The sequence below is a fragment of the Microcoleus sp. Pol1C5 genome (genome assembly GCF_036701115.1).
Classification (GTDB): Bacteria; Cyanobacteriota; Cyanobacteriia; order Cyanobacteriales; family Microcoleaceae; genus Microcoleus.
In genome coordinates, this window is record NZ_JAUBQE010000045.1 from 1 (window position 1) to 57,671 (window position 57,671).

The 57,671-nt window shown below is 45.1% G+C and carries 50 protein-coding genes (1 of these 50 running past the window's edge); 33 read left to right on the forward strand and 17 right to left on the reverse strand.

Features of this window, described 5'->3' with window-relative positions; genetic code table 11:
• The 5 genes from QUA23_RS22495 to QUA23_RS22515 all read left to right on the forward strand — a co-directional run.
• Window positions 1-454, forward strand: a 454-nt coding sequence (locus QUA23_RS22495) for a WD40 repeat domain-containing protein (RefSeq protein WP_445243515.1), incomplete at its 5' end; no start/stop codon positions are given.
• A 1-nt stretch (window position 455) separates the two neighbouring features.
• The gene (locus tag QUA23_RS22500; RefSeq protein ID WP_333110521.1) at window positions 456-2,324 is read left to right on the forward strand and encodes a WD40 repeat domain-containing protein; all 1,869 of its coding nucleotides are present in this window, start codon (window positions 456-458) and stop codon (window positions 2,322-2,324) included.
• 1 nt (window position 2,325) lies between these two features.
• The gene (locus QUA23_RS22505; RefSeq protein ID WP_333110524.1) at window positions 2,326-4,302 is read left to right on the forward strand and encodes a hypothetical protein; all 1,977 of its coding nucleotides are present in this window, start codon (window positions 2,326-2,328) and stop codon (window positions 4,300-4,302) included.
• Entirely contained in the window at window positions 4,299-5,423 is a 1,125-nt protein-coding gene (locus QUA23_RS22510; protein WP_333078177.1) for an ATP-binding protein, read from the forward strand. Before QUA23_RS22505 ends, QUA23_RS22510 begins: the two co-directional genes overlap by 4 nt.
• Window positions 5,424-5,705: 282 nt before the next feature.
• Complete coding sequence (locus tag QUA23_RS22515) at window positions 5,706-6,287, forward strand: HAD family hydrolase (protein WP_333078179.1); 582 nt, start codon at window positions 5,706-5,708, stop codon at window positions 6,285-6,287.
• A 15-nt stretch (window positions 6,288-6,302) separates the two neighbouring features.
• On the opposite strand, the gene QUA23_RS22520 is transcribed toward QUA23_RS22515, so the two are convergent.
• The 5 genes from QUA23_RS22520 to ftsH2 all read right to left on the reverse strand — a co-directional run bounded on the left by QUA23_RS22520 (window position 6,303) and on the right by ftsH2 (window position 14,422).
• Window positions 6,303-7,532, reverse strand: coding sequence for an ATP-binding protein (locus tag QUA23_RS22520; protein WP_333078180.1), 1,230 nt, complete (start codon window positions 7,530-7,532; stop codon window positions 6,303-6,305).
• A 6-nt stretch (window positions 7,533-7,538) separates the two neighbouring features.
• Window positions 7,539-10,466 (reverse strand): PAS domain S-box protein, encoded by a 2,928-nt coding sequence (locus QUA23_RS22525; RefSeq protein ID WP_333078181.1) that lies wholly within the window; start codon window positions 10,464-10,466, stop codon window positions 7,539-7,541.
• Window positions 10,467-10,570: 104 nt separating this feature from the next.
• On the reverse strand, window positions 10,571-11,860 hold the full coding sequence (locus tag QUA23_RS22530) for an aminopeptidase P N-terminal domain-containing protein (protein WP_333078182.1): 1,290 nt from the start codon (window positions 11,858-11,860) through the stop codon (window positions 10,571-10,573).
• A 131-nt stretch (window positions 11,861-11,991) separates the two neighbouring features.
• On the reverse strand, window positions 11,992-12,402 hold the full coding sequence (locus QUA23_RS22535; protein ID WP_333078183.1) for a hypothetical protein: 411 nt from the start codon (window positions 12,400-12,402) through the stop codon (window positions 11,992-11,994).
• Between the two features lie 133 nt (window positions 12,403-12,535).
• Window positions 12,536-14,422, reverse strand: coding sequence for an ATP-dependent zinc metalloprotease FtsH2 (gene ftsH2, locus QUA23_RS22540; protein WP_333078184.1), 1,887 nt, complete (start codon window positions 14,420-14,422; stop codon window positions 12,536-12,538).
• A 323-nt stretch (window positions 14,423-14,745) separates the two neighbouring features.
• Here ftsH2 and QUA23_RS22545 point away from each other — a divergent pair, with 323 nt between their 5' ends.
• Window positions 14,746-15,828: a ParM/StbA family protein gene (locus QUA23_RS22545; RefSeq protein ID WP_333041971.1), complete on the forward strand. Its 1,083-nt coding sequence runs from the start codon at window positions 14,746-14,748 to the stop codon at window positions 15,826-15,828.
• Window positions 15,829-15,848: 20 nt separating this feature from the next.
• On the forward strand, window positions 15,849-16,367 hold the full coding sequence (locus QUA23_RS22550) for a hypothetical protein (RefSeq protein ID WP_333068371.1): 519 nt from the start codon (window positions 15,849-15,851) through the stop codon (window positions 16,365-16,367).
• 181 nt (window positions 16,368-16,548) lie between these two features.
• On the opposite strand, the gene QUA23_RS22555 is transcribed toward QUA23_RS22550, so the two are convergent.
• The 3 genes from QUA23_RS22555 to QUA23_RS22565 all read right to left on the reverse strand — a co-directional run bounded on the left by QUA23_RS22555 (window position 16,549) and on the right by QUA23_RS22565 (window position 19,616).
• A complete protein-coding gene (locus QUA23_RS22555) occupies window positions 16,549-17,472 on the reverse strand; it encodes a hypothetical protein (RefSeq protein ID WP_333078185.1) in 924 nt (307 codons plus the stop codon).
• Window positions 17,473-17,711: 239 nt separating this feature from the next.
• Window positions 17,712-19,112 (reverse strand): magnesium transporter, encoded by a 1,401-nt coding sequence (gene mgtE, locus QUA23_RS22560; protein ID WP_333078186.1) that lies wholly within the window; start codon window positions 19,110-19,112, stop codon window positions 17,712-17,714.
• 153 nt (window positions 19,113-19,265) lie between these two features.
• A complete protein-coding gene (locus tag QUA23_RS22565; protein ID WP_333078187.1) occupies window positions 19,266-19,616 on the reverse strand; it encodes a hypothetical protein in 351 nt (116 codons plus the stop codon).
• 505 nt (window positions 19,617-20,121) lie between these two features.
• Here QUA23_RS22565 and QUA23_RS22570 point away from each other — a divergent pair.
• The 3 genes from QUA23_RS22570 (at window position 20,122) to QUA23_RS22580 (ending at window position 29,884) form a co-directional block, all read left to right on the forward strand.
• Window positions 20,122-25,677 (forward strand): PAS domain S-box protein, encoded by a 5,556-nt coding sequence (locus QUA23_RS22570; protein WP_333078189.1) that lies wholly within the window; start codon window positions 20,122-20,124, stop codon window positions 25,675-25,677.
• A 126-nt stretch (window positions 25,678-25,803) separates the two neighbouring features.
• Window positions 25,804-28,899, forward strand: coding sequence for a response regulator (locus tag QUA23_RS22575; protein WP_333078190.1), 3,096 nt, complete (start codon window positions 25,804-25,806; stop codon window positions 28,897-28,899).
• Between the two features lie 10 nt (window positions 28,900-28,909).
• A complete protein-coding gene (locus QUA23_RS22580; protein WP_333078191.1) occupies window positions 28,910-29,884 on the forward strand; it encodes a diguanylate cyclase in 975 nt (324 codons plus the stop codon).
• A gap of 332 nt (window positions 29,885-30,216) precedes the next feature.
• Here the strand turns inward: QUA23_RS22580 and crcB are convergent, their stop codons facing one another.
• The gene (crcB, locus tag QUA23_RS22585; protein WP_333078193.1) at window positions 30,217-30,615 is read right to left on the reverse strand and encodes a fluoride efflux transporter CrcB; all 399 of its coding nucleotides are present in this window, start codon (window positions 30,613-30,615) and stop codon (window positions 30,217-30,219) included.
• A gap of 128 nt (window positions 30,616-30,743) precedes the next feature.
• On the opposite strand from crcB, the gene QUA23_RS22590 reads away from it, so the two are divergent.
• The 5 genes from QUA23_RS22590 to QUA23_RS22610 all read left to right on the forward strand — a co-directional run bounded on the left by QUA23_RS22590 (window position 30,744) and on the right by QUA23_RS22610 (window position 36,345).
• Window positions 30,744-31,382 (forward strand): macro domain-containing protein, encoded by a 639-nt coding sequence (locus QUA23_RS22590; protein ID WP_333078194.1) that lies wholly within the window; start codon window positions 30,744-30,746, stop codon window positions 31,380-31,382.
• A gap of 373 nt (window positions 31,383-31,755) precedes the next feature.
• Window positions 31,756-32,361: a hypothetical protein gene (locus tag QUA23_RS22595; protein ID WP_333078196.1), complete on the forward strand. Its 606-nt coding sequence runs from the start codon at window positions 31,756-31,758 to the stop codon at window positions 32,359-32,361.
• Window positions 32,362-32,524: 163 nt separating this feature from the next.
• Window positions 32,525-34,312 (forward strand): aspartate--tRNA ligase, encoded by a 1,788-nt coding sequence (gene aspS, locus QUA23_RS22600; protein WP_333078197.1) that lies wholly within the window; start codon window positions 32,525-32,527, stop codon window positions 34,310-34,312.
• Between the two features lie 87 nt (window positions 34,313-34,399).
• On the forward strand, window positions 34,400-35,548 hold the full coding sequence (locus QUA23_RS22605; RefSeq protein WP_333078198.1) for an AAA family ATPase: 1,149 nt from the start codon (window positions 34,400-34,402) through the stop codon (window positions 35,546-35,548).
• A complete protein-coding gene (locus QUA23_RS22610; protein ID WP_333078199.1) occupies window positions 35,545-36,345 on the forward strand; it encodes a DUF3226 domain-containing protein in 801 nt (266 codons plus the stop codon). Before QUA23_RS22605 ends, QUA23_RS22610 begins: the two co-directional genes overlap by 4 nt.
• 44 nt (window positions 36,346-36,389) lie before the next feature.
• On the opposite strand, the gene QUA23_RS22615 is transcribed toward QUA23_RS22610, so the two are convergent.
• Entirely contained in the window at window positions 36,390-36,623 is a 234-nt protein-coding gene (locus tag QUA23_RS22615) for a hypothetical protein (protein WP_190663608.1), read from the reverse strand.
• 166 nt (window positions 36,624-36,789) lie between these two features.
• Here QUA23_RS22615 and QUA23_RS22620 point away from each other — a divergent pair, with 166 nt between their 5' ends.
• Window positions 36,790-36,996: a ribbon-helix-helix domain-containing protein gene (locus QUA23_RS22620; protein ID WP_083888202.1), complete on the forward strand. Its 207-nt coding sequence runs from the start codon at window positions 36,790-36,792 to the stop codon at window positions 36,994-36,996.
• Between the two features lie 78 nt (window positions 36,997-37,074).
• Complete coding sequence (locus tag QUA23_RS22625) at window positions 37,075-37,287, forward strand: ribbon-helix-helix domain-containing protein (RefSeq protein ID WP_242719200.1); 213 nt, start codon at window positions 37,075-37,077, stop codon at window positions 37,285-37,287.
• Window positions 37,288-37,374: 87 nt separating this feature from the next.
• Here QUA23_RS22625 and QUA23_RS22630 read toward each other — a convergent pair whose 3' ends face one another.
• Window positions 37,375-38,853: a glycosyltransferase family 87 protein gene (locus QUA23_RS22630; RefSeq protein WP_333078201.1), complete on the reverse strand. Its 1,479-nt coding sequence runs from the start codon at window positions 38,851-38,853 to the stop codon at window positions 37,375-37,377.
• Window positions 38,854-39,154: 301 nt separating this feature from the next.
• Between QUA23_RS22630 and QUA23_RS22635 the strand changes: the two genes are divergently transcribed.
• Entirely contained in the window at window positions 39,155-40,342 is a 1,188-nt protein-coding gene (locus QUA23_RS22635) for a M20 family metallopeptidase (protein WP_333078202.1), read from the forward strand.
• A 209-nt stretch (window positions 40,343-40,551) separates the two neighbouring features.
• The gene (locus QUA23_RS22640) at window positions 40,552-42,207 is read left to right on the forward strand and encodes a SpoIID/LytB domain-containing protein (protein ID WP_333078204.1); all 1,656 of its coding nucleotides are present in this window, start codon (window positions 40,552-40,554) and stop codon (window positions 42,205-42,207) included.
• A gap of 336 nt (window positions 42,208-42,543) precedes the next feature.
• Here the strand turns inward: QUA23_RS22640 and QUA23_RS22645 are convergent, their stop codons facing one another.
• Together QUA23_RS22645 and QUA23_RS22650 are read right to left on the reverse strand one after the other, a co-directional pair.
• Window positions 42,544-42,843 (reverse strand): ferredoxin, encoded by a 300-nt coding sequence (locus QUA23_RS22645; RefSeq protein WP_106149950.1) that lies wholly within the window; start codon window positions 42,841-42,843, stop codon window positions 42,544-42,546.
• Between the two features lie 213 nt (window positions 42,844-43,056).
• Window positions 43,057-43,293, reverse strand: coding sequence for a hypothetical protein (locus QUA23_RS22650; RefSeq protein ID WP_333078206.1), 237 nt, complete (start codon window positions 43,291-43,293; stop codon window positions 43,057-43,059).
• Window positions 43,294-43,368: 75 nt separating this feature from the next.
• Here QUA23_RS22650 and QUA23_RS22655 point away from each other — a divergent pair, with 75 nt between their 5' ends.
• Window positions 43,369-44,382, forward strand: coding sequence for a Gfo/Idh/MocA family oxidoreductase (locus QUA23_RS22655; RefSeq protein ID WP_333078207.1), 1,014 nt, complete (start codon window positions 43,369-43,371; stop codon window positions 44,380-44,382).
• A 55-nt stretch (window positions 44,383-44,437) separates the two neighbouring features.
• Here QUA23_RS22655 and QUA23_RS22660 read toward each other — a convergent pair whose 3' ends face one another.
• Window positions 44,438-45,616: an HNH endonuclease signature motif containing protein gene (locus QUA23_RS22660; RefSeq protein ID WP_333078208.1), complete on the reverse strand. Its 1,179-nt coding sequence runs from the start codon at window positions 45,614-45,616 to the stop codon at window positions 44,438-44,440.
• A gap of 197 nt (window positions 45,617-45,813) precedes the next feature.
• Between QUA23_RS22660 and QUA23_RS22665 the strand changes: the two genes are divergently transcribed.
• The 12 genes from QUA23_RS22665 (at window position 45,814) to QUA23_RS22715 (ending at window position 54,720) form a co-directional block, all read left to right on the forward strand.
• Window positions 45,814-46,722, forward strand: coding sequence for a DMT family transporter (locus tag QUA23_RS22665; RefSeq protein WP_333078209.1), 909 nt, complete (start codon window positions 45,814-45,816; stop codon window positions 46,720-46,722).
• Between the two features lie 152 nt (window positions 46,723-46,874).
• Complete coding sequence (locus QUA23_RS22670; RefSeq protein ID WP_333110526.1) at window positions 46,875-47,306, forward strand: pyridoxamine 5'-phosphate oxidase family protein; 432 nt, start codon at window positions 46,875-46,877, stop codon at window positions 47,304-47,306.
• A gap of 119 nt (window positions 47,307-47,425) precedes the next feature.
• Complete coding sequence (locus QUA23_RS22675; RefSeq protein ID WP_333078211.1) at window positions 47,426-47,779, forward strand: DUF5335 family protein; 354 nt, start codon at window positions 47,426-47,428, stop codon at window positions 47,777-47,779.
• A gap of 108 nt (window positions 47,780-47,887) precedes the next feature.
• Complete coding sequence (locus tag QUA23_RS22680; RefSeq protein WP_333078234.1) at window positions 47,888-48,034, forward strand: SDR family NAD(P)-dependent oxidoreductase; 147 nt, start codon at window positions 47,888-47,890, stop codon at window positions 48,032-48,034.
• On the forward strand, window positions 48,022-48,258 hold the full coding sequence (locus QUA23_RS22685) for a hypothetical protein (protein ID WP_333078212.1): 237 nt from the start codon (window positions 48,022-48,024) through the stop codon (window positions 48,256-48,258). The genes QUA23_RS22680 and QUA23_RS22685 overlap by 13 nt, the downstream gene beginning before the upstream one ends.
• 17 nt (window positions 48,259-48,275) lie before the next feature.
• A complete protein-coding gene (locus tag QUA23_RS22690) occupies window positions 48,276-49,259 on the forward strand; it encodes an aldo/keto reductase (RefSeq protein WP_333078213.1) in 984 nt (327 codons plus the stop codon).
• Window positions 49,260-49,590: 331 nt separating this feature from the next.
• On the forward strand, window positions 49,591-50,595 hold the full coding sequence (locus tag QUA23_RS22695) for an NADP-dependent oxidoreductase (protein ID WP_333078215.1): 1,005 nt from the start codon (window positions 49,591-49,593) through the stop codon (window positions 50,593-50,595).
• 87 nt (window positions 50,596-50,682) lie between these two features.
• A complete protein-coding gene (locus QUA23_RS22700) occupies window positions 50,683-51,477 on the forward strand; it encodes an SDR family oxidoreductase (protein WP_333078217.1) in 795 nt (264 codons plus the stop codon).
• 825 nt (window positions 51,478-52,302) lie between these two features.
• Window positions 52,303-52,584 carry a hypothetical protein gene (locus QUA23_RS22705; RefSeq protein ID WP_333078218.1) on the forward strand — a complete coding sequence of 94 codons (282 nt, stop codon included), beginning with the start codon at window positions 52,303-52,305 and terminating at the stop codon, window positions 52,582-52,584.
• Between the two features lie 702 nt (window positions 52,585-53,286).
• The gene (locus tag QUA23_RS22710; protein ID WP_333078235.1) at window positions 53,287-54,036 is read left to right on the forward strand and encodes a HAMP domain-containing sensor histidine kinase; all 750 of its coding nucleotides are present in this window, start codon (window positions 53,287-53,289) and stop codon (window positions 54,034-54,036) included.
• An 84-nt stretch (window positions 54,037-54,120) separates the two neighbouring features.
• A complete protein-coding gene (locus tag QUA23_RS31140; protein WP_445243516.1) occupies window positions 54,121-54,300 on the forward strand; it encodes a cation-transporting P-type ATPase in 180 nt (59 codons plus the stop codon).
• A gap of 213 nt (window positions 54,301-54,513) precedes the next feature.
• Window positions 54,514-54,720, forward strand: coding sequence for a hypothetical protein (locus QUA23_RS22715; protein WP_333078219.1), 207 nt, complete (start codon window positions 54,514-54,516; stop codon window positions 54,718-54,720).
• Here the strand turns inward: QUA23_RS22715 and QUA23_RS22720 are convergent.
• From QUA23_RS22720 to QUA23_RS22730, 3 genes are all read right to left on the reverse strand, one after another.
• The gene (locus tag QUA23_RS22720; RefSeq protein ID WP_333078220.1) at window positions 54,717-55,316 is read right to left on the reverse strand and encodes an ankyrin repeat domain-containing protein; all 600 of its coding nucleotides are present in this window, start codon (window positions 55,314-55,316) and stop codon (window positions 54,717-54,719) included. The genes QUA23_RS22715 and QUA23_RS22720 overlap by 4 nt on opposite strands.
• 62 nt (window positions 55,317-55,378) lie before the next feature.
• On the reverse strand, window positions 55,379-55,978 hold the full coding sequence (locus QUA23_RS22725) for a glutathione S-transferase family protein (RefSeq protein WP_333078221.1): 600 nt from the start codon (window positions 55,976-55,978) through the stop codon (window positions 55,379-55,381).
• A gap of 84 nt (window positions 55,979-56,062) precedes the next feature.
• The gene (locus QUA23_RS22730) at window positions 56,063-57,025 is read right to left on the reverse strand and encodes a glycosyltransferase family 2 protein (protein ID WP_333078222.1); all 963 of its coding nucleotides are present in this window, start codon (window positions 57,023-57,025) and stop codon (window positions 56,063-56,065) included.
• 285 nt (window positions 57,026-57,310) lie between these two features.
• On the opposite strand from QUA23_RS22730, the gene QUA23_RS22735 reads away from it, so the two are divergent.
• Window positions 57,311-57,671, forward strand: partial view of a TenA family protein gene (locus QUA23_RS22735; RefSeq protein WP_333078223.1) — the 5' portion only. The gene runs 263 nt beyond the window's last position; the window shows 361 of its 624 coding nt (coding positions 1-361); it begins with the start codon at window positions 57,311-57,313; its stop codon lies off the right edge, out of view.

Here is a 57,671-nt window from a genome sequence, read left to right on the forward strand (position 1 = left end):
TTCTGGTTCGTGGGACAACACCCTTAAAGTCTGGGATTTAACCACGGGAAACGAACAGTTTACTCTCACTGGTCACAGCGACTTAGTATATGCAGTAGCCGTCACTGCTGATGGCAAGCGGGTGATTTCTGGTTCGTGGGACAACACCCTTAAAGTCTGGGATTTAACCACGGGAAACGAACAGTTTACTCTCACTGGTCACACCAGCTCCGTGAATGCAGTAGCCGTCAATGCGGATGGCAAGCGGGCAATTTCTGGTTCGTGGGATAGCACCCTGAAAGTCTGGGATTTGTCGAGTGGAAATGTCATTGCCAGTTTCACGGGTGAAAGTTCGATCGCCTGTTGCGCTATTGCACCCGATGGAGTCACAATTGTGGCAGGCGACGCATCGGGCCGCGTATATTTCCTGCGACTAGAAGGGATTACTGAGTATTTAGAACAGGAGATGGCGTGAGATGGGAGAATTTGCTGACAAGTTAGCGGCTAAACCACTTTCATATCAACGTGCTTATCTGGGCCGCTTACTGCCAAATTATGTCAAGTCAGGTAATTTAGAAAAGTATTATCAAAAACTGACAGATTTTAACTTCCTGATGGCAAAGATTCAGCATCCTGAGTTTGGAGTACAGGCACTTATTGATGATTTTAATTTAGTTGACGATTCAGAAGCATTAACTCACCCAGAGTACAACCCAGAAAAAGCGAAAGCCCTGGACTTGATTCAAGCGACATTGTGGATGTCAGCGGATATTTTGGATCGAGATAAGACTAAACTGGCGGAACAATTGTTAGGGCGCTTACTGTACTTTGAAATGCCTCAAATTCAAGCAATGCTGGAGGTAGCCAAGCAGTGGAAAGCAGCACCTTGGTTGCGTCCTTTGACACCCTGTTTAACTCCGCCTCGCAGGGGATTGCTACGCACCCTCAAAGGTCACAACAACTCAGTCAATGCAGTCGCCGTCACGGAGGATGGCAAGCGGGCAATTTCTGGTTCAGATGACAACACCCTCAAAGTCTGGGATTTAACAACTGGAAAGGAAGAATTTACTCTCAAAGGTCACAGGAACTCAGTCAATGCAGTTGCTGTCACGGAGGATGGCAAGCGGGCAATTTCTGGTTCAACAGACAAAACCATAAAAGTCTGGGATTTAACAACTCGAAAGGAACAGTTTACTCTCAAAGGTCACAGCTACTCAGTATATGCAGTTGCCGTCACCGAGGATGGGAAACAGGCGATTTCTGGTTCATTTGACAAAACCATAAAAGTCTGGGATTTAACAACTGGCAAGGAAGAGTTTACTCTTGAAGGTCACAGCTACTCAGTAAATGCAGTAGCCGTCGCGGAGGATGGCAAGCGGGCAATTTCGGGTTCTTTGGACAAAACCCTCAAAGTCTGGGATTTAACCACTGGAAACGAACAGTTTACTCTCAAAGGTCACAGCTACTTGGTAAATTCGGTAGCCGTCACGGAGGATGGCAAGCGGGCGATTTCTGGTTCGTGGGACAAAACCCTCAAAGTCTGGGATTTAACCACTGGAAAGCAACTGTTTACTCTCGAAGGTTACGGCTACTTGGTAAATGCAGTCGCTGTTACTGCTGATGCCAAGCGGGCGATTTCTGGTTCGTGGGACAACACGCTCAAAGTCTGGGATTTAACCACTGGAAAGAAACTGTTTAATCTTGAAGGTCACAGCAAATCGGTATATGCAGTTGCTGTCACGGAGGATGGCAAGCAGGCCATTTCTGGTTCAGATGACAAAACCATCAAAGTCTGGGATTTAACCACTGGAAAGGAACAGTTTACTCTCAAAGGTCATAGCAACTCAGTAAATGCAGTTGCTGTCACGGAGAATGGCAAGCTGGCAATTTCTGGTTCGTGGGACAACACGCTCAAAGTCTGGGATTTAACCACTGGAAAGGAACAGTTTACTCTCGAAGGTCACAGCAACTCAGTAAATGCAGTTGCTGTCACGGAGGATGGCAAGCTGGCAATTTCTGGTTCAGCAGACAACACCCTTAAAGTCTGGGATTTAACGACTGGAAAGCAACAGTTTACTCTCGAAGCTCACAGCAATTCAGTAAATGCAGTAGCCGTCACTGCTGATGGCAAGCTGGCAATTTCTGGTTCAGATGACAACACCCTCAAAGTCTGGGATTTGTCGAGTGGAAATAATGTCATTGCTAGTTTCACGTGTAAAAGTTCTATCACCTGTTGCGCTGTTGCACCCGATCGACTAACAGTTGTGGCAGGCGACGAATCCGGCCGCGTATATTTCCTGCGACTAGAAGGGATTGCTGAGTATTTAGAAAAGGGGATGACGTGAGATGGGAGAATTTACTGACAAGTTAGCGACCAAACCACTTTTCTATCAACGTGCTTATCTGGGCAGCTTACTGCCAAATTATGTTAAGTCAGGGAATTTAGAAAAATATTATCAAAAACTGACAGATTTTAACTTTCTGATGGCAAAGATTCAGCATCCTGAATTTGGGGTACAAGCACTTATTGATGATTTTAACTTAGTTGAGGATTCAGAAGCAGTAATTAACCCAGAGTACAACACACAAAAAGTGAAAGCCCTGAACTTGATTCAAGCGACACTGTGGATGTCAGCAGATATTTTGGAGCGAGATAATACCAAACTGGCGGAACAATTGTTAGGGCGCTTGCTGTACTTTGAAATGCCTCATATTCAGGTAATGCTGGAGGTAGCAAAGAAGTGGAAAGCAGCACCTTGGTTGCGTCCTTTGACACCATGTTTAACTCCCCCTCGCAGGGGATTGCTACGCACCCTCGAAGGTCACAGCAACCCAGTATATGCAGTCGCTGTCACTGCTGATGGCAAGCGGGCAATTTCTGGTTCTTTTGACAACACCCTCAAAGTCTGGGATTTAACCACTGGAAAGGAAGAATTTACTCTCACTGGTTACAGCAAAGGGGTATATGCAGTTGCTGTCACTGCTGATGGCAAGCGGGCAATTTCTGGTTGGTGGGCAAACACCCTCAAAGTCTGGGATTTAACCATTGGAAAGGAAGAGTTTACTCTCAAAGGTCACAGCAAATTGGTATATGCAGTAGCCACCACTGCTGATGGCAAGCGGGCAATTTCTGGTTCAGATGACAACACCCTCAAAGTCTGGGATTTAACAACTAGAAAGGAAGAATTTACTTTCAAAGGTCACAGCAAAGGGGTATATGCAGTAGCCATCACTGGTGATGGCAAACGGGCAATTTCTGGTTCAGATGACAACACCCTCAAAGTCTGGGATTTAAACACTGGAAAGGAAGAATTTACTCTCAAAGGTCACAGCGACTCAGTATGTGCAGTAGCCGTGACGGCTGATGGCAAGCTGGCAATTTCTGGTTCAGCAGACAACACCCTCAAAGTGTGGGATTTAACCACTGAAAAGGAACTGTTTACTCTCACTGGTCACACCGAATTGGTAAAATCAGTGGCCGTCACTGCTGAGGGCAAGCTGGCAATTTCTGGTTCGTGGGACAGCACCCTCAAAGTCTGGGATTTAACCACTGGAAAGGAACAGTTTACTCTTAAAGATCACGGCAACTCGGTACAAGCAGTATCCGTCACTGGTGATGGGAAACGGGCGATTTCTGCTTCATGGGACAACACCGTCAAAGTCTGGGATTTAAACACTGGAAAAGAACAGTTTACACTTGAAGGTCACAGCAATTGGGTAAAAGCAGTAGCCATCACTGCTGATGGGAAACGGGCGATTTCTGGTTCGTGGGACAAAACCCTCAAAGTCTGGGATTTAACAACTGGAGATCAACTGTTTACTCTCAGTGGTCACAGCAAATCCATAAATGCATTCGCCGTCACTGCTGATGGGAAATGGGCGATTTCTGGTTCGTGGGACACCACCATAAAAGTCTGGGATTTAACCACTGTAGATGAACTGTTTACTCTCACTGGTCACAGCAAATCGGTAAATGCAGTCGCCGTCACTGCTGATGCCAAGCGGGCAATTTCAGGTTCATCGGACAACACCATCAAAGTCTGGGATTTAACAACTCGAAAGGAAGAGTTTACTCTCACTGGTCACAGCAAATCGGTAAAAGCAGTAGCCATCACCCCCGACGGCAAGCGGGCGATTTCTGGCTCTTTGGACAACTCCCTCAAAGTCTGGGATTTGTCGAGTCAAAATATCATTGCCAGTTTTACAGGTGAAAGTTCGCTCGCCTCTTGCGCTATTGCACCCGATGGAGTCACAATTGTCGCAGGCGCTCGCTCCGGGCGCGTATATTTCCTGCGGCTAGAAGGGATGGAGGAACTAACATGAATTCATCACCTCTCTCAACTCCCATCTCTACCGCTGCTTACCCAAGGGAATTTCAGCAACTCGTGCGAGAAAAAACCGAGAATTTTGCAGGCCGCAAATTTGTTTTTTCTGCGATATCCGACTTTCTGAACTCCCACAGCCGCGGTTATTTCACAATTGTCGGCACTCCCGGCTGCGGCAAAAGTTCCATCCTCGCCCAATATGTCACCGCCCATCCTCGCAGTATCTATTACAACGCTGCTGTGGAGGGCAAAAATCGAGCTGAAGATTTTCTCGCTTCTGTCTGCACTCAACTGATTGACAAATACCTTGCCGCCAATGGGGAAACATCCCAAATCCTCAAGCTCAAATCTCAACTGCAAAATCTCGAATCCGATGATGGGAGTTGGTTTCTGTCTTTGTTGCTTCAGCAAATTAGCGATAAATTAGCCGATCGCCAAAAGTTGATAATAGTCATTGATTCTGTAGACGCGATCGCCCGCACGAGTCAGCCTCCCAGCACAAATCTGTTTTATCTGCCGAGATATTTGGGCGATCGTACTTATTTTATCCTCGCCCGCCGCCCATTTTTGAGAGAAAAATCCGGTTTGTTAATTGAAACGCCCTCTCAAACTCTCGATTTAAGAGATTATCCCGCCCAAAATCGCGAAGATGCCCTGAACTACATTCAGCAATACCTATCAACCGCACCGGATTTAACTGCACCGGAATTGGGCCAACAACTCGCAACTGTCAGCGAAAACAATTTCATGTATCTGAGTCAGATGTTACCTGCCATTAACGAAAATTCACACCCCGATGCTAATCTGGGGGAGTCCTTACTTGTCTCTGAACTTCCTCCCGGTTTAGCAGCGTATTATCAAAACCACTGGCTGCGGATGATAGGTGATGCTTTATCGGCGATCGAGTTGTCTGTGCTGAATGTTTTGGTACAATCAACAGCAAGTTTATCTGTAAGTGCGATCGCCAATATCATTGATCGGGATGAATACGATGTTGAAAAAGCATTAGACAATTGGATCGAGTTCTTAAATAAACAAGAAATTGGAGGAGAAATTTGCTATAGTTTGTATCATAATAGTTTCCGCGAATGGCTGGAAAAACAATCTATTTTAGAATGACGCTCGTACCTATATTTTCGCTGTGCCACCCTATAGTCTTCTTTGTCCAGTCTTTCCGATCCCCCCTAACCCCCCTTAATAAGGGGGGGACAAGAGTAGTCAAAGTCCCAAGCGGAAAAAGAGGAGGACTGGAACACTCAAAGTCCCCCTTATTAAGGGGGATGTAGGGGGCTCTAGACTCGACTATAAACGATAGATACAAAGGTTTTTAGGCTTAAGTTAACACCGACGAACACTGCCACATCCTCACCCTAAACCCAATTTTCAAGCAACAATACAACAATGAAACGAGCAGTATTTCTTGACAGAGATGGCGTTCTCAATATCGAAGCCGGCTACATTCACAAAGTAGAAGATTTGCATTTAATCCCCGGAGTCGCCCAAGCTGTACGCCGTTTAAATGACCAACAAATATTTTGCTGTTTGGTTTCCAATCAATCCGGCCCGGCGAGGGGTTATTATCCTGTTAGCCACGTTGAAGCTTTGCACAAACGCCTGTGTCAGTTATTAGAAAATGAAGCGGGAGCCAAGTTAGATGCTCTTTATTACTGTCCTTATTTAAGCGCAGCCGAAGGCGGAACCAACCCAGAATTTACGCGATATACAACGTGGCGAAAACCAAATACAGGGATGTTGGTAGCGGCGGCTTGGGAACAGGATTTAGATTTGCGAAATAGTTTTATGGTCGGGGATAAAGCCACTGATGTTGATATGGCTCACAATGCCGGCTGTACTGGTATTTTGGTGCAGACTGGTTACGGAGAAAGCGTGTTGAGTGGGGAGTATCAGCACCATACTAAACCGGATTTTATTGCAGCAAATTTATCCGCGGCGGTGGAGTGGATTTTGCAACAATTTGATTAGTCTTTGTAGTGGTATTTAAGTTGTTTCTCGTTGAGTCTTAGAGGAAAGTGCTACGTAAGGAAGCGCGACTGTGAAGGTTGTACCGATGCCCATTATGCTTTCGCAGGCGATCGCGCCTCCTTGCAATTCCACAGCTTTTTTAACAATTGTTAATCCCAAACCGTTACCTTTAATCTTCCCAGTATTCTTGCAGCGGTAAAACATTTCAAATATTTTCCCTACTTCAGTTTCCGGGATGCCGATACCTTCGTCTCGGATGCGGATAATTAGTAAGGGAGAGTTAATATTGGTAAAGTATGAATTGGAAAAGAAAGAGTGAGGAGACAAGCAGAAAATAGCTTCTTTGTCTCCTTCGCTTGCTGGACGGCATTCCAATTCCAAGGTGACTTGCCCGCCGTTGGGGGAATACTTGATGGCGTTGACGATTAAGTTAGAAATAATGCCGTGCAGCAATTGTTGATCTAATATTGCACTCGTAACATCGGACGGGATTAAGGTTAGTTTATGTTTGGCTTCATTTCCTAACTGCAACTGATCGAGCAAGTCTTGACAAAATTCGACTAAATTTATCGGTAATGGATTGCATTTGAGTTTGCCTGCTTCTGCTCGACCCATGAACAGCATATCGTCGATTAGCTGGTTCATCTTTTGGGTAGCTGAGTGCACCAGCCGCAGGGTTCTCACTTGGGATTCGTCACTGCTGCGAGTTCGATCGAGCTCTAGGAGTTCTGCAGAGATTAAAATCGCGTTGAGCGGGTTGCGCAATTCGTGAGCGGCCATTGAAATATACTGGTTTTGGCGGTGCGATTTTTCTTCCATGGACTCTCTGACTGCTTCCGAGGCTTTGAGAGCTTCTCGCATCTTTGTTTCGATTTCGTGTCTATGCAGGGCAATCTCGATCGCCACCCGCAAATCATTTTGTTGAAATGGTTTGATAATGTAACCGAATGGATCTGTAAGTTTCGCTCTTTGCAGCGTTTGATCGTCGGCATAAGCTGTTAAAAATACTGTCGGCACATTCCTATTAGTTCGGATTTTTTCTGCCGCTGTTACTCCGTCCATGTCACCTTTAAGCACGATGTCCATCAACACCAAATCGGGCGGGTTTTCTATAGCTTTTTGAATTGCTTCTGCTCCTGAAGAAACTGTAGCTGTTACTGCATATCCGAGTTTTTTTAATCGACCTGCTATGTCTTGGGCTACAATAACTTCGTCTTCTACAACCAAAATTTTTATAGGGTTCATTTTTCCTTAAATGCGCTGCCGATAATTTAACTGTTTAAAAACTAGAGTGTAGCAGATCCCACACTTACTGTCAATTGCAATAGTTGCCTCTAATTGATAAGCCAACATTCTCACTAATCGCAATCCTAATGTTTCAGTATTTTCTACGTCAAAATCAGCCGGAAAACCGCTACCGTTATCTTGAATAATTAATTTAAATTGCTGTGAATTTATTTCACAAAAGTTAACAGTAATTAAACCAGTTAAACTTTTAATAAAAGCATATTTTAAGGAATTAGAAACCAATTCGTTAATAATTAAACCGCAAGGAATTGCTGTTTCTATGTTTAAATAAATGGGGTCAACGTTGAGATTGAATTGGATGGCTGTGTTGCCACAACCAAAAGATTGATACAAATTAGCAATCAAGTTCTCGACGTAGGGGGGAAGGTCGATGCAATCGAGATGTTCGGATTGATAAAGTTGCTCGTGAATCAAAGCCATTGAATGGATGCGGGTCTGGCTTTCTTCAAATAAAGTTAGCATTGCTTCGTCTTCAATGTATTGAGCTTGAAGTTGCAGCAAGCTGGAAATTACCTGCATATTATTTTTGACTCGGTGGTGAATTTCTTTGAGCAATACTTCTTTTTCGCGGAGTGCTGCTTGGATGCGGGCTTCGGTCAATTTGCGATCGCTGATATCTTCACCAATACCCGCGATGCGGTAAATTTTGCCCGCTTCGTCATAAATAGAAAAAGCTCGATCGCACACCCAGCGCATTGTGCCGTCTGGCCGAAAAATCCTATATTCGGTACTGGTTGACTCGCCCTGCAACACTCGCCCCATTGCCTCTTCCAACAAATGTTTATCTTCTGGATGCACCCACTCCATCATTTTTAAGGGTTCGGCATATAATTCTTCGTGGCTGCGCCCCCAGATGTTTTCGTAAGCTGGACTCAGATACAATAAATCGGTGAATTCCGCAGACATCAGCCAGAAGGAATCTTGGATATTTTCTGCTAGTTGGCGGAAGCGTTCTTCACTTTCACGGATGGTTTTTTCTGCCTGTTTGCGTTCACTTATATCTTCTGCAATGCCAACGATACGGTAAACTTGACCAGCTTGATTTCTAATCGGAAAAGCCCGAGCGCGAATCCAGCGGATTTTGCCGTCCGGCCTGACAATGCGATATTCGATCTCCTCTTCTGAATCAATTTCTTTAGTGAAGCTAGCAATAATGCGGTCGCGATCTTCAGGATGGAAGGACTCTGTAAAAAAGCGATCGTAAGCATACAAATCAGCACAGCTTCTGCCCCAAATTTTTGCATAACCAGGACTGATATAAATAAGTTCCAGGGGTTGAACGTTTAACATCCAAAACACGCTTTCAATGTTTTCTGCTAGCTGTCGGAACCTTTCTTCGCTCTCTTTCAGTGCTGCCTCAGCTTGTTTTCGATCGCTAATATTTTCTGTCACTACTACATTGTAAATTGCCCCGCTCAGCGGTTCTTGGATTAGCGATACTGTAATATTTACCCAAACTACAGTGCCGTCTTTGTGCACCAAGCGTTTTTCCATTTTATAACTGTCAATTTCCCCGGCAAATAATTTATTGTTTTGTTCTAAGTCTGCATCTATATCTTCTGGGTAAGTAACGTCCATCCAAGTTCGCGACAGCAGTTCGCTCGCAGTATATCCCACTATCTCGCAGAATTTTTGATTGACTCGCAAATAGCGGCCTGTTTGGTCAGGGTGGGTAATGCCGACTGCCGCTTGTTCGACGGTTGCCCGAAAGCGTTCTTCGCTATCTCTGAGGGTTGCTTCTGCTTTTTTGCGATCGCTAATATCGCGCTGCACCCCAAAATACCCCAGGATTCTGCCGTGGGAATCGTAAATGCAAATATAGTCGCCTTCCACCCAAATTAGATCCCCGTTAACCTTGCGATTGTCATTTTCGATATGAATTCGACCTTCATCAAAAAATTGCTTGATTATCTCTCTGCAGCCAGTAAAGTTGCGGGAGAATAAAGAGTCAAGCGTGTAGCCAATAAACTCTTCCCTAATACCTCCGTATTGAGCTATTAAAGCATCGTTTGCCTTCGTTACCCGCCCGTGAGTAAATACGTAATCCAAAACTTTTTCTTTGTCAACTGTATCGTCCCAGTGCACCGGTTCCTCCAGCATCATAAAGAAAAAGCCCTCTAAAGATTGAGAAAAAAACATTTCTAGCTGTTCCTGGCTTTCCCGCAGAGCTTTTTCGGCGCGCCAGCGAGAGAGAATTTCTTCCTGCAATTGATTGTTGGCTGTTTTCAAGTCTTCAGTGCGCTTTTGATATTTAATTTCTAGCTGATTTTTTATTTCTTCCAGCGCTATTTCTGCCTGTTTTTTTTCGGTAATATCTTGAGTAACGACCATTCCGGCAAAAATTTCTTCCCGGTCGTTTTTGACGGGAGCAATTGTTGTGGAATAAACGCGATTGCCGTATTTATATTCAAAAGTATTCTCTTTTCCTGCCAAAGCCGCGCGATATGTAGTCTCAAAAAGTGGCAAATCTTCAGGTGGCGATACTTCCCACAATGTTTTGCCTTCCAACTGTTCTTTGGACAAACCAACTACTGCCAACCCTTGGCCGTCAACCAGAGTATAGCGCAAATCGCGATCGAACAAAAACACCGACCCATTCGGATAATGTTTGATGAGAGTTCGGTACATTTCCTGGCTTTTTTCCAGAGATGCGATTAACCGAATGCGATCGTCCTCGGTGATATCAAATTCAGTTGCGCAGCCCGACAAGCCAGCATTATCCACTGCTTTGACTTGTGCTTCTAATTTCTGGCACAATTCTCTCTGTTGGTGCAAATCCTCTTCAAGTTGCCGAATATTTGCTTTTTGCTCTGCTACTAATGCTTCGCAGGTTTCGAGAGGTCGATCGATCTGGGTAGGATCAATACACATAAGGGCTCTAGGTTTGGCAATTGCGGACTTGAGCTTTTTCAAGTTAATACTAACAAAGCTCAAGCCTTTACTGCATTAGCCAAAGTTTTTCTTAACTTCTTCCTTTATTTAGGAACTCCCGCCGTCAAGACTTCCTGGCCCTCAAGTGTCACCAAAACATCATCTTCAATCCTCACGCCAATACCGCGCCATTTTTCAGGAACCTCCGGCTGTCCTTCAACCGGTTTAATATAAGGAGAAATATAAATCCCCGGTTCCACCGTCAGCACTTGTCCTGGCTGCAAAACTTGCGGATTTTCGCCGTACTGATAAACGCCGACATCGTGCACGTCCAATCCCAGCCAATGACCAGTGCGGTGCATATAAAATGGCTTGTATTTCTCTTCTTTAATTATCTCTTCAATGTCCCCCACCAAAAGTTTTAAATCCATTAAACCTTCCACCAAAACGCGCACTGCTGTTTCGTGAATTTTGCTGTAAGGATTTCCCGGGTATACTTGACTAATTGCCTGCAATTGTGCTTGCAAAACTAAGTCATAAATTATCTGTTGTTCGGCTGTAAATTTGCCGCTAACAGGAAAGGTGCGAGTAATATCGGCGTTGTAGTAGCCGCAAGCACAACCGGCATCTATTAGCAACAAATCGTTTTCCTGCATTTGGCGGTTGTTTTCGATGTAGTGGAGGACGCAGGAATTGTAACCTGATGCAACAATTGAAGGGTAAGCGGGAGTGCAGCCATTTAAGCCAAAAGTATGTTCTATTTCAGCTTGAATTTCATATTCGTATCTGCCGGGTTTGGCGAATTCTTGGGCGCGGTTGTGCGCTGCAACTGAAATATTAGCCGCTTTTCGCATTAATGCTAATTCAGTTTCGCTTTTCACCAGGCGCATCGGGTGTAAAATGATGTTGGAATCTTCGATTGCTGTGGGACCTGTGCCGCGTTTCGGGTAGGTTGCCATCAAGCGCTGCCAGTGATTGAGGACTGTTTGATCGAAACTACGATCGCGCCCGAAGTGATAGTATATGCGATCGGCTTTTTCTAAATATTTCGGCAGTTTTTCCGCAAGTTCGGCGATGGGGAAAGCTTCATCCGCGCCGTACAATTCCTTAGCGCCTTCTACTCCGGCACGATAACCGTGCCAAGTTTCTTTTTCTAAGTCTTTTGGCTGCACAAACAACACAAATTTGTGTTCTTCGTGGTGCGGCGCGAGCACTGCTACCGCCGCAGCTTCATTGAAACCGGTTAAGTAGAAAAAATCGCTATCTTGTCGGTATGCGTATTCTACATCGTTGTGCATGACGGCTGCGGGCGCGCTGCGAAATATCGCCGTCCCGCTGCCAATTTTTGCCATTAATTGTTCGCGTCTTTGCCGATACTCGGTGGGGTTTGTCATTCGATTTTAGATTTTAGATTTTAGATTGAGTGTAATATTAACACTCGGAGGTTTCAAGCGCTGCTTGTCAGACTTGCACCCGCAAGCCCAGGGTTGAAGATATAGGCGATCTGTTTTTTTTGTTTGTCTACTTATTTATTCTCTTGTTCTGCGATCGCCAATTGACAAGTATAGTCAACCAGCCGAGACAAAGATGAGTGGCCATCGACTAAAGTCCATTTCGGAGAGAAATTCGACCAATTTTCGCCATCTTGGCTAACTCTGACAGTTCTCAACTGTCGTTGCTGACAGTCAACTTCCATTTGCGCCAACAATTTATCGTTACTAAACTGTTGAGTTACTAAAATAGTTCTGACTGGATAAGAGGGAGCACCGGCAATATCGGATTTGCTTAATTCAACGCTGCTGGAGTCGATGCAAATATCTACAAAACATCTTGATTTTTCGGCGCGGGCGCTCAAAGTATTGAGGGAAACAAAAATCAAAGTTGCTATTAAAAAAAATGACAAATTCTTAGTATGTATGGCAAATGTAGTATTCATCTGCGTTAATTGGCGTTTAGGGGCGGTTTAATATTATTGACAGTTTAATAAAAAAGTAGGGACGTGGCAATAGTGCTGCGTCCCTACTTTTTAAAGACACGGCATTGCCGTGTCCCTAATTTTTAAACAAGTCTTAAAGCTGAGGAACGTATTGTTCTTTTTCAGGAACAAAAGTGTATTCAGAGACGATTAGGCGCAACTCTTCGCCGTCGATGGTTTCTTTTTCGATCAACAAATCGACTAAGCGATCGATCACGGTGCGATTTTCGCGAATAATTCGGCGCGCGTCGTCGTAGCAGTGATCGACAATCGATCGAACTTGTCCGTCAATCCGAGAAGCTATTTCTTCGGAATATTCCGATCGCGCTGTGTAGTCGCGGCCGAGGAAAATTTCGCTTTGCTGAGCTTCCAGGGCGATCGGGCCCAAGGTAGACATCCCGTAGCGAGTCACCATTTGCCGCGCCATGCCGCTTACTTGCTGCAAGTCGTTGCCGGCACCGGTGGTTACTTCGGCATCGCCGAAAACTACTTCTTCGGCTGCGCGGCCACCTAAAGCACCGCTAATCCGGGCTAAAATTTGCGATCGAGAAATCAAACCTTGGTCTTCGCTGGGCATGAACCAAGTCAAGCCGCGGGCCTGTCCGCGAGGAACTAAGGTAACTTTTTGAACTGGATCGTGGGCTTGAATGATTGTACCGACGATCGCGTGGCCGATTTCGTGGTAAGCAATCAAGCGCTTGCTCTTGCTGTCCACCAAGGGAGTGCCTTCCATACCTGCTACCACGCGATCGACTGCATCGTCAACTTCGAGCATCGTAATCGCTTCTTTGCGGCGGCGGGCGGTTAAAATAGCAGCTTCGTTGAGCAAGTTAGCCAAATCAGCGCCGGTAAAGCCTGGAGTGCGGCGGGCGATGGCGTCCAAAGAAATCTCCGCAGACAGCTTCTTGTTGCGCGCGTGAACTTCCAAAATTTCCAATCTACCTTTGATATCGGGCGTATCTACGGTAACTTGGCGGTCAAAACGTCCCGGACGCAGCAACGCTGAGTCGAGCACGTCGGGGCGGTTCGTGGCAGCAATGATGATAATGCCAGTATTGCCCTCAAAACCGTCCATTTCGGTCAGCAACTGGTTCAGGGTTTGTTCCCGTTCGTCGTTACCGCCACCGATACCGGCGCCGCGCTGGCGGCCCACTGCATCGATTTCATCGATGAAGATGATGCAAGGAGCATTTTCTTTAGCTTTCTTGAACAAGTCGCGGACGCGGGAAGCGCCAACACCGACGAACATTTCTACAAATTCCGAACCGGAGATGCTGAAGAAAGGCACGCCAGCTTCGCCTGCGATCGCTTTTGCCAGCAAGGTTTTACCGGTTCCGGGAGGGCCAACTAGCAGCACGCCTTTGGGAATCTTCGCCCCGACTGCGGTGAAGCGTTCGGGTTTTTTGAGGAATGTCACCACTTCTTGAAGTTCTTCTTTGGCTTCCTCAACGCCTGCTACGTCGTCGAACAGTACGCCTGTTTTAGCTTCCATTTGAAAGCGAGCTTTGGATTTGCCAAAGTTCATGGCTTGGCCCGGGCCGCCGGGAACGTTGCCACCGCGGCGGAAGAGGAAAAACAGGCCTCCTACTAACAAGAGGGGAAATACTAGATTGCCTAAAAGTCCCCAGACAGCACCGTCATTGCGTAGTGGGTGAGTGTCGAAGCTGATTTTTGAATCTCTGAGCCTAGAAACCAGTTCCGGGGCATTTGAGGGCAAGTCTACCCGCCACCGCTGCTCGTGATTGTCCAGTTCGGGATCGACTGCTAGGACAATAGCCGTCCGACCTCCGTCGTAAAGGTCAACGCTGGTCACTCGACCGGCGTTTAAGTAATCTAAGAATCGACCGTAGCTCAGGCGGGTGCTGGCGGTGTTCTTGCTCATTTCTGCGGGGGATGGGGCAAAGGCCCCCTGCCACAAGAAAAAGCCGATGACTAAGGCAGGTAAAGTCCAAAGTAGTATAGTTCGCCAAGAAATTTTCATAAATGCGGATGCCTTGAATTGGGGACAGATCGGGTAAGATCGCGGTGTCGGAGAAGTGCGACAAAAGTTTACACTCAGAATCTTAACTAAATTTAACTTAACAATGCACTCTCAGGCAACAGAGCTTTGAGGACGATGGCTCCAGAAAAAGTTAGGTTAGTTAGGGTAAGGGCGATCGTCCCGAATATAATGTTTGGTGCTGATTTCGATACCGATCTAGGTAGAGTTAGAAGAATCGTCGCTTTCACCCACTGTCTTTAAGCGTGGCAGTGTCAAGGGATAAGGCATGATAATGGTGAGGCTCAGTGAGGTAACACATTTCAATGACAACTAGACAGCTTGTTCCTAATTCGGCTATGCTGACCCAGCAGACTAAAGTCGCTTCTAACAAATCGATTATTAGTGCTGATTTGGGTCGGACGGCAACTAAAGCTTGCGTGAGTCGCAACCCGAGTAGCGTTGTTTTCATCCCTGCCAACGTGGCTACTATGCCCGTGGAAAAGGTGCGGGGTGGCAGCTTTGAGTCCAAAGCAACAGACCCTCTGTTGGATATGTGGCTGGAGTACCAGGGCAAGGGTTACGCTATAGGCCAACTAGCGGCAGATTTTGGCGCTAATCTCGGTGGCGCTGACCAGTCAAAAGTAGTAGATGCTTTGGTTAAGGTCTTTTCCTGTGCTGGATATTTCCAGATGAAGGGCGAAATAGCAGTTGTGCTGGGTTTGCCGTTTTATTCGCAGGATCAGTTTGAGAAGGAAAAGGAAGAGATTATCAGCCAACTGCGCTCTCCCCACGTTGTGGTGTACCGGGGCGAGCGTGTGGATATTAATATCAGTCACGTTTGGGTGATGCCGGAAGGGTTCGGCAGCCTGATTTGGTGCGAGGCTCAAGATAACAAGGAGTTTACGCCGGAGTTGCCCGAACTGTCGGTGGCGGTTGTTGATATTGGACACCAAACTACCGATTTGTTAATGGTCGATCGTTTCCGGTTCGCCCGGGCAGCTTCTAAGAGCGATTCCTTCGCAATGAACAAGTTCTACGAACAAGTTGCCTCAAAGATTCCGGGAGCAGACCCTCAATCTCTGTCTTTACTGGAAGCGGTGAATAAACCGGAAGGCCAGCGTTTCTACCGTCCGAGAGGAGCGACTAAGCCGACTAATTTAGATCCGATTATTAAGGATTTGCGAGAGGCTTTCGCTAACGAACTGTCCGAACGTTTGGTGCAGTGGCTGCCTGAACGTGTGACGGATGTGGTTCTGACTGGCGGGGGCGGCGAGTTTTTCTGGGAGGTGTTGCAACCTTTGCTTAAAGACGCCAATCTTAAGGCTCACTTGGCTCAGCCTTCCCGGAAAGCTAATGCTTTGGGACAGTTTATTTATGCTGAGGCTCAGCTAGCCACGATTAAGTAACGCATTAAGGCTTGAACCCTATGGCACTGTGGGCAAAAAATAAGGCGAATTTCTCGGTGGCGTTTACGGAAGATGCTGCGGATCAAACTTTGCTGGCCGCTATTGAAAAAGAGTTGGCTTTCACGAAGTATCAGACTTTCAGCAATCTCTGCAAGCAGGCTTTGTGGCAGTTTTTGTCTGTATCTGAGTCTACTAGCTCTACACAGAGCTTTCAGCGGTTGGAACAGCGTATTGCTGAACTTGTGGTCAAATTTGCTGAGTTTGAACACAATGTTTCGGCAGAGGAATTAAGCCGTTTGGAGGGACTGGAACATCACCTGACTCAACTCAGCGCGCAGTTGGATCAATTGCAGGGGAGTGTTAACAGTAAGTTTGCTCAAGTTTCTTTTGCCCCAGTTTCAAAAGTAGTAGAGCCTGACCCCATTGAGTCTGAGTCTGTGGCGGATGATAATGTAGTGTCTGACGCTGAGGTTGCTCCTCGTCGGGAATCCGATCCTTTGTTGGAGCGTTTAAGTTCTTTGTTACCCCAAGATTTCTAAAATGAGGTAGACCTAGGCTACAAAGCCTTGAGATGTAATGTTAGTGGCCCGCTGTTGGCAGCCGGTACTGAATACAGAAACAAAGCGATCGCTCTTTTGAAAAAAAAGGGCGATCGCTTTGTTATTGACAATTTTAGATTTTAGATTTTAGATTTACTCATTTTTACCTATACCATTCGCATTATTCGATTAATCCTAATTTTTGTAATCGCGAACGAATGGCACTAGGCTGTCGCTGAAATCTCTGAGCTAATTCGTCAATTTGTTGACCGCTAGCATATTCTTTTTTCAAATTTTCGTCTTCATCCTGACTCCACTTGACGTAAGCTCTGGGATATTTCTGGCGAATTTTCTCATTCTGGGTTTTAGGTCGATAACCATTCTTTTGAGCGGCATTCAAACCCGAACCAAACTGTGGGTTAATTTCCCCACTGCGACTAGCTAGCGCCTCTTGCACGCGGTTGGGAATCCGAGCAATTTCTTCTGAGAGTTCAGCCAAAGCATTGTCTACTTTTTGCTGAAGTTCTGTTAGCTGCCGCTGCTGCAAACTGCCCCACTGCGGCAGTTCGTTGATAAACTGCTGCAAGTCCAGAATTATTGTTGTCAAAGTTTCGACTTGTTGCAACTCCGGCCGCTGTTTGAATTGGCGGCTGGTGAGTTCGATCTCGCTTTGAATCATTTTAATAGTTTTTTCTAAAATTATTAGTCGCTGGCGCAGGTTCTCAATGGCTGAAATGAGAGAGTGTACGTTTTCTCCAGGCCCAACACTGAGATTTTCGCGAGATGTTTGAGCAACAGCTTCGTCTAAAGCATTTACAGCAAGTTGCAATTGCTCGATCGCGCGATCGGTAGTAGCTGCTTGTTGATTTACGCGATCGAACGTTGCCCCCGTACTTGCTTTAACTTGCTTGTGCAGCTTCTGCCGATTCACAAAATTCAACACCAACGAAATCACTACAGGCACTTGAGCATAAACGCTCTGCCCCCAAACCAAACTAGCAGCCAATCCCACAGCAGAGGCAGCAATAAAAACCAATTCAGCAGTTTCTAACAAATTGCTGGACTTGGGATTTTGGATTTTGGTGGATGAATTGGATGATGACATAGGCTAATACCATTTTAGATTTTAGATTTTAGATTTTAGATTTGGAATGACTGATGAAGCTCGGAGTTTGGAGCAATGGCCTATAGTTGCATTATTTTTTTCAACTGGTACAAGTATGCGGATAAAAATAAAGTAAGCGCGATCGCAACTATCCGGTATGGAATCGGACACCGACCCCGAATTTAGCAGTGGTGAAAAACAGATTAAGTTTTTTATTCACAGCCATGTAATTAAATATATTAAAGCTGCAAAATTAGTCGAGCTAAAGTGAAATAAATCAAGACCCCAAGGACATCAACTGCGGTGGTAATAAAGGGAGCAGACATTAAAGCGGGGTCTAAACCCAAAGAACGAAATAGAAACGGCAGAGCTGAACCGGCAATAGAAGCTAAAATTGCGATCGCAAACAAACTCACTCCCACCGCGAGTGCCACTGCTAAACTCCCTTGCAGAGTATAAGCCCAGCCCGTCGCTACAGTCCCCAATATAGCTCCTAGCAGCGCTCCCGCCATCCCCTCGCGAACAATTACTTGAAACGGGCCCATTGCTGTAATTTCATCAGTATTCAAACCGCGAATTACAACTGTTGAGGACTGAGCTCCGACATTGCCTCCAGTGCCAGTCAGCAGGGGAATAAAGGCTGCTAGGGCGACTACTTGGTTCAAAATATCTTCTTGAGCTCTAATAATTGCGCCGGTGACAGTATTAGTTAAAAGCAGAACAAACAGCCACACGACCCTTTTCCGGGCAACAGTGATTAAATTAGTCTGAAAATAATTGTCGCCGCCGGACTGGACGCCACCCAAGGTATAAATATCTTTGGCTGCTTCTTGTTCTAAAATGTCGATCGCGTCGTCAACTGTAATGATCCCGACCAGACGCTGTTCGCGGTCTACAACGGGCACAGCTAAAAAATCGTAACGCTGGATCAGCCTAGCTACTTCTTCTTGATCCGTTCCTGTTTGAACAGAAACTACGTCGCGGGTCATAATTTCGCCGACAGTTTTGTCGAGGGGGGAAGTGACTAAATCCCGCAAAGATAAAATACCTGTCAAGCTGCGTCCGGCGTCGGTGACGTAAAGAGAATAAATTGTTTCGGTAGTTTTAGCCAAAGAGCGAATTCTGTCTAAAGCTTGGGCGACGGTAAAGCTTTCTTTCAGAGAAATGTATTCTGGGGTCATGATCCGGCCGGCGGTACTGGCTTCGTAACCCAAAAGTTGGGCCGTTGCTTCCCGTTCCGTCGGGCTCAATTCACCCAACAGGCGACGGACTAATATTGCCGGCAGTTCGTCAAAGAGTTTAGCTCGATCGTCCGGGGACATTTTGTCTACAATGTCAATGACTTCTTGGCGTTTGAATTTTTCGCAGAGGGACTGCTGAACGCTGGAGTCGAGATATTCGTAAACTGCGATTGCTTCGTCTTTGGAAAGCAAGCGGAAAGCTATTACTTGCATGGTTTCTGGCAGACCTTCGATAGCTTCAGCTATGTCGGCTTCCTGCACCGGGTGCAAAATCGCTTTTGCTCCTTTAAAGTCTCCTTCTTCCAACAGGGCCCTTAACTGCGATCGAACTAATTCCCGGAGCTCTTTTCGCGCGTAGGTGGGTAGAGAAGACGATTGATAATTTTTTTCTGTTGTCACTGATGACCCTCCTAAACCTGTGCTGCGCGCCTTCCTGAATCCAGTTTAGAGCCTATTGACGCCACTGGTTGCAGTGATCGGACTTGCCCTGACAAGATCTACACCTGACCCCTATTATTCTGGTGCGCGCCGAGCACCTTCCCCGATTTGGGTTCAAATACATTTATCTTGATCGGCGACACTCATCGGTAGGAAAGGAGAATTGCGCCCGATCACTTTTTCCAACAGGTTCGTCGAACTTTGATTGCGAATATAATTATTGACTGTTTCTTGCCATTCAGTGTCACTTGCTGGCAAGATCATGCCGTAAGAAATGCAGGTTAAAGGCTGCTCCGGTATAACAAAATATTGGCTTGGAGTTAAACCTTGTCTCAACGCTTCTTTTACTAACAGCATTCCGTCGCTAGCGAAGGCATCGATTGTTCCTGATACTGCATCTTTTACACCCGATTGTCGCCCCCCGATATCTTCATAAATTGCTTCTGAATAGTGTAGAATTCTCACAAAACAGATGTGACATTACAAGGTGTGTAACAATGTGCGTATTGTGGGATAAACATTCTTGGCGCTATTAATTGTTGCAAAATGTTTAAATTTGTATCTTTTCCTTAACCATTTTATATTCTTTACCAAATCTTTACTTCTTCTCTAGAATATTGTTATTGGTCCTCCAAGCCAGTTGACAGCAGTTTGCAAAAAGATTGAAATACCCCTTAGTTAAACAATAGGTCTTTATGACACACTGCCCCTGCTGCTCGAATCCAATGCTCCGTCACGTTCACCAACATCAAGTCTACTGGTTTTGTCGCCCATTTTGGTAAACAATGCCTATTTACAATCTGAACATTTCTAGCTTATCGCCCTCTCTAAATTTATTGAGAGAGCTAGGACTTAAGGAATAATATTATTTATAAGTAAAATTTAACAGTTCTATTTATGGATGGTAATTTTTTTTTAGAAATTGTCCTAGCAATAAGGGGTTTTAACGGTCATATTTGTGCAAGGTTGCATGATGGAATTACAAAAATTTTACCCCCAAAAGTTAAAATACATTCATAAATATATCCATAAATTTATGGTAATCCCTCGACGCAAAGTAATTATAAGTTTAGGCAAAACACCACTTAAACCATTGCTACCTCTTTTGCTTGGTGTGGTGGCCTCTCTTGCTGTTTTATTTACGTGGCACCAGCTAACCATCAACGGACAAATTCACATCGAGCAGTTAATTCAGCAGGAAGCGAATGCGATTCAGTCACAACTAAGCGAAGGATTATCAATTCGGGTGTTGACACTTCGGCAAATGGCGAATCGCTGGGAAGCCAATGGCGGTACACCAAAGGCTCTTTGGGAAGCCGATGCTGAGGCTTATGTAAAGGATTTCTACGGTTATCAGGCGATCGAATTAGTCGATCCATCATTTAAAGTCCGATGGGTTGCGCCACTGGCAGGGAATGAGGCAGCGCAAAACCTAGATTTTAATCGGGAACTGCGTCGCAAAATAACTTTGCAACTAGCTCGTGATTTGCGTCAACCTATCTTAAGTCGCAATATTTCACTTATTCAAGGGGGTCAAGGATTTATAGCAAGTTGTCCTTTGTTTGTAGGTGAACGTTTTGATGGATTGATTGTCGGAATTTTTCAGTTTCAGACACTATTTGAAAGTATTTTAAAAGTTCAACCAGGGTACAATGTGGCTATCTATGCTGGCACAACTTTGCTCTACGGTCAAGAGTCTTTTTCTCAAGATGCCGACCATAAAATAGTTGTAGTGAAAGCCTATGATGTAGACTGGAGAGTAGATATTTATCCAAGTTCATATTTAGTAGAAAGTGTCAAGTTTTATTGGCCGATAGTTGTATTAATTGGTGGCTTAGTTTTAGTTTTTTTGCTTGTGTGGGTCATGTATCTCGCACAAGTTAGTTATTGCAAAGTCGATAAGTTCCAAAAAGCCAATCGCCAGTTGCAAAGGGAAATTCACCAGCGACAACAGGCAGAAATTGCGATCGCTCGACTAGCTGCGATCGTTGAGTCTTCGGAAGATGCCATTCTCAGTAAAGATTTAGAGGGTGTAGTTACCAGTTGGAATGTAGGAGCAGAAACAATTTTTGGCTATACAGCGGCCGAAATAGTAGGGCAATCAGGGAGAAAACTGATTCCCGCAGACTATCGAGATGAGGAAAACGAAGTTCTCACCAAAATCCAGCGAGGAGAACGCATCGAACACTACGATACAAAAAGGCTGAGGAAAGATGGAACATTAATCGATGTCTCGATGAGTGTCTCCCCCATTAAAGGCGAAGCAGGGAATATAATTGGAGCCTCAAAGATTGCCCGGAATATTGCTGACCGCAAACAAGCAGAAGCAGCACTGCGTCAAAGTGAAGAACGCTGGGAACTTTCTGTACGCGGGAATAATGACGGCATTTGGGATTGGAATGTTCAAACGAATGAGGTCTTCTTGTCTAGCCGCTGGAAGCAAATGCTGGGCTATGAAGACCATGAAATCCAAAACATTGTAGACGAATGGGATAATCTGGTACATCCCGATGATTTGGGATGGGTGATGCAAGCCATTCAAGACCATTTTGCCAAGAAAACTCCTTTTTATATCACAGAACATCGTGTTCGCTGCAAAGATGGTTCCTACAAATGGGTTTTGGATCGCGGTCAGGCACTTTGGGATGATGCAGGTAACGTAATTCGGATGGCTGGCTCTCACACCGACATTACCGACCGCAAGCAAGCGGAAGTTGCTTTACAGGTCAGCGAAGCCAGGTATCGGCAATTAATCGATAACTTAAATGCGGGTTTTGTGATTCATGCGACAGATACCAGCGTTCAATTATGTAATGAAAGAGCTGGTGAATTACTAGGGCTTTCAATGGATCAAATGCTGGGAAAAACTGGAATATCTCCGGCCTGGCATTTTGTACGGGAAGATGGCAGCGTGATGCCCCTAGAGGAATATCCGGTAAATCAGGTTTTATCCACTGGAAGTTCCCTCAAAAATTATGTTTTAGGACTTAAAAAAGAAAGTGATAGTTGTGTTTGGGTATTAGTTAATGCCTACCCGGAGTTCGATCAAAATGGTCAAATCACACAGGTTGTAGTTACGTTTATTGATATTAGCAAGCGCAAAAAAGTAGAGCTGGAAATCCAAAAAACTGGCAATTTCTTACAAGCACTGCTGGATTATCTACCGCTCGCAATTTTTGTTAAGGACGCAGAGCCTAAGCGATTTGGCGTATTTCAGTTTTGGAATAAAACCAGCGAACGGTTATTTGGCATCTCAGCCGAAAACGCGATCGGCAAAAGTGGCTATGATTTTTTTCCAACAGAACAGGCTATCTTTTTCGACAAAAAGGATAGAGAAGCCTTTGAGAAAGGTAAGAGTGAGGATATTCTCGAAGAAGTCATTGACAGTCATAGTTTGGGAAAACTTTGGCTGCATACGGTGAAGATACCCATTTACGACGAGCAGCATCAGCCCCAGTACCTACTTTGTTTTTCAGAAGATATCACCGATCGCAAACAAGCAGAAGCAGAGCTTAGAGAAATGAGCGAGGTGATGACAAATGCGGTGTCCGGCATTTCCAAAATAGACACTCAAGGACGTTACCTCTATGTGAATAAAGCTTATGCTGACATGACAGGCTATCAGCCCGAAGAAATGATCTGGATGTCCTGGGAAAAAACCGTAGATCCCGATGAGTTGGAAAAACTGGTTGCAGCCTATGGGCTGATGGTGCAAGAGGGCAGAGTTGAAGTTGAAACCAGAGGGGTTCGTAAAGACGGTTCGTTTTTTTATAAGCAATTGGTGATGATTTCAACTTATGACGAACAGCACCAATTTATGGGGCATTACTGCTTCATGAAAGATATTAGCGATCGCAAAAAAGCCGAACTTGCACTAGAACAGGAACTCCTGCGGAGTAAAGCCTTCTTCAACACTTCCCTGGACGGTGTTGTTGTCATGGATTGGATCGGAAAAGTTGTCGAAGCTAGTCCCAGTTTTGCTCAAATGCTGGGCTACACGCTAGAAGAAACCCTGAATCTGAATGTTTTTGATTGGGATGCTGAATGGACGAGGGAAGAACTACAAGTTATGCTCCAGAGAGAAGAGGTGATTCCGGTGTTTGAGACGCGACATCGCCGTAAGGATGGTTCCGTCTATGATGTGGAAATTAGCTGGAACCGGGTCGAATTAGAAGATGAGATGATGAACTTCTGTATCTGCCGGGATATTAGCGACCGCCAACGCAGCGAAGCGGAACGCCAACAAGCAGAACAGGCACTCCGAGAGAGTGAAACTCGCTTCCAAGCTTTCATGAATCACAGCCCTGCCCCTGCCTGGATTACCGATGAAGATGGTGTAATGCTCTATGCCAGCCAGACTTATCTCAATACCTTGGAGTTACCCACTGACGATGTGATTGGAAAATCCATTTTTGAACTTTACCCCGCCGCCTCCGCCCAACAATATCTAGACAATATCCAAACGGTTGTTCAAAGCAACGAGCTAATTGAAACGATTGAGATTGCGCCCCGTCGAGATGGAACCCTGGGTGAGTTTCTGGTTTACAAATTTCTCATCCCCGACTTACCTGGGCAAATGCTAGTAGGTGGTGTGGCGATCGATGTGACACGGCAACATCAAGCTGAAACCGCCTTACAACAGAGTGAGGAACGCTTGAAACTGGCACTAGAAGCTTCTGGAGATGGACTGTGGGATTGGGACATTGAAAGTGGAAAAGTTTACCTGAATTCCTACTACCAGGAGATGCTGGGCTACAAGCCCGGTGAGTTGGTGATGGATGTGAATGTCTGGGAACAGATGATTCATCCTGATGATACATTGTGGGTTTTTGAGGCTCTCAATAGTAACTTGCAAGATAGCTCTCTCAAATATGCCTTTGACTATCGTGTGCGTTGCAAGTCAGGTGAGTGGAAGTGGATCGCTAACTACGGGAAAATTGTTGCCTACGAAGAAGATGGTAAGCCTTTACGGATGATTGGAACGCACAAAGACATCAGCGATCGCAAACAAAAAGAACTGGCACTGCAGCACGCAATGGAAGCCGCAGAAGCAGCGAACTTGGCAAAAAGTACCTTCCTAGCCAATATGAGCCACGAATTACGCACTCCCCTCAACGTGATTCTAGGATTTGCTCAGGTAATGACCCATGACTCCTCCCTAACTCCCAACCAAAAAGAAGACCTGCAAACAATTCGTCGCAGTGGCGATCACCTCTTGAGTTTGATTAACGATGTGCTGGATCTCTCGAAAATTGAATCGGGACACTGCACAGTTGAACAAAGCGGATTGGACTTAATTGCGCTGCTGCATTCCCTCCGAAATATGTTGGCGGAACGAGCAAGTTCTAAAGGACTTGACCTTTGTTTCGAGATTGCGCCAGAAGTTCCCCAATTTATGCTTGTCGATGCTCAAAAACTGCGCCAGGTTTTGCTCAATCTGCTGAGTAATGCCATCAAATTTACCGATCGGGGAAGCATTACTTTGCAAGTCAGCATTGAGGCTTCCGGTACAGTGGCATTAAGCACAACTCGGCCCATTCTCCAGTTTGTAGTGGCTGACACGGGTTTAGGGATTGCATCGGTCGAACTCGACACCATCTTCGATGCGTTTGTGCAAGCCCAAGCTGGGAAGCGATCGATCGGCGGTACGGGGCTAGGTCTCACCATTAGCCGCAAATTGTTGGAACTTATGGGCGGAAAAATTTCTGTCAGCAGCACTGTGGGACAGGGGAGTACCTTCACATTTACCCTTCCCGTCAGCCCCATCAGTGGAGTTAATGTTACACCCGAAGAGAATAATCGCCTCGTGATGGGGCTGGCTCCCGGTCAAGGGGATCATCGCATTTTGGTGGTTGACGATCAAGCAGAAAATCGCTTGCTAATGGTCAGATTACTGACACAATTAGGATTAGAGGTAAAAGAAGCTACCAACGGACAGCAAGCTGTGCAGATTTGGCAACAATGGCAACCCGACCTAACCTGGATGGACATTCGGATGCCCGTGTTAGATGGATACGAGGCTACGAAGCAAATTCGGGCAATGGAAGACGGACAGAACAGTATCATTATTGCACTTACGGCCCAGGCTTCCCAGAGCGATCGCGCCCTCGCCTTGGCTGCTGGCTGCAACGACTACATCAGCAAGCCCTTCCGGGAACAAACCCTATTTCTTAAGATGGCCGAATACCTGGGGTTAGAGTATGTATATGAGGAAGAGGAAACAGAAAAGGGGGAACGGGGAACAGATTGTTTTCCTTCTTACCTCTGTTCTGTTGCCTCTTCCGTTTCAGATTCCCTCGATCCAATGCTTTTGGGGACATTACCAAGAGTATGGGTGGTTCAGTTGGAAGATGCTGCTTTATGTGGGGATGATGTTGCGATAATTGAACTGGTAGCTCAACTTTCCTCAGAACTCGCTCAATTCGGTACTTATCTGACGGAACTCGCCAACCAGTATCAATTTGAAAAAATTCTTAATCTAATTCAAGACCATTTCCCAATTGTAATTCCTCCATTGGATTTATAAACTGTTGTGCAGTTAAACGTTTGATTGGGACTAGGGAATTAGAAACATCCAACAATAATTAAATTTAATTGTTGCAATTAGTAGTGGAAAACCCTCTTAATTTTTATTGATAATTACTGCTATCAGATGCCTAATAAAACACCGAAAGCTCTCCAATTTACTCCTTTCAATTTAAATAATTTAGAGGAATGCAGCGAAGAATCCGTGTATGCTCCCGGTCATATTCAGCCACACGGAATCGTTTTATTGATGCAAGAAAAAAGCCTCAAGATTTTACAAGTCAGTGAAAATGTAGAACAGTTATTTGGCATTTCGGCAGAAGAATTGCTAGGTCAGCCATTGCCAGGGTTATTGGGTCACGATCGAGTACAAGAAATTGTTAGGTGTCTCGATCGAGAACAACTAAACATTCATAATGTTTTCGATCTAAAAATCCCTCTCAAAGACGGCACGATTCAAAGATATAGAAGCACACTGCATCAGCTACCAGATGAGTTGATGCTGGAGCTGGAACCCCACTTGACTATTGAAAATAATCATTCAATCGATTTTTATCAGCGTCTGCAAACAGTTATCCTCAACTTTCGCAGTGCGATCGATATTTCGGATTTAGCTCAAACCATTGCTAGAGAAGTGAAAGCCATGACCGGGTTCGATCGCGTAATGGTCTATCGCTTTGAAGCCGATGACCATGGGGTGGTGATTGCCGAAGAGAAAGAAAGTTCTCTAGAAAGCTACCTGGGATTGCATTACCCGGCGATCGATATTCCCGTACCCGCCCGCAAATTGTTTTACAGCAAGTGGGTGCGCCAAATTCCCAATATCAATTACACTCCGGCCCGCCTAATTCCCACCAACCATCCCCTAACCAATACATCCCAGGATCTAAGTGCTTGTGTGTTAAGGGGAGTATCTCCCTACCACATTGAATATTTGCAGAATATGGGAGTTGCTGGGACACTGACGATTTCGTTAATTGACGATCGGCGTCTCTGGGGATTAATTGCCTGTCACCATTACAGCCCGCGATTGCTAGATTACGAAACTCGCAAAACCTGTGAATTTCTAGGACAATTTGCCTCGATCGAACTGCTGCATCAGCAAGAGCGAGAATTGAACGTTTACCGATCGCAAGCGAAAACTATTCAGGATCAACTTCAGCAGGCGTTCCGGCGAGATTCTAATTTTATCGAACAAGTATTGACCGAAAATGCTTCTCAATTGCTAGATTTAGTTCATGCTCAGGGAGCTGCAATTATGCTCGATGGTCGTCTGACATTGGTGGGTCAAACACCATCTGAAGCTGAGGTTGACGAACTCCTGCAATGGTTGCTGCAACAGAACAAAGAACGAGTGTTTGCAACAGCTTCTTTGTCTCAGTTGTATCCCCAAGCGAAGCAATTCAAAGAGCGAGCTAGCGGTGTTTTAGCAATCTCAATCTTCCTATCCTACGCCATACAAAAGTCATACCACATCCTTTGGTTCAGACCAGAACAAATTCAAACCATAAACTGGGCAGGAAATCCACAGGATGCTGTGTCGATCGACGAAATTGGAAAAATGCACCTGTGTCCCCGCAAATCCTTTGAACTGTGGCAAGAGACAGTGCGGGAAATGTCTTATCCGTGGCAGATTGCAGAGTTAGAAGCTGCTGCGGAAATGAGGCATATCCTCATGCTGGCGGTGTTAGAATTTTCGCAAGCTGCCCTAGAACACGCTGCAGAAAGGGCAGCTATAGCCAACCGTGCCAAAAGCCAGTTCCTTGCCAACATGAGCCACGAGCTCAGAACGCCACTCAACGCCATTCTGGGATTTACCCAGCTTATGAACCGCAGCCCCTATATTCCAGAAGAATTTCAAGAGCATTTAGGGATCATTACCCGTAGTGGAGAACACCTGCTGACATTGATCGACGATGTTTTGCAAATGTCTAGGATTGAAGCAGGGCAATTGGTACTGAGTAAAAGCTGTTTTAATCTGCATCGAATGCTGGGTTCTATTAACGAGATGTTCAGCATCAAAGCGCCTGAGAAAGGGTTACATCTGAGTAGCGAGTGGGATGCTACTGTCCCCCGTTATGTCTGTGGCGATCAAGCAAAACTTCGCCAAATCTTGATTAATCTGCTGGGGAATGCGATCAAATTTACAACAACAGGAAGCATAGCCCTGCGCGGACGAGCTTTTTCATCAGATGATATGCCATCCGGTACAGTTCGCGATCGCGCCACTAATCAACTTGATATTAAACCAACTATTACCCTGTGTCTCGAAGTTGAGGATACCGGACCTGGCATTTCTCCCTCAGATTTAGAATCAATTTTTGACGCTTTCATGCAAACCAATCGCGGTCGCAACGATCGAGGAACAGGTTTAGGACTGTCTATCAGTCGTGAGTTTGCGCGTCTGATGGGAGGCGATATCACCGTGCGAAGCACCCTGAATCTAGGCTCGACTTTTACCTGCCAAGTTGTTTTGGAACTACCAGAGTCGCTTGATTTAGAGGAACCTGAAATTAGCGATCGGATTATCGGGCTCGCACCTGGGCAACCTATCTACCGAATTCTAATAGTGGAAGACGTTCCAGAAAATCGGCAACTGCTGGTGACACTGCTGGAGTCATTTGGGTTTGATGTGTGTGCGGTGGATAATGGGGTAGAGGCGATCGATCGTTGGCAAACATGGAACCCTGACCTGATTTTGATGGACATTCAAATGCCTGTCATGGATGGTTATGAAGCCACGAGACAGATTCGATCGCAACAGTCATTACTCATTAGTCATGAGTCATCAGCAGATAACTCAGGGCAAATGTCACAGGACAAAAGACAAATTACACGCATCATTGCCCTCACTGCCTATGCTTTTGAAGACGATCGTATCGCCAGCCTGCAAGTCGGTTGCGATGACTACATTGCCAAGCCGTTTACTGAAGACACACTTTTCGAGAAAATAGCTCATCACTTGGGCGTCCGCTATTGCTACGCCGAAAAACTTCCGCCAAACTCATCAGCTTCGCCACCAAAGATATTTACTCCAGACTTGAAAACCATGCCAACCAAGTGGATTGCAGAAGTTCATGAAGCAGCACTCGATCTTAGTGATAATAAGCTTTATGAACTTATCGCTCAAATTCCCAAGGAGAAACAAGATTTCATCGCGGCGATGACATCTTTGGTGGATAACTTTCAGCTTGAAGCGATCGCAACTCTCACCCAGATTTAGGAATAAGACCATGACAGCTTTATTCAAACTTGCGGCCCAAACGAATATTCTCATCGTCGATGATACCCCAGACAATCTGCGCCTGTTAGCCAAAATTCTAGAGTCACAGGGCTATATTGTGCGTAAAGCCCTCAACGGCAGAATGGCACTCCAAGGCGTTCATCGCGACCCACCTGCTCTAATTTTACTTGACATCAATATGCCAGACATGAATGGGTACGAAGTCTGCCAAAAGTTAAAAGCATCGGAAGCGAGTGCTCAGATACCGGTTATTTTTATCAGTGCGCTCGAAGGACTGGAAAACAAGGTACGAGCCTTTGAACTGGGTGGTGTAGACTATATTACCAAACCTTTTCAAGAACAGGAAGTGCTGATGCGAGTAAAAAATCAATTACTCATCCAACAGCAACGCCAACAACTGATCGAACAAAATCAACGTTTAGAACACGAAATCCAGGAACGTCTGAGGGCAGAAGCAGAAGTAAGGCAGCTCTCCGTGACCGATGAATTAACTGGATTATATAACCGGCGCGGCTTCTTTTTTCTAGCAGAACAACAACTAAAAATTGCGCTTCGCACGCAAACATCCTATTTTATTTTGTTCGCTGATTTAGATGGTTTGAAAAAGATTAACGATACTTTCGGACACGAAATGGGAGACAGAGTAATCGTTGACGCAGCTAAAATATTGAAGCAAACCTTTCGTGATGCCGATATTATAGCTCGACTGGGAGGAGATGAATTCGCTTTATTTATTACTCATTTTTCAGGTGCTTCATCTACTAATTTCCATTCTCGACTGCAAGAAAATATAGATCGCTTTAATCAACAGTCCGAGCGAGCTTATATATCAATAAGTCTTGGTGTAGAGTTGGGGGATTTAAAGAATGAAGTTTTATTAGAACAATTGCTGGCCAAGGCTGACAAACTCATGTACGACCATAAACGCACCAAACGCTGTTTAAATCCTCAACCGTTCTTTTGAGAACAACGGTATCGAAGGGCCATAAGCATTATTTATTAAACGTGAGTTCAACTGAGAAAGAGTAAGCTGAAAACAAGATAAGGAAACAGTTTGAAGACTTTAGCTGCTCAGCCGGAAAACACGATGCAGTACACATCATTACACCTAAACCTGACAGGGTAGCAACCCAGTTAAAATCTGTGCCTGTATTAGGTTAAGGGTGTGAAAAAAAGATGTAGTCGGTATTGTCCAGAACGTCGATATCAAATCGACAGACTGACGCTGAATGGGTTCAGTGTTTGCCTACAATGGCATTCTTTTTAAGTGGTGTTATTTTCATAAATCGATGTTATCTATTTACCAATTCGTGCTAAAATGACACCAAGCTGAACAGCGATTACTCCGAGTATGGCACTGCCTGCCCAGTAAAAAGCGGCGATGCTGTAAGCTCGATCGCGCCACAAGACATTCGTTTCTAAACCGTAAGTTGAAAAAGTAGTATAAGCACCCAAAAAGCCCGTTGCTACAATTAACCGGACTTCCGAGGGAATAGTCACCACCCGTTCTAAAGCGAGGGTGATAAAAAATCCCATAGCCAAGCAACCCGTGATGTTAATAAAAAAAGTTCCGTAGGGAAAAGCCGTCCCGAAACGATTGGCAAACCACAAGGTGATATAATACCGACTCAAAGCGCCGGCAACGGCACCTAAACTAATTGCGATCGGATTGCGAAGATTCGGGTCTTGCAGCATACAGCTATTAAATATTTGCTACTTGATATAGAGATGAATTTTAGATTCAGCGGACTTATGTAAAGTATTGTAGGATTAAATTGGCGATCGCTCTAGCTGTTCGCAATTAAAATTAAGAGAGAGTATTTATGCAAATTGTGCTGGCTACCTTAGACGATGATTTAGTTAGAGCGTGGGAAAGCACTTGCGGCAGTATGGAAAATGTAAAGATACATCACGGTTCAATATTTGATGTGAAATGCGATGCTATTGTTAGTCCGGGGAATAGTTTTGGTTTCATGGACGACGGCTTAGATTTAGAAATTTCGGAATATTTTGGAGGGCAGGTTCTTGAACGCTTGCAAAAACTAATTCAGGCTCGACATCACGGCGAACTCTTAGTAGGACTGGCAGAAATTGTAGACACCGATCATGCTGAAATTCCCTATTTAATAGCTGCACCAATCATGCGGGTTCCCACAGTTTTAAGAGAAACAGTAAATGTTTATCTAGCAACCCGCGCTATTTTGACTCTCGTAAAATTTGGCTCAGTCCCAGATGGAACTCCAGTTAAACATATCATTGAAACTATCGCTATTCCAGGCATGGGTACGGGAATTGGCAAAGTGCCGCCACATATCTGCGCCACTCAAATGAAAGTTGCGCTCGAACAAATACTCTTATCTCAATACGAATTTCCTCAATCTTTACTGCACGCTCAAAGATGTCACCACTTGTTATATAGAGACGAGAGCGAAGATTTGCAGTTGGAAAATGGAAACTATTAAATTTGCTCCTTTTATAGTGTTCAGAAACCAAGTTTATTAATGTGGGTTTTTTTTAGGTATAGAGACGTATCACTAATTTAAGTGCGCTAAACCGTACCTGCAAGTTGGCGGTATCCTACACACGAGAGCAACTTTCGTAGATATAATGTAATAGGACAGAGGTCATTCCAACTAGGTAAGCGCGGATACACAAGTTGATAAAGCTAGAACAAGAATTGCCTAGTTCTTATTAAATGCCAGAATTCCTTCTGGCGCTACACCTACAAAGTCTGTATAAAAGACCACAATTTCTTCTGGCGCTACACCTACAAAGTCTGCATCCAGGGACTGTGAGATTTTTTGAAAATGTTTACTACCACAGGAGAAGATTGATATGACAGATCCAAAAGTAACCGAGGAACCAATTTTAGAGGCAACTGTCGAAACGACGGATCTCGTCAAAAAAGAGATGCCCGACGCGACTGATGAGGCGATCGCAGAAACTGCGGCGCTGTTTGAAGCAATTAAAAAACGCGCCACCGCCGAAGTGCAAGCAGCAGGCGAACTCACCCGCGAAGCTTATTTAAAAGCTGTCAATAAGGCCTCCGGGGCGATCGAAGAAAATAAGGATCTCGCCCACGAGAGATTCACAGAAGCAGTCAGGCTGATTAAACAAGAAACTGAGAAAAATTGGCTGGTGGTAGATGCGATTAAAACGCGGGCGCAAGCGCAGGTGCAAGATGCCGGCGAAGTCAGTCGCGAAGCTTATTTGAAAGCAGTGCGACAAGCGCGAGAAGCGGTGGAACAAAATAAATTGATCGAACGCGATCGCATCGAACAAGCTGTTGACCACATTCAGACGGAAGCTGAAAAGAATTGGCACCTTATTGTGAAGCAAATTGAGTCGATCGGCACTCGCTTGACGGATGCGGCTAAGTCTGCATGGAACGCGCTGACGGCGTTTTTTGACAAGTCTCACAGCGATCGCGGAGATTCCTAGAAGGGCCAGCAGGGGGTTTGGAACTCCCAGCGGGTTGTTAGGGTAGTTAGCTTTGGAATTAATTCCAAAGCTAATGCCGATCGTGCGTGCATTTGCATTCAGCAGAAGTTTCAGGCATACTGCATAATTAAAAAGCTTTATTTTTAGTCCACAACCCCCAATTATGAGAAGTTACTACTGCGGCGAACTGCGAAGCGAACACATCGGAGAGACTGTCACCCTTTACGGCTGGGTGGATCGCCGCCGCGATCATGGCGGGGTGATTTTTCTCGATGTGCGCGATCGATCGGGTATCGTGCAAATTGTCAGCGATCCTGAACGCACCCCCGATTCCTATCACGGGGCTGAGGCTTTACGCAGCGAATACGTGCTTAAAATTACCGGGCGAGTCACCAGCCGCCCCGCAGATTCCCTCAACCCGAAATTGCCTACGGGTGAAGTAGAAATTTATGCTGACGAAATTGAGTTGTTAAATGCGGTTCGCAAACAGTTACCGTTTCAGGTGGCGACGGCGGAAAATGAAAGTGTGCGGGAAGATTTGCGGCTGAAATATCGCTATTTGGACTTGCGGCGCGATCGTATGAGTCGCAATTTGCAGCTTCGCCACCAAGTAGTCAAAGCTATGCGCCGCCACTTGGAAGATGTGGGAGGTTTTATTGAAGTTGAAACACCGATTTTAACGCGATCGACTCCTGAAGGTGCGAGAGATTATTTAGTGCCCAGCCGCGTTAATTTGGGCGATTGGTACGCATTGCCGCAGTCGCCGCAGTTGTTCAAACAATTGTTAATGGTTTCGGGTTTGGACAGATATTATCAAATTGCCCGCTGTTTCCGCGATGAAGATTTGCGCGCCGACAGACAGCCGGAATTCACACAATTAGACATGGAAATGAGTTTCATGTCTTTAGAAGAAATTCTCGAATTAAACGAAGGTTTAGTCTCCCAGATTTTCCAAAGTGTCAAAGGCGTAGAAGTGCCTCGTCCTTTTCCGCGCTTGACTTACGCGGAAGCAATGGATCGCTATGGTAGCGACAAACCAGACACTCGCTTCGGTATGGAATTAGTCGATGTTTCCGATTTGATGAAAGATTCGGGATTTAAAGTATTTTCCGGGGCGGTTGCTGCGGGCGGAATTGTGAAGATTTTGCCGATTCCGGGCGGAAATGATGCGATTTCTAACGTGCGGATTAAACCGGGTGGCGATTTGTTTAGGGAAGCCAGCGAAGCCGGTGCGAAGGGATTGGCTTACATTCGCGTGCGGGATAACGGCGAAATTGATACGATCGGCGCAATTAAGGATAATTTGACGGAAGCGCAAAAACAGGAATTGCTCGATCGCACGGGCGCGAAACCAGGTCATTTGTTGTTATTCGCAGCGGCTGACGCGACAACTGTCAATAAGACTTTGGATAGATTGCGTTTGTTTGTCGGTAACGAATTGGGATTGATTGACAAAGACAAGATGAATCTGCTGTGGGTGACAGATTTCCCGATGTTTGAATGGAACGCTGACGAGAAGCGTTTGGAAGCATTGCATCACCCGTTTACTGCGCCGCATCCCGACGATATTAACGATTTGAAAACTGCGAGAGCTCAAGCTTACGATTTGGTGTTAAACGGTACAGAAGTCGGTGGCGGTTCTCTGCGGATTTATCAGCGGGAAGTTCAGGAAAAGGTGTTTGAGGCGATCGGCTTATCGACTGAGGAAGCTTACAATAAGTTTGGCTTTTTGTTGGATGCGTTTGAGTATGGAACTCCGCCCCACGGAGGTATTGCTTACGGTTTGGATCGGTTGGTGATGCTGTTGGCTGGTGAGGAATCGATTCGCGATGTGATTGCGTTTCCGAAGACGCAGCAGGCGGGTTGTTTGCTGACTAATGCGCCGGCTGGGGTGGATGAGAAGCAGTTGAAGGAGTTGCAAGTGCGATCGACTTATACGCCCAAGTCATAAGTGAATGGGGACTTAGGCAAAGCCGATGTGTCATGCTGAGAAAAGCGAAGCATCTCAGAATTACGTTGAAATGCCTAAGTCATAATTATGAAACACCTTGACAATTTAACCATCCATCGGTTCCGAGGCCTGCGAGATTTGAACTTGCAGGGCTTGGGTCAAATCAACTTATTAGTTGGTGCGAATAACTCAGGTAAAACTAGCGTTTTAGAGGCGATATCAACCTATTGTCGCCCCTTAGATATCGGAGAATGGCTGAAAACAGCACAGCGTCGAGAAATCAAGGCTTCTCCCACGCTTCCATTAAATGCTTTCCAATGGTTATTTCCTCAAAAAAATGAAGTACCTAAACCCATTCTTTACGTAGGAGAAACCTATATTTCTGGCAATGGTAGCTTCCAAGTTGTAGAATCTAGAGCAATCTACAACCAGATGGAACTGCTATATCAATCAGAAAAAGATTTTGAAGATAGCGCTGAAGATTGGCTAGAATCTTATGACTATACTGAATATAAGAGTTCGCACGGTGCTGAAATAGAACTCAAAGCAATATTTCGCGATCCACCAGGAGGTAATGGAGATGCCTTGGGTCGTGAATTCTCAGAAAAAATTGAATTATGGTCTAATAAAAGGCTGAGTCGAGGTGATTTCCGCCAACATCACTTCTACCCAGAATTGCCTATTGATATGGTAACACCTGTTTCTCACAGGCAGGAAAAATTAGAGTCCTATCTTCTGTCACAGGCAATACTAAGGGGATTAAAAAATGAGGTAATTAAATTACTTCAGATTGTCGATGTAGAAATAATTGACTTGGAGATTTTGTCACTTGGAGAACGTCGCCCTAGTATCTATATCAACCATAAATTATTAGGATTTTCACCTTTAAGTGCTTTTGGTGATGGAGTGCGGCGTTTGCTATTCATTGCTTTATCTATGGCAAAAGTCCGAGGTGGAGTTTTACTAATTGATGAAATAGAAACAGCAATTCATACTGAAGCACTTCGCAATTCCTTTGCTTCGATTGTGCAGTGGTGCAAGCTGATGGATGTGCAGTTATTTGCAACGACGCACAGTTTAGAAGCGATTGATGCGATGTTGGATGCTAGCGATTCGGAGACGGACTTAGTTCTTTATCGTTTAGAGAAACGGGAGTCACAAACCAAAGCAGTTAGAATTGAACGGGAAAGATTGCAAAGATTGCGGGAGGATTTGGGTCAGGAGGTGCGCGTGTGAAATACGCCATTATTGGAGTAGAAGGACCCCACGACCAGGCATTTACAGGGAAGGTTCTCAAGCTTTTGGGTTTTAAAGATTTTCGGGAAGAGTTGAAAGGATTAGAGTCTCAGTTAGACCCCTTCTGGCGCAAGTTTATTCCTGTTTATCCTAAAAAAGGAAATTTGTATAAACGTCTTGATATGCCTTCTATTTTGTTTAATAATACTGTCTCTGTAGCAATTTATGCAGGGGAAGGAAGCAATCTTGTGACTAATTTGGATGACATTTTATTCGCAAATTCTGAGTATCAAACAAATTTGGCAGCATTCGGGATAGTTGCCGATTGCGATAAATCAACTCCCGATCGCATTGTAGAACCATATGCTAACAAGTTCCGAAGTTATTTTCCTAATTTTCCGCAGGGCCCGGGTGTTGTAGATACCAATAGCCCGCGTACAGGAATCTATGTTTTGCCAGATAATGTTTCACAAGGTGTGCTTGATACTTTGCTGTGCAGTTGCGGAGAGATAACTTATCCCGCGTACATGAAGAGAGCTAATTCTTATCTAGATTCTTATCTAGAGGACTTTTCCGCTCTAGATGAATTTTCTAAAAAAGAGAGGAAATCTTTAAAATGGAAAAATTTCGATCGAGAAAAAGCTTTAGTTGCTACTGTTGTCAGTGTTCTCAAACCTGGGAAGACTAATACAACAAGTATTGCTGATAATAATTGGGTGAGCGAACAGACACAGCAGCAGGTTCCGGCTTTGGCAAATTTTATTGAGTTTTTGAGACAACTTTTGGAAGTGAGTTAATGGTCGATCGCACTTCACAAAAAAAGTGCGATCGCCCTCAAAGATTACTCTTTCCAGTAACGGGTTAAAATCCGAATCACCTCACCCGCTATCGGCGATGGTAGAGGCGGGCTCCATTCCCCAACTTCTGCAAAACCTAAAACGTGCAGCAGATTAACGATGCTGTCTACCGCTTTGGGAACGCCACACAACAGCAAACGGATCGGTTGCTTACCTTGAGGTACATCAGGAATTTCTTCCCGGAGCAGTTCGGGAACTGATTTTGGCTGTGATATCATACAGTTTCTCCTAAATATGGGAGTTCAAGCCCCCACCGAACGATCGTGAGTCTGAGCGGTGGGGGTTTGGTTTTTGGGTGTTTAGATTACTTTAGCATAAAGTAGATTGTGGTGTGCTACCTTGACCTAAAAATTTTCTAAAAAATTTGCAGTCAGCTAAAATGACATGGTGAACACGCTACCCCCAAACAATGTGAGTCCTGCAAAATCTCCCAGAGTTGCCTTTTACCCGCCGCCCGAAATTAAGGAGAAGTTAGAAAAACTGGCGAGCATTGAGCGTCGTTCGATTTCCCAAATGGCATTACTTTTGGTAGAAGAAGGACTCGAAAGAGCGCAGAAGGAAGGCAAGTTTAATGAATCCAAAGACGATTAAACTATCAACTACCACTGCGCGCGATCGCTATCACACCGTGTGTCACTATGCAAGAGGCGTACAAAGAAAGTACGATCGATGTATGAAGTAAATTCCCAGTTGCCTAACTTGCCAGCAAAAAACCTAAAACGAGTCACCAGCTACGTTCCTCCAAACGCCTACAACGTCTTGGAAGATTGGGCCAAGAAAGAAGACCGGACAGTCAGCAATCTCGTAAGTCGGATTGTCTCTCAAGCTGTAGATGCTTACTTGGCTAAAAAGACTACAGAAGATGAACCCAGCAGCAATTAACCTTTGAGCTCTACGCTAAGGGGTTATTCTCAACTGCCAACCTGTCGGGCCGTTGATTTTGTGTTGGAGTGGGGTTTTGTTTTTCCTCTAACCAGAAACCCGATCCAAAGGGTCAAATTCAGCAACCTGTTTTTGACCAAGGGATGTAATCGCTAAGACTAAAACACTTAACGTAAGGCCTAAAATCGCATAACTCGGTAGTGAAAAAATAGTTACTTTAAACAAATAAGGCAATTCCCCCCCCTTCCAGTTCCACCGCTTTCCTAGAAACACCAACAGCCCGCCATGAATCACAGCGGTTTGCACCAGGACACAGCCAACTGCCAATAACCAAACCGACATTCTTTGCCTAGAGAACGCACAATTTTTAATCTGAAAACATAAATCATTCAGCAAAAAAACCACCGCCGGTGCTAACATCACAGAACTGGTTGGCTGTGAATAGTTGATAGCAATACTCAAACTAGAAATTAGCACCATTTCAGATAAGTCAACTTTTTTTGACCAAACATTGCGAGATTGTTTTTTGTAAAAATACCAACTCACTAAACCAACTAGCAGCAGAATAATCAAGTCAGAAAATAGCTTCGCCACGAAGGGACTATCGGGGAAAAATCTCGGCCCCATAACCCTTAAATCAAGGCGACTCATAGAAATATAAGCATTATTCGATGGATCGTTGAGCCAGAGTGGAAATCCACGAGTCGCATCCTGTATAAATCCTGTTAAAGAATTGCCCGTTACAGCTAGACCTATAACTGCCAAAAAAGTTACCGTTACTAGAGATATAAAAACTAGCTGAAACCGTCTTTTGATTAAAAAATAAGGAAGAAACAATATAACTAAAGTTGGTTTAAAAAGGGCAATTCCTAATAAAACTCCTGCAATTACATCCTGATTTTTTCTAGCATAAATAAACATCCATAACAACAGAAACGCAATAAAAGTTGCCACATTGCCAACTTGAAGGTCGAAGACAAAACCGTATAGGAATGCAACTGATATACTACAAATAGTCCGAAAAGCTCGTGAGTGCGACACCAACAAGATATTCGCTCCCCATAAAACACAACCTGTAGCAATAAGATGCAGCCAAGTCCAGATGGTGAATGCAGTCTTCATCGTGAAATAGCCCAAAAACCACAGCGGAGGAATGATATTAGGTGGATAAACAAAAGATGGAATAAACCCACACACTTTTGTGATGCTACAGAAACCGCTGTTAAACACCTCGACATTAAAGGGACTCAAATGCTGATGGGCTAATCTACTCGCTACATAAAACCACTTAAAATCCCAGTAAGGCGGATCGGGTCTGGTAGTCAGATTGTAAACCAACCAACCGGTATAGCTGAGAAATCTGGTGAGAACTAATACAATAACTGCTTGCAAAATAAACTTAACGATAGGTTGACTAAAAAACTGAGTCAACCTTTGGATCGAAGGATATTTTAAAAACAAAGAATCTTGCCATGCTGTTTTATCGCTATCTAATCGCCAATTAAAATTGAGAAACAAAGCGAGTGTAATGAGAATTATTACATTCCAGAATCCAAAGCTAATCATAGAAAATAATTTTAATAAATTTACTATTCGATGATATCACAACCAGAAATAGTCAACTAAAAATCAGCATTTTCACCTAAAATATTAACTTTTGTTCCCCGTTTCAACCTAACTCTCTCTTCTCTCTTTTCTCTGCGTTCTCTGCGCCCTCTGCGGTGAGAAAAAAATCTTATTCACAAACGAAATAGGATTGCTATCTAAAAGCCCGATCGCACTTTTGCGCCTTATAACCCTGTTCACCCCCAAACATATGCGTTAACCTAGTTGACTACAACTTGTACCGCACTCCCCAAGTAAATTCATGCTTCCCCGCATCAAAGAATTAGCCGCCACCTTAGCCCCCCGCTTAATCGAAATTCGCCGCCACATCCACTCCCACCCCGAACTCAGCGGCCAAGAATATCAAACCGCAGCCTATGTAGCCGGAGTTCTCGCATCCAGCGGAGTCCGCGCCATCGAAGGAATCGGCAAAACAGGAGTGCTCGGCGAAATCAAAGGCAACAGCAGCGAGTCCCGGTGGCTGGCAATTCGCACCGATATGGACGCTTTGCCGATTCAAGAACGCACAAACTTAGAATTTGCCTCCCGCAACGAGGGAGTCATGCACGCCTGCGGCCACGACATCCACACCACCGTCGGTTTGGGCGCAGCCATGATATTGTCTCAGCTAGGGGAAAAATTGCCCGGTCACGTCCGCTTCTTGTTTCAGCCGGCGGAAGAGATTGCCCAAGGTGCTCAATGGATGATTAAAGATGGGGCGATGGAAGATGTTGACGGCATCCTCGGAGTGCACGTTTTTCCGACCATTCCGGGCGGTTGCATCGGTATCCGCCACGGGGCACTGACGGCGGCGGCAGATGACATAGAATTGATTGTGATGGGCGAATCCGGCCACGGTGCGCGTCCCCACGAGGCGATCGACGCAATTTGGATTGCTTCTCAGATAATTACCACTTTGCAGCAGGCAATTAGCCGCACGCAAAATCCTTTGAGGCCACTGGTTTTGACGATCGGGCAAATTAACGGCGGACGAGCGCCGAACGTAATTGCCGATCGAGTAAAATTGCTGGGAACTGTGCGATCGCTGCATCCCGAAACCCACGAAAAACTGCCCGCTTGGATCGAACAAATTGTTTCTAGCGTCTGCGCGACTTACGGCGCTAAGTACGAACTCACCTACAAGCGCGGAGTACCCGGAGTCCAAAACGACCCAAAACTCACGCAATTAGTCGAAACTGCGGCTTTAGAAGCTTTAGGTCGATCGCGCGTCCAAATTTTACCAGAACCATCCCTCGGCGCGGAAGATTTTTCGATGTACTTAGAACACGCACCGGGAACCATGTTTCGCTTAGGAGTGGGACTGACTGACAAACCGAACTATCCCCTCCATCACCCGCAATTTGAGGTTGACGAATCTGCGATCGTCACCGGCGCTGTCACCTTAGCCTATGCCGCCTACCAATATTGGAAAAACCAAGTAAGTAGGTAAACTCGCTTTCATTGAATTACCCATAATAAGATTGTGGGGTGGGTAATGGCTCAAAATTGCTTGATGTAAAGTTTATTTGCGCCTAGCGACTTAACAGAATTCTGGCAATTAAACCAGCTTATCTTCGGCAATTCCCCTATAGCAGCGGCCAAATGTGCTAACGTACAATCAAAAATCCCCCAATTTCAACTATCGCGAGACAGATAACCGTGTTCGCTCAAGCACCTCCCACTCCCAATTACAAATGGTTTAGCTGCATTTCTAGCACTGTTTTCACCGCATTGTGCCTGTTACCCATCTTCAGCGCTGCGGGATACGCCCAAACTCCCCAAAATAGACCCATCAAAATCGGCGTGGTGCAGCGGTTTGGTACCAAAGCAACCGACAAACTGACGCTAAAAGCATTACCGGGCGACAGCTTAACTTTGCGTTACAAAACTCCTCAAGGCATAGAAACCAAAACTGCTGCTAGCGTCAAGTTAGAAATAGCCCCGAAACCGCTGGAATCGCCCTTAGTAGAAGAACGAGTGGTACTAAGTTCTCACCGCAGTTTCGAGAGTGCGGAAGACAGCGCCAATCAGTGGCGCGCCCAGGGAATTGAAGTAGAAATTGCTCAACCTTTGCGCTGGCAAGTTTGGGCCAAAAGAGATGTTTATAACTCTCCTTTGGTGCGGCGCTGGCTGTTGCAAAGTTTGCAAGCTCAAGGGAACACAACAGCTTTTTTGGATTCCAAAGTTTTTAAACAAGTACCCCAGGCATTTTGGGTTTTAAACGGCTTTCGTTTCAACCGCAATGAGTTGGATGTGACGGCGGGGAAAAATGTGATTGAGGTATTGGAACAAACTACCCAAGAGGCGACAGCTATTGAACCCGAAAAAGCTATTCAACAAACTCGCCGTTATGGCGGCAGTTTGCACCTGCAAAAAAATGCTTACGGCACTTATACTTTGGTGAATAAAGTGCTGACGGAAACTTACTTGCGGGGTGTTGTTCCTCACGAAATTGGGGCTTTTTCGCCTTACGCTGCGATTGTAGCTCAAACTATTTTGGCTAGAACCTACGCCCTGAGAAATTTGCGCCGGTTTGCTGTGGATAATTACGAGTTGTGCGCTGATGTTAACTGTCAAGTTTATCACGGTTTGACGGAGGTTTACCCGCAAAGTGATAAGGCGATCGCCCAAACAAGCGGTTTGGTGCTAACTTACGAAAATCAGCTAGTAGACGCGCTCTATTCCGCCTCTAGCGGCGGCGTGACAGCCTCTTTTAACGATGTGTGGCAGGGCGCGGAACGTCCATATTTGCGATCGATCGTCGATTCCGCTAATAATGTTTGGGATTTGTCCAAGCAGAGTTTGTCTGACGAAAACAACCTCCGCCGCTTTATCAGTTTGGAAAAAGGGTTTAATGAGGAAAAAGAAGACACTTTTCGGTGGCGCGAACCCGCTTCTTTGACTGCGATTGCTGGATTTCTCAAACAGTATCTTCAGAAAAAACAGCACCCGCTGTCTAATCTTAAAACTGTCACTCAGGTGGAAGTGGTGGAAAGGTCGGCCGCAGGTCGAGTTTTGAAAATGAAGGTTCAAACTGACTTGGGCCCCATCGATATCGACAAAGACGAGATTCGCAATGCTTTTTACCCGCCGATTAGCACGCTTTTTTACCTAGAACCAATTTACAATCCCGACAAAACTCTCAACGGTTATGCTTTTGTCGGAGGGGGTTTCGGACACGGGGTAGGAATGAGTCAGACTGGTTCTTACAATTTGGCTAATTTGGGCTGGAACGGCTCTCAAATTCTGGGCTTTTATTTTCCCGGCGCTCAAGTTGTGCCGCTCAGCGATAACATTACATTTTGGCGCGAATAGTTTATAAGCGTCGGAGTCGGCGATTGAAATGGCAACTACACAAACAAAGTCCGCCTTCGCGGACTAAACATTAGCCGTAAAACTTTTAGATTTTAGACTTTGGATTTTAGATTGGTTTCACAATTAATCTAAAATCTGCCATCTAAAATCTAAAATTATTTGGTCAGCTATCTGCTCAAACAGCTATGAATTCATAGCTGGGAGTGACAGACTGCTGGCGGCTTTGTTGCAATGTTAGACACAGAAACCCGGTTTCTTAACATAATTGCCGTATTTCAGCTTAATTCTGGAAACGAGAAACCGGGTTTCTTAGGGTATCACGCAGAGCGTCCTTTCTTAGTAGAGCGATTCTTCTTGGTGAGTTTCGATCGTACAGTCAGACTTGGGATAGGCGACGCAGGTGAGGACAAATCCGGCCTCGATTTGGTCATCGTCCAAGAAAGATTGGTCGGATTGGTCAATTTCGCCTTTGGTGATTTTGCCGGCGCAGGTGGAGCAAGCTCCAGCGCGGCAAGAGTAGGGGAGGTCGAGTCCTGCTTCTTCAGCAGCATCAAGAATGTAAGTATCGTCATCAACGTCAATGGTCTGGTTAATTCCTTCGGCTTCGCTGATGAGGGTAACTTTGTAAGTTGCCATGCACTAAATCCTCTCAAAAATTCAACAAGATTGATAATTTTTCCTAATGCAAACTTCAAGGCTCTATTAGCTTTGAGGTTAGCTCTTAGGTTTGTTCCCTCTATGATAGTAGGGGATAGAAGGGAGGTTGACACACTTAGTTACAAAACATTTGAATGGGATTAGTTATAACTTTTTCTAATTTCATCTTGATTACTTATACCTATGTTGGGTTCAGCCTTGTGATACTGTTGCCACAAGACTTGCGCTAAATAATCCGGTTTCCAGGAAAAATCCTGTTTTGAGCCCTACAGCACAAAAACCGGGTTGTTGGTATGCGGTGTGTCGATCGAGTTTCAGCAAAACTTGCTGCAAGGCAAGTCCCAGCAGACGGTGAAATGTATAGTTAGATCGCATCAACGCTTGGGTGTTGAAGGCTCGATCGAATAAATCGCACCACAACCACAGCATAAAATCTGCGCGGTAGAACCCTAAAGCCCTGCACCGCAAGTCTGTAACTATCTAAAATCTTAAATCTCAAATCCCATGACTAATATTGATACTCGCTTTGGTTTTTCGGTTAATTCTCCAATTCGCGTGGGGATTGTGGGTACTGGTTTTGCCGCTAAGTTGAGGGCGGAGACAATTCAAGCTGATGGGCGATCGAACTTGGTAGCAGTTGCGGGCCACTCCCCGGATAAAACCGCAGCATTTTGTCAAGGGTTCGGGGCAGAAGCTGCGGTTTCCTGGCGCAAGCTGGTAGAAAGAGACGATTTAGATTTGGTTATTGTCTGTACGGTGAATCGGGATCACGGGGCGATCGTCCTGGCAGCCCTAGAAAATGACAAGCACGTTGTGGTGGAATATCCTCTATCTTTAGACGTATCTGAAGCAGAAAGGGCGATCGAACTTGCCGCCCAAAAGCAAAAACTCCTCCACATCGAACACATCGAACTCTTAGGCGGTTTGCACCAAGCAATCAAAGAATCTTTGCCATTAGTCGGTAAAGTTTTTTACGCCCGCTACCTTACTATGACTCCTCAACATCCAGCGCGACAGCGGTGGACTTATCAACATTCCCTCTTTGGGTTTCCGTTAGTTGGTGCAATTTCGCGACTGCACCGATTTACCGATTTGTTCGGGGAAGTGACAAGTGTTAACTGTCAAGCTCAATTTTGGGACACTCAGCCGGATTTCTACAAAGCTTGTTTGTGCAACGCACAGTTGCGCTTTGCCAATGGAGTTGTCGCTGAAGCTGTTTATGGAAAGGGAGACACTTTTTGGCAGTCGGAAAACATTTTTACTATCTACGGTGAAGAAGGAACGCTGGTTTTTACTCCAGAATCCGGTCAATTAATTCAGGGAGAAAATCGCCGCAACATCAAAGTAGGGACGCGGCGCGGTTTGTTTGCCAAAGACACCGATATGGTGTTGGAATATTTTTCAAAGGGTACGCCTTTGTACGTAAATAATGCCAGTAGTTTGTATGCTTTGAAAGTGGGCGATGCTGCGAGGCGATCGAGCGAAATTAAGCAAAATGTAGCACTTAGCAATTCGTAAAAACATCGATCGCTAGTATTATGCCACCATTCACTCTTTAAACTGTGGCATTGTACTACAAGTCATCAATTGTAAGAGGAAACCTGTTTTCAATCTCAAACTCAATGGTGAGTTTCACTTTTGGAGGGTCAGGCAGATTGTCAGCATAGATGACAGCCTCTAGCTCAAGAAACTCCTCTGCATTAGAGCCAATGTAGAATGGTTCATCTGCCCAGACAGACGACTTAGGCTGAACATTCCCAAAGTGAACGGTGAGTGTCCATTGGCTGACGTGATCGACCACTTCCGTCTGAGGATCTCGTTGCAAACTGAGGCGATCATATATGTTAGGTGGAATTACGTCAATTAAACGGTAGGCTGGCTTATAGGGTAGTTTATCCGTAACAGTGATACCACCAGAAGAACTCCCTATTATTTCAACTCGTACTCCCTGAAGTAAGGTGCTGCTCTGGTTGTGAATTACAAATGCAACTGGTCTAAGAAGGCTTGTGAGTCGGATATATTCCTCCTTTTCCCGCCAGTAGTCAGGGCTGATTAATGGCTCTGGTGTTCCAATGCTCAAGCCACTTTTGCCGATATCTCGCCATTGCATTACTTGAGTGTCACGTAGTGGGGTGACTGGCTCCCCATACGCGATCGACGACAGCTTAATTGAGTTACCAAGCTCTTGACGAGTCTCATGGTCAGCAAACTGTAGGCTCATCACTGGTGCTGTAAAGATCGCTACTGAATCTGCAATCTGATTTATAGATTGATATGAATCTTCTGGATTGGCACTGAGAGCTTCACGATTACCACGTTTGTTAACCGAATCTAACCATCGCTGCTTAAAGTCGCGTAGTTTCTCTGGAGTTAAGTTCTGTTGAAGTTCCCTCTTTGTATGTGCTTCACCATGATGGTTAAGACAAAGAACTACTAAATTATCTTCAGCGTGACTGCGGGAATCACTATATTCCTCAATATGGTGAACAATGACACCTTGATTTTTGTCCCCACATATACAGCAAGTCATACCACTTTCATAGAGAACTTTGTTCAGCCTTTCAGAAGGAATTGGCGGGCGTTTTTCCCGTAAAATTCTGTCAATTAATTCCTCTCGAATATTTAGAGAACGTAGTTCGTTTTCATCTATGGTTTTAAGGTGATTGAGTGTATATCCAGCTTGGTCAAGGCGCTTAGCTGTTTGTGTATCAAATCCACGCCCCATAAGAGCCTTAAATGTGTTCTCCCCCATTTTTGAACCTCGATACGGTTTTATTTCTACTAGCTTACAATCAATTTAGTTCCAAATGTAGCGCCGAGGACACAGCAAAAGAGAAAAGTTGACAAATTATTGTAGCATTTGGGGTAAGAGCAGAATTGCTACGTTCAGAAGTAATATGGGTAAGGTGCGCCACTGATCGCCCTAAATTAATCAATATTGGAGACTCAATGAAATCCTACTGGAAAAATATTAACTTAAATTCGGAAACTATCGGCTTAATATACGGTTTTTTGGGCGTAGTTGGATTTAGCTTGACATTACCAGCAACCAGAGCCGCTGTGATAGATTTAGACCCGCTTTTTGTAGGTTTAGGACGCGGATTAGTAGCAGCTATACTAGCAGCATTTACTCTGCGGATAACGCATCAACCCATTCCATCAAAACAGCAACTTGGGAGTTTATTAGTTGTCGGATTGGGAGTTGTTTTGGGATTTCCGGTACTATCGGCTTGGGCAATGCAGCAAGTACCTGCGGCCCACGGTGCTGTGGTGTTGGGATTGTTGCCTTTAGCAACAGCGATAGCAGGGTTTTTGCGAGCTGGCGATCGCCCTGATTTCAGCTTTTGGATTGCTAGCATTGTCGGTAGTACAACCGTTGTTGTTTTTGGAATTATTAGTGGCGCTGGCCAGCTTCATCCCGCAGATTTAGCTTTGTTTGGATCTGTAATTGCTGCTGCTTTTGCCTATGGTGAAGGTGGGCGATTAGCTCCGATTTTAGGTGGATGGCAAGTGATTAGTTGGGCCTTGGTGATTGTAGCTCCTTTCGAGGTTTTGCCAACAATATTTGTGGTCTTAAAACAAGGGTTGATAGCTTCACCGATAGCCTGGCTCGGTTTTGCTTATGTAAGTGTTGTTAGTCAATTTATCGCATTTTTTGCCTGGTATCATGGTATGGCAATTGGTGGAGTTGCCCGGGTAGGCCAAATTCAGTTATTGCAACCATTTTTGACGCTCCTAGCTTCGGCAATTTTGCTTGGTGAAACTCTGGAGCCGATCGCCCTAGTCACGGCCTGTTTAGTTGTTGCTAGCGTAGCTGCGGGTAAAAAAGCATCAATTAAGCGGGCAGAAGATTTGTGAGGCGATCGCTTTCTCAACAGGCTGCTGACTCCGATCGTTGACTTTCACATATCGACTCCATCCAAGGACAGATGTAAAACCGGGACTATTTGTGTTCAATACTAGCAATCAACTGGATTTTTAAGAGAAAATTAATGTTAGATATCGATGAAATGAGTTCAAAAGAAATACACGAGCTGCTACACCAAGTAGGATACGGTCATCTGGGCTGCATACACGAAGGGAAACCCTACGTGATGCCAATGAATTATTATCTCGAAGATTCCGACATCTACCTGTTTACAACCGAAGGTATGAAGACTCATGATATCGACGCAAATCCCGAAATCTGTCTGCAGGTTGAAGAAATACACGATCCGCTTCATTGGCGCAGCGCGATCGTGAATGGTCGCGCTTCGCGTCTCACAGTTCAGGAAGACATCGATCGGGCAATGCACTCGATAAAAGAGCGCAATCCAACGCTCTCACCTGCTATCAATCGAACCTGGATTGATGCTCAGGGACGTTCAGAAACGATCGCAATTTACCGCATCGACGCGACTGAAATGAGCGGACGTACGACTGATGGAGTCAGCAGTCGGTAAGAACCGAGATACCTCAAACATTGAGAATGTTGAGGGAAACCCGATTCTCCTAGGTCGAGGCTTCACAATAATTAATCCATTGCTTTGATTCTTTTTACTATTTTTTCACAACGAATCTTATGACGAACAAAATTGACATCAACAAATCTGTGCCGCAGGAGCGATGGGGTGAATTTTTCGATCAGTTTTCAGATGGTAATCGCGGGCGGCATATTTCCATCGAAATCATCAATTCAGAACTCGGTCCTGCAGAACTGATTAAGAACGCACCATTGATGGCGGTGGTTTACGATCGCCCTGGAAAGGGAGATGATTTGGTGATTGAAGTGGGTAAAGATGTGGTGACTTATGCTCACACGATCGATTCACCAACTGAAATTTTAACGGGACAGGACTCAAACGGCGCGATCGTGGCGGTTCGGATTAGTGACGCTGCTGGGACACAAACATTGATCCAGCTACAAGCTAGTTGAGCTGGTGGAATAATGCTGAGTTTAGTTTATTTCAGTACCCAATGTATCAAGCCCCACACTCAACAACCCACAGAAGTGAATGTGTCTGAGATTTAAAACAAAGTAGCAATCTTCACCGGAGCTAGCAGTGGATTAGGTGAGGCGAGTGCGAGGCGACTCGCTGTTAGTGGAGCCAAACTAATGTTAGCTGCCCGCCGCGAAGATCGGCTCAAAGAACTGGTTGCCGCGATCGCCCAATCAGGGTGCTGTGGCTAGAGTCAAACGGCGAAATCCGTTCGACTAATATCTCACCAAGAGCCGTTGCCACTGAGTTGACTACCGCGATTAGCGATAAAGATACAGCACCGGGAATGAATGCTCTTTATGCGATCGCCGTTGATGCAGATGCCATTGCCCGTGCGATCGCCTGTGCCATTGAGCAGCCCGGTGATTTTGATGTGAATGAAATCATCATCGATCCGACACGTCAAGAACTTTAGACTAATAGGAAAACATCATGAAACAGCGAAAACTCGGCAATCAAGGATTAGTAGTCTCGGAACTAGGACTGGGCTGTATGGGTATGTCCGAGTTCTACGGCATAGCCGATGAATCAGAAGCGATCGCCACCATTCATCGCGCCTTAGAACTAGGCGTGACGTTGCTCGACACCGCTGATATGTATGGTGTCGGTCACAATGAGGAATTAGTCGGCAAAGCAATTAAAGGGCATCGCGATCGAGTCATCATCGCCACGAAGTTTGGCAATGTACGCGGTAGCGACGGCAGCTTTAAGGGCGTGAATGGCAAACCCGAATATGTCCGCTCTTGCTGTGATGCCAGTCTCAAGCGTCTGGGCGTAGATGCGATCGATCTTTACTACCAGCACCGAGTCGATCCAAACACTCCCATCGAAGAAACGGTAGGGGCAATGGCGCAGCTCGTCCAAGCCGGAAAAGTCCGCTACCTTGGGCTTTCCGAAGCCGCCAGCGACACCATCCGCCGCGCCCAAGCAGTGCATCCTATTTCCGCACTGCAGACTGAATATTCGCTGTGGAGTCGGGAGCCAGAATCCGAGATTTTGCCCACCTGCCGAGAGCTAGGGATTGGGTTTGTGCCTTATAGTCCTCTGGGGCGCGGGTTTCTCACAGGCAAAATCAAGAGCCTCGACACGTTATGTGAGGGAGACTATCGGGCCCAGGGATCTCCTCGCTTTCAAGTCGATAATCTCCAGCAAAATCTGGAGCTAGTCGAGCAGATTGAGCAGATGGCCGCGGCTAAGGGCATCAAAGCTGGACAGTTGGCCCTGGCTTGGGTTTTAGCGCAGGGCGAAGACATTGTGCCGATTCCAGGCACCAAACGCCGCACCTATTTAGAAGAAAACATTGCGGCGGCTGCTGTAACGCTGACTCAAGCAGAACTAGACCAGATCGCCAAAGCGCTGCCATTAGGAATTGCGGCGGGCGATCGCTACCCCGATATGAGCACCGTCAATCGTTAGGATTTGGTCAACTCGCCAAGTGGATGGGGAAGGCAGGTACGGGGGCACGACAAGAGTCAAAATCCTGGTTTTCCTGACAATGAAACAGCCCTCTTTGTAGGGGCGGTGCCCCCCGTACCCGCCCTCTAGGTTAGGCGGCTCTCCGGGTTAAAAACACGCCCTGGCCGCAGCAATCTCAATCTTTTTCGCTGCCTTTTTTATTAAGAAAACCAGAGGAATAGAACTTAAATAAATCTAATCTTTGGCCTCCATGCCTTTAGCAAATGTTAAAAACAACAGATAAAACTCAAGTCGAGCGATTTGTGAAAGCCTAATCAATAACGAGAAAATTATGACAAATACAATCAGCCGCGAAATTCAGCTAGTCTCCCGCCCCAAGGGGATGCCCACCGCCGATAATTTTACGATCGCACAAACAGAACTAAAGCCACTTCAAGAGGGGCAGGTGCTCGTTCGCAATCTCTACATTTCGGTAGATCCATATATGCGCGGTCGCATGAATGAGGGGAAATCCTATGTTCCCCCGTTCAAGTTAGGTAAAGCGCTAGAAGGCGGTGCTGTCGGCGAAGTCATCGAGTCGCGCGCCCAGGAATTAAAGCCGGGTGATGTTGTCACTTCCCAGTATGGCTGGCGAGAATACTTTATAGCTGCACCAAAAGATTTGCATCAGGTCAACCGCGAGATTCAACCGCTCTCAGTTTACCTCGGTGCCCTCGGCATGACGGGCATGACCGCTTGGGTTGGGTTGAATTTGGTAGAGGTCAAAGCCGGCGATGTTATTTTTGTTTCGGGAGCAGCAGGTGCGGTGGGAAATGTCGCCGGACAACTAGCGAAATTGCGCGGATGTCATGTCATCGGGTCAGCAGGTTCAGGGTCGAAGGTCAAGTTTCTGCTGGAAGAATGCGGATTCGATCGCGCCTTCGATTACAAGGTCGGCCCCGTCCTCGAACAACTCAATCGGGCAGCACCGGACGGAATTGATGTTTATTTCGATAACGTAGGAGGCGAAACCCTAGAAGCGGCGCTCTCGGCGTTGCGCGTGTACGGCCGAATTATCGCTTGTGGGGGCATCTCCGGTTACAACGAGGAAAAGCCCCAGCCCGGCCCTTCCAATCTATTTAATATGGTTACCAAACGGTTGACGATGAAAGGGCTAATCGTTAGGGATTGGCTCGATCGCCAGAGTGATTTTGAACAGGAAGTGGGCGGCTATTTCCAAGCTGGCAAACTGAAGAACAAGGAAACAGTGGTGACAGGAATCGAGGGAGCGGTGGGTGCATTCATAGGTCTTTTTGAAGGCACAAATGTGGGTAAAATGGTGGTAAAATTGGATTAGGTTGCGACTAATTGAGTCGGCACTTGCTTGATGATTTGAGCAAGTTGAAACCCTAGATCGCTTATACATTATTTGGTTTAAGAAAGTATGGATCTCCAACTATCCGATAAAGTTGCACTCGTCAGCGGTTCAACCGCCGGAATTGGACTAGCGATCGCCACGACACTTGCCCAGGAAGGAGCAACTGTCATTGTCAATGGCAGAACGCAAGAGCGCGTAAACGATGCTCTCGATATCCTTCAGCAAAGTGTCCCGAATGCCAAACTTCAGGGAATTGCTGCCGATTTGGGAACGCAAGCAGGAGTTGAATTATTGCTTCAACAAGTGCCAGAAGTCAACATTTTGGTCAACAACTTGGGAATTTATGGCTCTCAAGCATTTGAAGATATCTCCGATGAGGAATGGATGAACATTCTGGAAGTAAACGTTATGAGCGGTGTTCGGCTCTCGCGCCATTACTTACCGCTGATGCTAAAAAAAGATTGGGGACGAATTATTTTCATCTCTAGTGAATCTGCCTTGAATATTCCCGTCGAAATGATTCACTATGGCGTTACCAAGACAGCACAAGTGGCGTTGAGTCGCGGTTTAGCTGAAACAACCGCAGGCAGCCGTGTCACGGTTAATACACTATTGGCAGGGCCAACCCGTTCCGAAGGAGTGGAAACTTTTATCGAAGGACTTGCTAAGGATCAAAATATTTCACCCGAACAAGTTGAAAAAGAATTTTTTACCAAGACTCGTCCATCTTCACTGATTCAGCGATTTGCTACAACGTCTGAAGTTGCTGCATTAGTTGCATTTGTTGCTAGTCCTGTAGCTTCTGCAATTAATGGGGCCGCCTTGCGAGTCGAGGGTGGATTGGTGCGATCGATTGTTTAATAACACGACTTACGCAAGTGGTACATATAAATAAGCTGTTCTGCATTTAAACGATGCTATCCCAGCGACCTCTCCGGCTGGCAATGCAAAGGTTTCACGATTTCGCAATAGCTAATTTAGATACAGAACAGCTTAGTAGGGTGCCCCGGAACATAAAACCCTCGATATTCGTTGTAGAATTTCGTCTGACGCACCCTACAAGTCAAATCCGGCTAAGTCGAGGAGTTTCTTCGGGGGAGTTGAGGTCATAGCCAGTGAGCTAATCTGTATAACATCCTGATTAGGGGTATTGTACAGAAGATTTCCGTCTAATATTCCTGTGGCAAAAATTATTCGGAACAATTCTTAAAAAAATCCTTATTTGGGATGTTATATAGAAACTTTCTGTATAATTCTTCATAGTTAGACATCCTTCTAATTTTAAATATCGATGTGAAACGTCAGATTTAACAAGTATTGAAAAACTTAAGCTAAAAAATTACTCGAAATGGAAAGCGATTATGTGCTTGATTTTTCAATACTCATATTGCTGTTCATGATTCACTTATCTCTGTCCAATTATAGATTTGATTTTAATCAAAACTGTTCCAATCGATAGAGGATATTTAAAATATTTAATCCTAATATAAAAAATATCCAAAAATTAATAAGAATGAGCCAAGCGATGTGAGAAAAACAGCTAGATAAATTCTAAGCTCATGTGGTGGCTAATCAATCTTTTTTCTTTGGAAGGGTCTAATTATGCCTCGGATTCGTTATCAAGAAATAGTTGTGTAAGCCCTTGAACTCAATTCATACCTTTTATTACATCTACAGGAGAAACTCATGGAAAATACAGAAAGTACATTGTTCGATCGCACATTCCGGGACAGCGAAGGCCAAATTGTTATAGCTCAGCCGCCAAATCTACCGCTGATTGTCGGGATTGTAGCTAGTTTATTAAAGCTCATTGTTACAACAGGGCAAATTAATTTAGCGTTGGATATAGTAGCTTTTGGCTCTTTGTTTACTTGGGCTTGGGAAGAATTATTTCAAGGCGTCAATTACTTTCGTAGAGCCTTAGGTCTGATTGCGCTTGTTGGTCTAATTGCGTGGAAACTTCAATAAGTAGGTAAACATCAATAAATCCTATCGACCGTGACCTTACCTCAAAAATCTACGCAAACTCTTCTTTTGTTATTGGCACGATCGCTCAAGTTTCAGAGGTACAGACTACCTCGGGCTGAGGCGATGAGCTTGACTCCCTAGCATTCTCTGCTTTTTCTTGAATACCGCAATTGTAGCGATGAGTATTAATATCATTGCGGGTTTAATTCAGTAATTAGCGCAGATTTCACCTTTAGAAAGTACCCCCCAGAAGCCGAGTTTCTTGCTGAAACCCGGCTTCTGTGTCCTTCGCATTACCTCAAAATAGCTGTATAATGAGCTCTCAACAGGGACTCATCCAGAAAATCAGAATCGATGTCCAACCAAGCGTCTGACCGTCTTAAACAAAATTCTGAAACAATTATGCGGATCTGGGAGAAACGGGCGCGGGATGAAATCGGTGCATCAACGCATCAAACTTCTCTTGTCTGGCAAGATTCCCTACCTCTGTAGTTAAACCAACTGGTAGATAAACTTTCAAACAGAATTGTCAGGACACCTGCCCGAATCACAGCCGACGAGGTAGAAAGCACCCGGATTGGCAAGCTGCACGGGCATGAACGGGCGGGGTATGCTGACTACTCTATCAGTCAACTCATTTTCGAGTATCACCTCCTCCGTCAAGTAATATTTCAAGTTTTAGAAGAAGAAGCACCTTTGGAAGTGCGCGATCGAGACATTATTATCGGCTCCATTGAGCAAGCCGTTAATGACGCGGCCACTCAATTCTCCGAAACGCTGCGAGATATTCAAGAACTATTTATGGTGACGCTAACTCACGACCTCAGAAATCCCATCAATATCGTAAAAATGGGAACTCAACTAATTCTGCGGCGGCTGGAACGAGGAGATACCCACACGGATGTGGCCGCGAGGATGCTCAATGCGATTAATCGGCTGGATTCGATGATTCAAAATCTGCTTGATGCGAGTCGGCTGCGGGCAGGGCAGAGCTTAAAGATGGAATTTGTAGAATGCAATTTTGAGATGCTAGTCCAAGAGGTAGTAGAAGATTTGAGCTTCGCCTATGGAGAGCGGTTTATTGTCGTCTCTGATTCTGATATCAGGGCTTTTTGCAGCCGTAAAGAAATACGGCGGGTGATTGAAAATTTAGCAATTAACGCTGTGAAATATGGTGCGCCTGGTACGCCGATTACACTCACACTCCAGCAAACCCAAACGCAGATCGGCCTTACTATTCATAATGAAGGCGATCCGATCGCCCTAGACGCTCAATCCATCCTCTTTCAACAATTTCGTCGAACCATTTCTGCCCAGGAGCAAACCGGCTGGGGATTAGGATTATTTTTAGCAAAAAATATTACTGAGGCGCATCAAGGAACACTGGCGGTTGAAAGTGCAGAGGGCAAGGGGACAAGCTTTATTATCAACTTACCTAAGGTTCTTCTTTAGTTAGAGGCATTAAGACTAAGAATAAAAATAGGATATAAAATAATTAATTCACAGTCAACATTTCGGAGCTAACCCACAGAGCAGGTGCTTCAGCAGACGCACTCTACAACCGCAGAATTAAGCCGTCATGATGCGAAACAAAGCCTGAGCGAGTACGGCGCAAACAGCCTCAAACAAAAACACAAATCGACCGCATTGATACTGTTGCTTAATCAGTTCAAGACTCCGATTATCTTGATTCTGATTGTGGTGGCGATGCTATAGATTTTTCTTCAAGATGCGGCAGATGCCATATTTTGGGACACTCAGCCCGATTTCTACAAAGCTTGTTTGTGCAACGCACAGTTGCGTTTGGCCAATGGCTTTGTCGCTGAAGCTGTTTATGGAAAAAGAAAGATTTTTGGGCAGTCGGAAAACATTTTTACCATCTACGGAGCAGAATAAACGCTGTTTTTTACTCCAGAATCCGGTCAATTAATGCAGGGAAAAAATTGGCACACTATCAAAGTAGGAACGCGGCGCGGCTTGTTTGCTCAAGACACGGATATGGTGTTGAAATATTTGTCAACCTGTACGCATTTGTACGTGGATAACGCCAGTAGTTTGTACGCTTTGAAGGTGGCAGATGCTGCGAGGCGATCGAGCGAAACCGGACAAAATGTAGCTGTTAGTAATTTCGTTTAAAATGGAATTCCCTCATCAATATAGGGAAATTTGGCATTTGTTAGCGGATATAAGTAGTTGAACACATCCTGATGACTGTTTTCAGAAGCTTTCCTTAAAGCAGTATTTTTATACTCATCAACCGCATTTACATTTGCACCAGCTTCAACCAGAAGTTGCACAACATCAAGATCCCCGGATAGCGCTGCTATCATTAAAGGAGTGAAACCAATTTCATCTGTTGAATTCACATCAGCACCTGCGTTAATTAATATATTAGTAACATTTATATGACCTTGACTTACAGCACGATCTAATGGACTTTGTATACCTCCAGCATTAAAATCAGCTCCAGCCCGCAGTAACAGTTGTACCGCTTCTATGTTACCTAGTTCAGCAGCCATTCCTAATGGCGTTGCAGGTTGATGGTCGAATTGCTGTAAATTTGCTCCTGCTTCGATAAGAATTTTGATAATTTCAAAGTGACCCAAAAACACTGCTTCGGTTAGTGGGGTTGAACCTTCTTTACAGTTCAATTGGTTGACATCAATCCCATTTTCAATAAGTTCTTGTATCCGCGAAAAATCACAAGCAGCAATTGCTTCATGGAGTCTCATATCTCCCTGATTTGATTCGTAATTAAATTGAAACTTGATTGTAATTCACACATTGAGGTTTGTTAAGACGCTATGCTAATATATCGAGGCTGATTCTTGACGCGATCGATCCAAGTTTGAATTGCCGGGAATCTGGTTAAATCAAATCCGCCTTCGTCAGCAACGTGAGTATAAGCAAATAAACCGATATCAGCAATAGTATAGCGATCGCCCGCAAAAAACTCATTTTCTGCTAAATGCTGTTCCATCACCCCCAAAGCAGCATAACCCGGTGCTTGTTTTTGTTGAAGTGCTTCCTGATATTCTTCTGCTTTCCCTGTCATATACCAAAAACGAGAAGTAGCAATAAAAGGTTCGTGACTGTACTGTTCAAAAAATAACCACTGCATGACTTGAGCGCGTTCAAATTTATCCGTGGGAAAAAACTCAGTTTCTTCGCTCAAGTAAAACATAATCGCATTCGATTCAAATAGAAATTTACCCGGTTCGATTTCTAACACCGGAATGCGGCCATTGGGATTTTTGACCAAAAATTCAGGTGTGCGGCTTTTTCCTTCGAGAATATTAATTTCTGTGCGATCGAAGGGAATATTAAGCTGAGTTAAGAGCAAGCGAACTTTATAGCAATTGCCCGAGGGCGAATACTCGTAAAGTTTAAACATCAGTCTTGAGAAGATTTTACGATCTTAAATTATCTCATAAATTCGATAATTGAGGCACGATGAGTTAACAGTTGTTTGCTAAAATTATTTTGGCGATCGGTGTCGATCACTAAAACCAGCCACTTCTGCCAAAGTATAAAGCGGCCGGCCCTTCACCTCCTCGTAAATACGCCCTATATACTGGCCCAAAATCCCAATACTAACCAACTGCACCGCACCCAAAAAGAAAACCGCCATCATCACAATTGTCAAACCTGTTAAGGCAGAACTTGGATAAAAAATCCGCCAATACAAAATCAAAAAAGCCATTAACACAGATACAAATGCCGCAAATAACCCCATATAAATCGAAAGTCGGAGGGGAACTTTGGAAAAAGATACTAAACCATTCATCGCCAAACTCAAAGATTTTCTGAATGTATACTTGACCTCCCCAGCAAAACGCGGATCGCGTTCAAACTTAACCGCCGTTTGTTTAAAACCAATCCAAGCGCGCAGTCCCCGAATGTAGCGGTTGCGTTCAGGCATCGCATTTAGCACGTCCACCACGCACCTATCCATCAAACAAAAATCTCCGGTATCTATGGGAATATCAACATCCGCAAGATGCCGCAAAATGCGATAATACATATAAGCTGGCAACCGCTTAAACCAACCTTCTTGACGGCGTTGAGTGCGCTGAGCGTAAACAACTTGATAGCCCTGCCGCCACTGTTGTACCATATCTATAATTAGCTCTGGCGGGTCTTGCAAATCGCCGTCCATGATGACGACAACTTGACCTCTAGAAAAGTTTAAACCAGCAGTTACAGCTATTTGATGACCGAAATTGCGGGCAAAACTGAGGTAACAAATTCGCGAGTCTTTTTCGTGCAATTCTCGCAAAAGTTCGAGAGAGCGATCGCGGCTGCCATCATTGATTAAAATTAATTCTACTGCGCCGTCCATTCGATCCATCACGGCACTAATTCGCCGATAAAGTTCAGCGAGATTTTCTTCTTCGTTATAGATAGGTATTACCAAGGAATACTTAGGTGTATCGTTCATTGCAGTTTCTGTTTAAAAATCGGCTTTTCAACCGTTCAATCAAAAGTTTCTTTTTCGCCAAACACCCTGGCTGCTTCACGAGAGAGGTTCGGCACGTAATTTCGCTCTTTTAGGCAGACAACAGCAGCCCACAACATAGCCGCATACCAAAACTTATCTATTTTCTTAAATACGAAAAATAAAAGATACCATAAAAGTGACACACGCCAAGCAAAAACATCTGTTATTATAGATGTTTAGTCAGACTATAAAAATTACAATCATAACCCCTAGATTCAAAATGGCATGACAAATTCCAATTATCTTTGGCAAGCAAATCAAGACTTAAGCGAAGCTTGTCTGCAACATCCCTTTGTCAGAGGCATTGCTGACGGCAGCCTCCCCCAAAATAGTTTTGCATATTACGTTGCACAAGACGCATTTTTTCTGGGAGCCTTCGCTCGCGCTTACAGTATCGCTGCGGCAAAAGCACCCGACTGGGAGGGGTTTGAAATCCTCCACAATCTCGGTAGCGGCGTTTTAGAAGAACTTCGTTTGCATCAAGGATATGCAGCCAAATGGGGGGTAAACTTGCAAGAGGCAAAACCGGGAATCGCTACCCGCCGCTACACAGATTTTTTATTAGCGACAGCCTGGGGGAGTAGTG

Bases quoted from the DNA above. Each gene is read 5' to 3' on its own strand.
- QUA23_RS22500 (WP_333110521.1), top strand. From the start codon at position 456: ATGGGAGAATTTGCTGACAAGTTAGCGGCTAAACCACTTTCATATCAA.
- QUA23_RS22505 (WP_333110524.1), top strand. From the start codon at position 2,326: ATGGGAGAATTTACTGACAAGTTAGCGACCAAACCACTTTTCTATCAA.
- QUA23_RS22510 (WP_333078177.1), top strand. From the start codon at position 4,299: ATGAATTCATCACCTCTCTCAACTCCCATCTCTACCGCTGCTTACCCA.
- QUA23_RS22515 (WP_333078179.1), top strand. From the start codon at position 5,706: ATGAAACGAGCAGTATTTCTTGACAGAGATGGCGTTCTCAATATCGAA.
- QUA23_RS22520 (WP_333078180.1), bottom strand. From the start codon at position 7,532: ATGAACCCTATAAAAATTTTGGTTGTAGAAGACGAAGTTATTGTAGCC.
- QUA23_RS22525 (WP_333078181.1), bottom strand. From the start codon at position 10,466: ATGTGTATTGATCCTACCCAGATCGATCGACCTCTCGAAACCTGCGAA.
- QUA23_RS22530 (WP_333078182.1), bottom strand. From the start codon at position 11,860: ATGACAAACCCCACCGAGTATCGGCAAAGACGCGAACAATTAATGGCA.
- QUA23_RS22535 (WP_333078183.1), bottom strand. From the start codon at position 12,402: ATGAATACTACATTTGCCATACATACTAAGAATTTGTCATTTTTTTTA.
- ftsH2 (WP_333078184.1), bottom strand. From the start codon at position 14,422: ATGAAAATTTCTTGGCGAACTATACTACTTTGGACTTTACCTGCCTTA.
- QUA23_RS22545 (WP_333041971.1), top strand. From the start codon at position 14,746: ATGACAACTAGACAGCTTGTTCCTAATTCGGCTATGCTGACCCAGCAG.
- QUA23_RS22550 (WP_333068371.1), top strand. From the start codon at position 15,849: ATGGCACTGTGGGCAAAAAATAAGGCGAATTTCTCGGTGGCGTTTACG.
- QUA23_RS22555 (WP_333078185.1), bottom strand. From the start codon at position 17,472: ATGTCATCATCCAATTCATCCACCAAAATCCAAAATCCCAAGTCCAGC.
- QUA23_RS22570 (WP_333078189.1), top strand. From the start codon at position 20,122: ATGATGGAATTACAAAAATTTTACCCCCAAAAGTTAAAATACATTCAT.
- QUA23_RS22575 (WP_333078190.1), top strand. From the start codon at position 25,804: ATGCCTAATAAAACACCGAAAGCTCTCCAATTTACTCCTTTCAATTTA.
- QUA23_RS22580 (WP_333078191.1), top strand. From the start codon at position 28,910: ATGACAGCTTTATTCAAACTTGCGGCCCAAACGAATATTCTCATCGTC.
- crcB (WP_333078193.1), bottom strand. From the start codon at position 30,615: ATGCTGCAAGACCCGAATCTTCGCAATCCGATCGCAATTAGTTTAGGT.
- QUA23_RS22590 (WP_333078194.1), top strand. From the start codon at position 30,744: ATGCAAATTGTGCTGGCTACCTTAGACGATGATTTAGTTAGAGCGTGG.
- QUA23_RS22595 (WP_333078196.1), top strand. From the start codon at position 31,756: ATGACAGATCCAAAAGTAACCGAGGAACCAATTTTAGAGGCAACTGTC.
- aspS (WP_333078197.1), top strand. From the start codon at position 32,525: ATGAGAAGTTACTACTGCGGCGAACTGCGAAGCGAACACATCGGAGAG.
- QUA23_RS22605 (WP_333078198.1), top strand. From the start codon at position 34,400: ATGAAACACCTTGACAATTTAACCATCCATCGGTTCCGAGGCCTGCGA.
- QUA23_RS22615 (WP_190663608.1), bottom strand. From the start codon at position 36,623: ATGATATCACAGCCAAAATCAGTTCCCGAACTGCTCCGGGAAGAAATT.
- QUA23_RS22620 (WP_083888202.1), top strand. From the start codon at position 36,790: ATGGTGAACACGCTACCCCCAAACAATGTGAGTCCTGCAAAATCTCCC.
- QUA23_RS22625 (WP_242719200.1), top strand. From the start codon at position 37,075: ATGTATGAAGTAAATTCCCAGTTGCCTAACTTGCCAGCAAAAAACCTA.
- QUA23_RS22630 (WP_333078201.1), bottom strand. From the start codon at position 38,853: ATGATTAGCTTTGGATTCTGGAATGTAATAATTCTCATTACACTCGCT.
- QUA23_RS22635 (WP_333078202.1), top strand. From the start codon at position 39,155: ATGCTTCCCCGCATCAAAGAATTAGCCGCCACCTTAGCCCCCCGCTTA.
- QUA23_RS22645 (WP_106149950.1), bottom strand. From the start codon at position 42,843: ATGGCAACTTACAAAGTTACCCTCATCAGCGAAGCCGAAGGAATTAAC.
- QUA23_RS22650 (WP_333078206.1), bottom strand. From the start codon at position 43,293: ATGCTGTGGTTGTGGTGCGATTTATTCGATCGAGCCTTCAACACCCAA.
- QUA23_RS22655 (WP_333078207.1), top strand. From the start codon at position 43,369: ATGACTAATATTGATACTCGCTTTGGTTTTTCGGTTAATTCTCCAATT.
- QUA23_RS22660 (WP_333078208.1), bottom strand. From the start codon at position 45,616: ATGGGGGAGAACACATTTAAGGCTCTTATGGGGCGTGGATTTGATACA.
- QUA23_RS22665 (WP_333078209.1), top strand. From the start codon at position 45,814: ATGAAATCCTACTGGAAAAATATTAACTTAAATTCGGAAACTATCGGC.
- QUA23_RS22670 (WP_333110526.1), top strand. From the start codon at position 46,875: ATGAGTTCAAAAGAAATACACGAGCTGCTACACCAAGTAGGATACGGT.
- QUA23_RS22675 (WP_333078211.1), top strand. From the start codon at position 47,426: ATGACGAACAAAATTGACATCAACAAATCTGTGCCGCAGGAGCGATGG.
- QUA23_RS22690 (WP_333078213.1), top strand. From the start codon at position 48,276: ATGAAACAGCGAAAACTCGGCAATCAAGGATTAGTAGTCTCGGAACTA.
- QUA23_RS22695 (WP_333078215.1), top strand. From the start codon at position 49,591: ATGACAAATACAATCAGCCGCGAAATTCAGCTAGTCTCCCGCCCCAAG.
- QUA23_RS22700 (WP_333078217.1), top strand. From the start codon at position 50,683: ATGGATCTCCAACTATCCGATAAAGTTGCACTCGTCAGCGGTTCAACC.
- QUA23_RS22705 (WP_333078218.1), top strand. From the start codon at position 52,303: ATGGAAAATACAGAAAGTACATTGTTCGATCGCACATTCCGGGACAGC.
- QUA23_RS22715 (WP_333078219.1), top strand. From the start codon at position 54,514: ATGCAGGGAAAAAATTGGCACACTATCAAAGTAGGAACGCGGCGCGGC.
- QUA23_RS22720 (WP_333078220.1), bottom strand. From the start codon at position 55,316: ATGAGACTCCATGAAGCAATTGCTGCTTGTGATTTTTCGCGGATACAA.
- QUA23_RS22725 (WP_333078221.1), bottom strand. From the start codon at position 55,978: ATGTTTAAACTTTACGAGTATTCGCCCTCGGGCAATTGCTATAAAGTT.
- QUA23_RS22730 (WP_333078222.1), bottom strand. From the start codon at position 57,025: ATGAACGATACACCTAAGTATTCCTTGGTAATACCTATCTATAACGAA.